The following is a 41,684-nucleotide window of genomic DNA, read 5'->3' on the forward strand; positions in this document are numbered from 1 at the left end:
GACCAGTATCCCGATCCCGGCTGGCCGTCCTGGCCGCCACATGAGGCATGTTCCGCGTCCTTGCAATACTGTGTTTACATACAGTCTATCGCTTAGCGGAAAGTTCTTTTACCCTCAGCCGAAATGCCTGCCGTTGCTAGACATTGCCAGCCAGTGCCCGTCACTCCCTGTCGTCTGGGCGTTCCTCTGGGCTAAACATCGACATGATCCGGCGCTTAATATCGCCGTCCTTGTTGACCAGCGTCTTGGTCACGAAGGCCGCGTATTCTTTGGCGTTGTCGTACCCTTTCCAGACCTCGTGGGGGTCAAGAGCGTAGGCGCAAACCCGCCCAGCGACTGGGATTCTGACCAAGGCGCGTTCTGTCTCAAGGTGGGGTTCTAGGGATTTTCCCCTCTAAAAAGACATAATCCTCTGTAGACCACACCAATAAATGGCTGCGGAGGTGGTTTACTTTCAGCTTGGAGCCTAATCATCCACTATCGGCCTTGTTATTTCGCCAATATTGGGCAATTTCCCAGTATTAGTGAAGTTATACGTTCCGCTTAAGTTGATATTTTGCCACGCAACGGGCGAAACAGCACGAGTGATACCCGCTTTCTCTTCATCTCCTCTCGCTTCAAAGTGTCCCAGAAGATGACTCAGTATCGCGGAGTTGAAGTAGATGATCGCGTTGGCAAGCAATCTTGCGCATTCATTCCAGATAGCGATTTCAGACTCGTTTTTGCCACGGAACTGATCACCATTCACCGACGCAATGGCTCGTCTAAGGAAGTGCCATGCTTCTCCCCGGTTCAGGGCACGTTGCACGTACTGCCGCAAACTGGCATCGTCGATGTAGTCAAGTAAATATTGCGCTTTAACCAGTCGATTATACTCCGTCAGAGCCTGTAATATGGCACTGTTGCAAAGTTAGCGATGAGGCAGCCTTTTGTCTTATTCAAAGGCCTTACATTTCAAAAACTCTGCTTACCAGGCGCATTTCGCCCAGGGGATCACCATAATAAAATGCTGAGGCCTGGCCTTTGCGTAGTGCACGCATCACCTCAATACCTTTGATGGTGGCGTAAGCCGTCTTCATGGATTTAAATCCCAGCGTGGCGCCGATTATCCGTTTCAGTTTGCCATGATCGCATTCAATCACGTTGTTCCGGTACTTAATCTGTCGGTGTTCAACGTCAGACGGGCACCGGCCTTCGCGTTTGAGCAGAGCAAGCGCGCGACCATAGGCGGGCGCTTTATCCGTGTTGATGAATCGCGGGATCTGCCACTTCTTCACGTTGTTGAGGATTTTACCCAGAAACCGGTATGCAGCTTTGCTGTTACGACGGGAGGAGAGATAAAAATCGACAGTGCGGCCCCGGCTGTCGACGGCCCGGTACAGATACGCCCAGCGGCCATTGACCTTCACGTAGGTTTCATCCATGTGCCACGGGCAAAGATCGGAAGGGTTACGCCAGTACCAGCGCAGCCGTTTTTCCATTTCAGGCGCATAACGCTGAACCCAGCGGTAAATCGTGGAGTGATCGACATTCACTCCGCGTTCAGCCAGCATCTCCTGCAGCTCACGGTAACTGATGCCGTATTTGCAGTACCAGCGTACGGCCCACAGAATGATGTCACGCTGAAAATGCCGGCCTTTGAATGGGTTCATGTGCAGCTCCATCAGCAAAAGGGGATGATAAGTTTATCACCACCGACTATTTGCAACAGTGCCCCCGAATCTGATATCATTATTCTGTACCAAGCGGCTTACGGAGGACGGGATGCTGCCCATTGAGACAACCAGACTGCCTTCTGATTATTAATATTTTTCGCTATTAATCAGAAGGAATAAACATGAATTTTACCAGAATTGATCTGAACACCTGGAACCGCAGAGAACATTTTGCTCTTTATCGTCAGCAGATAAAATGCGGATTCAGCCTGACCACAAAACTCGATATTACAGCTTTGCGTACCGCACTGGCGGAAACGGATTATAAATTTTATCCGGTGATGATTTATCTGATCTCCCGGGTTGTTAATCAGTTTCCGGAGTTCCGGATGGCAATGAAAGATAATGCACTGATTTACTGGGATCAGACCGATCCTGTATTTACTGTTTTTCATAAAGAGACTGAAACATTTTCTGCGCTCTTCTGCCGTTATTGTCCGGATATCAGTGAATTTATGGCGGGCTATAATGCGGTGATGGCAGAATATCAGCATAATACTGCATTGTTCCCGCAGGGAGCGTTACCAGAGAACCACCTGAATATATCATCATTACCCTGGGTGAGTTTTGACGGATTTAACCTGAATATCACCGGTAATGATGATTATTTTGCTCCGGTGTTTACTATGGCGAAGTTTCAGCAGGAAGATAACCGCGTATTATTACCTGTTTCTGTACAGGTACATCATGCCGTTTGTGATGGCTTTCATGCAGCCAGGTTTATTAATACACTTCAGATGATGTGTGATAACATACTGAAATAAGTTAATTAATACTTTATTTAAGCCACTGTATCCGGAAGGAATGGTGGCTTTTTTTTATCTTTTCGTCGTGATGTGTAATCTCGTTTCAGAATGGTTCAGGATCACTGTACGATAATGCTCCCGTAGTTTGGTAATATCCTTAATAAGAAAAAACAAGCAAAGACGAACAGCAATAGTAATAAAGAAAGCAGTAACAATAACAGTAATAAGTTAGTAACAACACCAGATGCAGTTATAACAATAATAGTATTTATAGTAATAGCACTTACAATAATAGTATTTACAACACCAGAAAGACTGCTGCGACAGTCGTTTTAAACAATACCAGAATGCTGTAAAAGCACCTGTAGTATTAACATTAGTATTAATACCAGTAGTAACACCAGTGAAAACATCATGATGGTATAGAAATATGCCTGAATATGTTTAATTAAACAATAAATAAACCGCCATGTATAACAGAAGATAATATTCTGGTTGGCATTCTTTCTGTTCAGTATAAACATATCGTCCGGCTTCATCAGGAAGGTATATAATAAGTTAAGCTGAACAGGTATATATTTTAGTTTTATTTTTTGATGTTATAAATAAAGTAAGACGATCTGCTAAGGAAGGTGCGATTTAATCGTCATATGTGAGAACATAAAGCTTTCTTTATCATGAGCTGTTTACAATGCCTGCCATTTCCAGCTATTCCTCCCGTAAATCCCGTTTTCTTGACCGTATGAATGTTCTGGTGCCGTGGCAGGATATTGCTGATAAGCTGCTTCACGTCTATCCGTCATCCCGTCGCGGCCGACGGCCTTTCCCCCTGGTGCTTATGCTCCGTATCCACTGCCTGCAACTCTGGTTTGACCTCAGTGACGGAGCGGCTGAAGACGCCCTGCATGATGTCCTGCCGTTCCGTCAATTTGCGGGGATCTGTGACACGGTGCCAGATCGCACAACCATCATGAATTTCCGCCATTTTCTGGAGAAACATCATGCAGGAGAACAGATACTGGCACTGATTAACCAGAAACTGAAGCAGGCCGGACTGATGTTACGTCAGGGCATCATTATCGATGCGACCATTATTTCCGCTCCCTGTTCCGTAAAAAATAAAGCCGGTCAACGGGATCCTGAAATGCATCAGACCCGCAAGGGAAATCAGTGGTACTTTGGTATGAAAGCTCATATTGCTGTTGATGCGGCCACAGGCTTGACGGAAAAAGTAGTGACCACGGCGGCAAATGTGCATGACCTGAATGCGGCGGATAGCCTGATTACGGAGCCGGTAGCAATTGTCTTCGCCGATGCCGGATATCGCGGGGCAGAAAAACGGGACTCTCTGACACATCGGGTTAAAGAGTGGTTTATTGCCAAAGGTCCTCATGCCGTAAAAAAGCTCAGACAGCATCCCCGGCTGAATAAGCAGGCGCTGCATGATGAATATGTGAAAGCAGGTATTAGGGCAAAGGTTGAGCATCCTTTCCGGATACTGAAGTGCCAGTTTGGTTTCAGCAAAACACGATTACGGGGACTGATGAAGAACCACAACCGGCTTTCAATGCTGTTTGCAATGTGCAATTTGGTGCGGGCGGGACAACTGGCGGGGATGTCGTGAAAATCATTGTAATATCAGTGGAGCAGTGACATTTTGCTTACCCTGAGTTGATGGGGGAGATTAAATATTGTCCAAACTGGGGTGCTTACTTTGCCGCGTAAGGAGGATATCCAGGCTCTGGATCGTCATGACTGATTAAATCGCACCTTCCCTAAGATCTGAAATCCTGATTTGCATTAGCCTGGCCGTATCTTCCAAACCCAATAATTGCTCCCAATAATCGCCAGATGCCCTAGAACGCCTTCCAATCTCTGACAATGCCTTTCCATCAATGGAACCCATTAAGCAACCTCCCTGGTAATTAAAGAGTGTTTACCATGTCAGCCGGTGACAATAGGCCGAGCAGCAGATCATAAGCCCAAGCCAACAAAGCGGCGGTGACTCCCATCATCACGAACCCCGGCAGCATTGAATAATCGGCACTGTTGCAAAGTTAGCGATGAGGCAGCCTTTTGTCTTATTCAAAGGCCTTACATTTCAAAAACTCTGCTTACCAGGCGCATTTCGCCCAGGGGATCACCATAATAAAATGCTGAGGCCTGGCCTTTGCGTAGTGCACGCATCACCTCAATACCTTTGATGGTGGCGTAAGCCGTCTTCATGGATTTAAATCCCAGCGTGGCGCCGATTATCCGTTTCAGTTTGCCATGATCGCATTCAATCACGTTGTTCCGGTACTTAATCTGTCGGTGTTCAACGTCAGACGGGCACCGGCCTTCGCGTTTGAGCAGAGCAAGCGCGCGACCATAGGCGGGCGCTTTATCCGTGTTGATGAATCGCGGGATCTGCCACTTCTTCACGTTGTTGAGGATTTTACCCAGAAACCGGTATGCAGCTTTGCTGTTACGACGGGAGGAGAGATAAAAATCGACAGTGCGGCCCCGGCTGTCGACGGCCCGGTACAGATACGCCCAGCGGCCATTGACCTTCACGTAGGTTTCATCCATGTGCCACGGGCAAAGATCGGAAGGGTTACGCCAGTACCAGCGCAGCCGTTTTTCCATTTCAGGCGCATAACGCTGAACCCAGCGGTAAATCGTGGAGTGATCGACATTCACTCCGCGTTCAGCCAGCATCTCCTGCAGCTCACGGTAACTGATGCCGTATTTGCAGTACCAGCGTACGGCCCACAGAATGATGTCACGCTGAAAATGCCGGCCTTTGAATGGGTTCATGTGCAGCTCCATCAGCAAAAGGGGATGATAAGTTTATCACCACCGACTATTTGCAACAGTGCCCAAAAAACACCTTTTTCATTTTCGCGTATCGAGGGGCGAATGTGTAACCAAAGAAATCTAATATAGCGAAGTTAACATTATTGGTACCATGCGTATCGGTCGATAAGGTATTAGGCTGTATATCTGAAGAGTTGTTATAGAGTAAGTCAAAAGCAAAGTGACCTTCATATTCGTTAGCGCCAATGACTTGCGTACTCACCGGAACATGACGTGGTCAACCAAAATTGACCAACCCAGTTAAGCTACTTTTTTCAATTTCTTCATGTCCGCCTCATATTGATTTGAAATTTCCATACTTTATCTAATTCATGTTTTTCTAAATTAGCTAAAATGCAACTCAGAAATGTCCAGAAGTGAGTTGTGTGGTGTCGAGTGGAGATTGTACGATTAAGCCCCTAAGTAATTAGTCCGTCAGTCTCCCTCGGTAATCAAATTAGTACATCTTAGCGATCAAATTGGTAAAAAATTAGACATGTAGATGAATGCCCACCTTAAAAAATAGACAGCGGGTTGGGCTGGGTGATTTTTCTGGTGTTAGACGCCAGCAACCCATGCGGCAGAATGGTTGCTCACTTACTCGTCTATTTTTAGCGGGAATTCTTAGCCAACTGTATGAGCTGTATGCGGATTTAAGCAGTCGAGTGATGCGCACTTTGGAGGAGATGGCACCACGAGTAGAGGTTTACTCCATTGACGAAGCGTTTTTGGACTTAACCGGTATTGAGTCTGCCATATCTCTTGTCGAGTTCGGACAACAAGTGCGAGAGCGCATAGGCCACTGGATTGGGATCACCGTCTGTGTAGGCATTGCACCGACTAAAACACTCGCCAAACTGGCAAACCATGCCGCTAAAAAGTATCCAGCCACTCAGGGCGTTGTAGACCTGACCAATCCAGAACGGCAACGTCGATTGCTCGCATTAGTTCCGGTTGATGATGTTTGGGGCGTTGGTAGACGGCTTTCTAAGCGTTTAAATGCGTTGGGTATCACCACAGCCTTAGATCTCGCCAATGCCTCTCCTAGAGCCATCAGAGACCAGTTTTCGGTGGTTTTAGAAAGAACCGTCAGAGAGCTCAATGGTGAGTCGTGCATTGAACTTGAAGAGATCCCGCCAACTAAGAAGCAAATCGTCTGTAGCCGTTCATTTGGCGCAAAAGTAACGCAATTTGAATTGTTACGTGAGGCCGTATGCGAATACGCAACCCGCGCCACTGAGAAGCTACGCAAAGAACAGCAGCAAGCCAAAGTGATGACCGTGTTTATACGAACCAGCCCCTTTAAGGACAACGAGCCGCAGTACAGCAATTCCGCATCCGGTGAGTTACTGATCCCCAGTTGCGATACGCGGGATTTTATCGAGCTGGCCAATCACTTACTCAAGCGAATTTGGAAGGATGGTTTTCGTTATGCCAAAGCGGGCGTCATGCTGTCTGACTTTTACGATCCTGGCATGTTTCAACCAGGACTATTCGATGACGTATCGACCCGCGCTAATAGCCAACAGTTAATGTCTGTATTGGACACCATTAACCAAAGTGGTGCCGGAAAGGTTTTCTTTGCTGGACAAGGTACGAAGAAAGATTGGTCGATGAAGCGAGAGCATTTGTCTCCCGCTTATACAACACGCTGGGACCAGTTACCACGAGTGAAGTAGCGCAGTTGACTCAATATGCATTCACTCTGCGACGCAGCATGTTGAGCTTATCAACCTGGCGTCGAATATCACTGAAGAATTCTTCTTTCTCCATGGCCAGCGCTAACTCCCATTCTTTGGCTAGACCTTGGCAGTCCAAAAATGCGTATCTCAGCTTCGTCTTTGATATACGCAGCCCCTTGCTAAAGACTACGCGCTTGCCTCGTTGACCGTGAAAACTGTTGATGTACCACTCTATGCCAAAGCCATACTTAAAGTCTCTGATACGGACACCAAGCAGACCCCAGTCTTTAAAGGGCTCATTCTCTCGAACCTTGTAATGGGTAACCCAAAAGTCATCAACTTCAGCTCGTGCCAGCGCTTTTAGCCTGTCTGTTTCTTGCTGAAGTAAATCTGATACCTCTGCTTTCCATTGTTCATTGACGATTTCTACCAAACCAATTTCCCCATCCAATTAACCCCAAAAGCCAAAACCACTATCCGTTTGGCTTTTGGATCGAAACGCCAAACGTAAAACTGCCGTAACAATCACTGTTTGGCGTCTCGATATAAATCAACTCGCGCAATCCCATACCTGACAAGGGATACAGCCCGATTTCACTTAAAAACGCCTAAAACGACGTATCGTCATGAAGATACAAACCGTTTGGCGAGTTCAGGCCAGAATGCAAACGACGTTTGGCGTCTCGATTTTTTTGACTAGGTCATCCGCCGCCAAACAGAGCCTATTCTCATACTTTTGCGAAAATGCAACAGGCAGATAGATGAAAGGATTTGTCACCTTTCTGCCCACCGCCAGTGCACCGAATCCTGATAATGACATTTGAGTGAACCGCCAGAGCACTTGGAAATGCCCAAGCGTGGCCAGTGCGGTTGATTGAAAACCGTTAGAGCACTTTGAGTGCACAGGAGATAAGTATGTTTGTACTAGGCGTAGATATCGGTTACTCAAACCTGAAGCTGGCAATTGGCCAATCAGGCAGTGAACCGAAAACCATTATTCTGCCTGCGGGTGCCGGTCCTGCGGATCGTATGCCAGAGCGTATCGGTGGAGGCGATGATGAAACTTGTTTGTATGTGTCAGTCGATAATGAGCGCTGGGCCGCTGGTGTTCCTGCTGGACGCCTTCAAGGCTGGGAACGAGAGCTTCACCCGGAATATCCCACCACAAAAACCTATAAGGCACTTTTTCATGCCGCCTTGTTAATGGCTGAAACAGAATCCATCGATTTGGTTGTCACTGGATTACCGGTTTCCCAGTTTCATGAACCACAACGTAAATCTGACCTTGTGAAGCGCCTAAAAGGTGTCCATCAAGTGACGCCTAAACGCAGCATCACCGTTCATGACGTCAAAGTGCTGCCGCAGCCTGCCGGTGCCTATATGGATCTAGTTCAAACAGGTGGTGATTTGGGCTTGATTGAAGAAGGTCGCGTCGTCGTCATAGATCCAGGCTTTTTTTCTGTTGACTGGGTTGCCCTTGAGGCCGGAGAAATTCGCTACAGCTCATCAGGAACCAGTCTTCAGGCAATGTCCGTGCTACTGGAAACCATCGATAAGCTGATTTCAGAAGATCACGGTGCCAAAGTCGGAATGGATCGACTTGAAAAAGCCATGAGAACTGGCGACTTACAGGTCCTGCTATTTGGAGAAAAAGTCGATATTTCACCTTATCTGAATGCTGCCATGAAAAAGGTAGCGCCTGTTGCTCTTACAGCCATGCGCCAATCCATGCGTGACGAAAGCATCAATGCGGACTTGGTATTGATCGCCGGAGGTGGAGCCATGGCTTATAAGGAAGCGGCCAAGGAGATTTTTTCACGAAGCAAGATAATCGTGCCGGAACAGTCTGTTTTGGCGAACGTCCGAGGCTTCTGGTTTTATGGGGCCTGATTATGAGAGTTGTCGTCAACATTCCCCCAGGGAGCCACCCTGAACTACTCAAAGAATTGGAAAAGACGCCGCCACGGGAACGCGCTGAGCGTCTGCGGATGCTGGCCACCTTTGGGTTAATTCAAATGAGCCAACCCAATCTATCCACGACATCTGCACCGGTGGATGGCCATGCACCAGATGGTGAAGTGACTTCTATGAGTACAGCGCCAGAACCCAAAGCAGAATCACGTAAACAATCATTAAAATCAAAACTAGGGCTGGGCTTATAACATGGCGTTATCAGTTAGCTGGCTCGATGCCAGGTTAAATAAAGAAGCAAAAGAAACCGTAGTAAAAGCCGACCGAGATGGGCTAAGTGCTCGGGTATCACCCAAGGGCAAAATTGTTTTTCAGTTTCGTTATCGTTTCGATGGCAAGCAACAACGGGTAGACATAGGTACTTACCCACTTATGAAGCTTGCTGAAGCCAGGAATGAGCTAGATAGGTTAAGGGCAGTACTTGATCAAGGCCGAAACCCCAAGCTCTACCTACAGCAAGAACGGGCCAAGTATTCTGCCAATCAAAGCTTCGAATCGATTTTTCGAGACTGGATAGACTCTGCCGGTAAGCAAGGGCTAAAGGAGAAAACGTGGCACTACCAAAAACGCAGCAGTGAAATATATTTGCTGCCCCGACTTGGTAAGTACCCATTAACTGACATCAATGAATTGTCCTTAAGAAACTGTCTTCGTGAGGTTTCGGAAGCGTCTCCGTCAAACACAGAACGTCTAGTGTCTGTGCTGCATAAGTTTTATGACTGGCTGATAGATGAACAGATTTTGGAAATTAACGCTGCCGCTGGGATCACTGCAAAGAAGGTCGGCGGTAAGAAAGGCAAACGAACTCGGGTGCTAAATGACAACGAGATCAGGATACTTTGGCGCTATTTGCATGAGTCAAAAATCACTGAGAAGAATCGCATCTACATAAAACTGCTTCTCTTATTGGGAGGGCGCAAGGGCGAACTCATTCAAGCTGAAAAGCATCACTTTGACTTGCAATCTGCAATGTGGACAGTGCCCATAGAGATCCGCAAACAAGGTGAGAAAATTGGAGCGCCGATCATGCGGCCATTGATTAAGCCAGCTATTGAGCTGATTGAACTAGCGATGCAGATGAGCAAATCAACTTACTTGTTTCCCGCGAACGGACAAGAAGAGCTTGCCACAAATGGCTTTGATACCACTATTCCTAACAATGTGAAAATCTGGGCTCGCAGATCGCTTAGTGTTGAGATGGAACATTGGTCTATGCATGATCTTCGCAGAACGATGCGAACGCGAATGTCAGCCATCACCACGCAAGAAGTTGCCGAGTTGATGATTGGCCACAGCAAAAAAGGGTTGGATGCTATCTACAACCAATATCAGTACCTGGATGAAATGCGTCATGCTTACGACGTTTGGTATCAACAGCTAGAGACCATCATCGAGCCGACAGGCTTTTCATTCAACTGGCGTTTCGGACAATAAAATAAAAGAAAGAGGCTCAGTCCTCTTTCTTCTCATACTCCTCCAAGTCTTCAATGTGCCACAGCTTGTTTCGTGTATTTCGGTTGATGCGAGGTTGCGGCAAGCTGCCATCTTTTATTCTTCGCCAGAGCGTCGTATAGCTAATGTGGTAACGAGCCATCACTTCGTAAGATGTTAGAAAAGGGGTTGCCTGGTGCGCTACTGCTGTCATCTGCATTCTCCTGAAAATCAATGTAAAGCTATCATCGCCTGATTCATCACTAGTTGATGGTCAGAAAGATGCATGATTTGTTCAGAAGATCAGCCTTATCGAAACACAAATGTTGCTATTAGGTACTTTTCAGCTCAAACCTATGAATAACAAGGGCTACAAGGCGGTTTGTGTCATGAATAGCAATCAACATGCCTAACGAGAAAAATTTGTACACACTGTTTGTACACTCGCAACGATGACACATCAAAAACCACAATGACGAACCCTTTAAATTCATAAGCTTACAAACATAAAACTAGAGATGATCGCATTTATTCCGCTTTTGTAATGTCGAAACCAAAGTACCAAAAGCAGAAGGCACTTTCTTCATCAAACCCAGTAACCACAAGGCCTACAGCCAGATTTGTGTCATGGAATTTTCGCCAAAGGCCTCTAAAACGGAATTTGTACTCAAGTTTGTACACACTTTCCGAGGTTACGCTTGAACATCATTGAAAAGCAAAGAAACGAGAAAAAGACAAAAAGCCTTTAAATTCAGTACGTAGAGATGTGATTGTGGTGTGCAATGAAAGGTGGTTTTAAGCGTTGAAAGGCTGGGCGGCATCAGGGTGAGAAATAATAGCGAACGTTCTGCGCTTAGACACTTCGCCTAAAAAAAGGGGATTTGACATTAGTTAATCTTCTAAATTACTTTCATGCTCACAAAATAGGCAAGCATATCTACTATTCGATATTGTGCGGTATTCTCGCTTATTATCGCTGTGCTAGCAAACTGGAAAGACATGAACTGAATTTACTCGGCTCACCAGCCTTTACCTGCAACTAACAAGGGAAAGCCAGATCCACACAAAGAGATGTAAAAATTCAAAAAATTATTATTACATATTCAAAAGCCTCGAATCCGGATACGCATTTAAAGCATAAGTGTTGATGAGGTAATTAGTAACGGCCTAAAACTAACTCAAAAATAAGTAACTCATGATAATGGCGTCTTCCTTACCATTTCCCGATTTAGCTGGGTAATAGTTGTAACGACGGTCCACTTCATTAAAACCTGCTTGCTCATAAATATGGATAGCTGGGTGATTACTTTCACGCACTTCTAACCAAGCACTCTCTGCTTTGGCTTGTTCACAGTATTCAATAAACGCGTCCAGCAATTTTTGCCCTAGCCCTCTGCCCTGTTGAGAAGGCGCTACTGCAATATTTAATAGTGTCACTTCTCCAACAATATTCTGTCCATAGAAGTAACCAACCACTTGAGAGCCTTCCAGCATCACGTGATGGCAAGCACCGCGACTGGATAAGTCACGAACCAAAGATTCGGCCCAAGGGTGAGAATGTGCTTGCTGCTCGATTTGCCAAACTTGGTCGAGGTGCTCTGCACGCATCGGCGTAATTTCAATTGTCACGCATTAGCTCCGTTAAGAAGAGTACGAACAGATTTGTTGCCACAATGCGCGGCGCTGTTCGTTATTACCATCAATATCTTGTAATAGTGGCGAGGTCAGGTGCTTTGCCTTGATGCTTTGATCAGCCTCACAGCCTGCAAACCACACCCACTCTAGCTGATGTTCACCCAGCATGGATAAGCGCTCAGGCTCTAGGTGTAGCGCATCATCAAGCGTGAGCTTAATGCTTTTTAATACGCGCTCAAACATCAATGCCGTCTCGTTTTCTGGACATATTGGCGATACCAATAGGAGTTTACATGAACTTTGCAAATCCAATAATGGCGATTGATAGCCTTCCAGTCTTTCAGGGTGTACCAGCTCCCATGTGCTGATCCCCATTTCACGTAAATACTGTTTCTCGTTAATTGACATTTTCCGTCACCTATTTGAACGAGGGCAATCCTATCAAATTATCGCGATTATACCTAAAGGACTTCAAGGAACACCTGAACACAATGAGATGATTTGGATATTCCTGAACATAGCGTTTTGCCAACGGCCACACATTGGGTATGACATATGAGGTACATTATGAAATTCTTAAATACGCTACTACTTTGCACACTGGTAGCCGCCACCAGCGTGAGTGTTTTTGCTAATAACAGCGATGAGTGGGAGCTGATTGCAACGAAAACCGTTAACTTTCATACAGAAACAGATACCGTGACACCAAATAGCCTATTCCGAAACCGAAGCTTCAGTAAAATAAAACTAAAATGTGTGCAAGGAACGGTAGACATGAATGGTTTAAAAGTCGTCATGACAGATGGTAGTGAGAAAAAGCTTTCCTCTATGGGCGTACTAACAAGCGGATTGTCGACTCGTGCCTGGAGCCTTCCAGGTACAAAAGAAGCCAAGCTAAAACGGATTGAAATGACTTACAGTAGCTGGGGAAGCACAAAACTTAGCCTGCTAGGGGTAAGTAAAAAAGCGAAAATAGAGGTCTGGGGCAAAAAGAAAAGTAACCAGTCATCCTAACCTCCCTATCTCAGTTTTCAGTGAATAAGAAAGAAGCCCACTTAGTCGTGGGCTTCTTTCATTTACAGTTCAGAGAACTCTGGCGCATAGTCTATGCGTCCGGAGCGTCCAGCACATTGACCTTCGACCAACTCTGCGACTCGAAATGCACCTTTAGGGACATCCCAAGCACATTCAAAGCCCACCTCGTCGCATGATTGAAAACCCTGGCGCGCGTAATAATCAGGATCGCCCAACACCACACACACTGGATAGCCAAAATCACGCAGTGAATCAAAACCTTCTTTGATCAACTCTGCAGCGATGCCTTGGCGACGGTAATCTTCATGAACAGTTAATGGCGCTAGCCCTTGCCATGACAAATCTTCACCATTTAAGGTCACAGGGCTAAATAAAGCATGGCCTATCACCTCTCCCTCATCTGTACACGCGACTAAGGAAAGCGTGAATTTGCTGTTTTCGCGCAAACGCATCACAAGCTCAGCTTCAGCTTCCGTCGGGAAGGCGTGTTTCAATAAGCGGTCAATGGTAAGAATGTCCGCTGGGGCTTCAGTTCGAATAAGCATTCGCTACTCCGGTTGGTTGTGCAGGCGCTTGAACTCCTTTCTGAACAAAATCAGCCAATTGATTCAAAGCGACTTGCATTGCTTTCGGTAACTGCTCTAAGTCGACACTGTCCATTAAGTTTTTCACTTCTAAGCCAAGCTCAGTATCACCTTCAATTGAAAGGCGACGTTGGAAGAACAGTGTGTCAGGGTCTTCTTTACGACCAGCAATCAGTACTAGGTCGTTTAGATTACCACTAAAACTCACATCTTCCTGAACTGGTTTTTCAGCTACCACCAATTTTTCGTCTTGATAGCTGATGTACCATGCTAAGTTCAAGTCTTTAATCGCAACTTTTAACCACTTATCTTCAAGGAACTCAAAGTCACCATCTTCCAAGGCTTCTTTAAACACCATTTTTAGCCCTTCCAGCAACGCTTTTTGCTGAATTGGCTGTGGTAATAACTGGACTGGAGAACGCAAAATATTAGCTGCGTTCTTTACTAGTTGACTGCGAATCTTGTTTAACACGTTCATTATCCGTTACTTTGTCATTAGGTTGCTTATATTAAGCAATCGTGGCGATGAGATTACTGTTATGTATCAATAAAGTGCTTATTTTAGATTGGTGGTTTATTGCTCACTAACGCTTCTTTTTTTGAACTTACGTGTATTATTGATGCGAACAGGTGGATAAACACTTTTACAACCGTATTTTCAAAGTTATAGTTATCTGAGCGTATCCATGTGATTGTCGACTGCACAGCTAAAACCGCGAGCCCTTTAATGGCAAGTAACACTTTGGCTTGGTGGTAGATCGCCGCAGGCTTATCAGGGTGTCGCTTTTTATACACGGACGAATAATCTGGCTCATTGGAGATCGGTAATACCCTAATGCCTTCCCAGCAATTAAAACATTGGTTTGCCACGCTAACCTCAAATAGCCCTTTCTTCTTTGCCATTCTTGATAAAAAACACAATTATCGAATGGTAAGTGACCGTTACTGCGATATCGCAGGTTTAAGTCATGAGGAAATCGTCGGCTTAAACGATTGCCAAGTGCTGGGTGAACAGTTTTATAAGAAGCTTGCACCATACTATCAGCGCGCGTTCAAAGGGGCACATGTCGAAGCCGAAATCACGCTCGATGAAACCGACCTTGAAACCAGTCTTCACTTTAGTCTTTCGCCAGTTTTTGAAGGTAACGACATTCGCTTTGTTGTTTTTCACGCTGTCGATACTTCAGAAAAGCAGATACTCGTTCGCTCCTTAGAAGAGTCCGAAAGTAAGTTTGCGAAGTTAACACAACTGCTACCAGACGGCTTACTGCTTATCGAAGATGATATTGTCATCTCTGCGAACCCCGCATCAGCGCGCCTTCTCGGACTTAACTCTCCTCATGAATTGTTGGGCGAAGAGCTAAGTCGTTTATTCATCGATGAAAACAGTAAAAAGGTATTTAGTCATCGATTGAGTACATTAATTTCTGACAAACCTTTTGTCTGCTTAACCAGCGCAAGATGCGGCTTTGAACGGAAAGTTCAGCTACACGCGGATTCCACGGCGATATTAGGTAGCGAATCTCAAATTATCCTAATCCAAGATGCTGATGATGCGCCCAAAAACCTGTCTTCTGCATCGAATGAAGACATACACATTGACTCGCTCACCAAACTCTACAACCGCTTTGGCTTCACCAAACGTTTGGAACAGCTGATCAAAAAGCAAACACCGCTTCTGGTGTTCTATTTGGATATCGATAACTTCAAAAACATTAATGACTCACTTGGTCACCATATTGGCGATAAAGTGATTCAAGAGGTATCGGCCCGTCTTAAACGGTTACTGCCAAACCAAGCGATTATTGGTCATTTGGGTGGCGATGAGTTTGGTGTCATTCTGCCGGAGCCAGAAAATACCCGCATGGCTGAAATTTTGTCCGATCGCATTATCTCGTTGATCAACCAGCCTTTCGATTTACACCACTTCAGCAAACGCCTTGCCTGTTCAATTGGTAGCGTTCGATACCCTGAAGACGGACAAGATGCGCGAATCCTACTCCAAAATGCCGATACTGCGATGTATGAAGCCAAAGATCGTGGTAGAAATCGTCTGATCAAATTTAACGATCAAATGAACAAAGAAGCGCGTATGCGTTTGTGGCTTGAAATCGAACTGCAAAAAGCATTGCAGCAGAACGGTTTGGAAGTGTGGTATCAACCTAAGGTTAACGCGCGAGACTTCAGTATCAACGGCGCAGAAGCGCTCGTTCGTTGGAAGCATCCAGTCGAAGGGTACATTAGTCCTGGCTCATTCATTCCTGTCGCCGAGCGCGCTGGGTTAATCGAACACCTTGGACGTGTCGTGATGCGTGATGTTTTCAATACGGTAAAACGTTGGAAGCAACAAAGCATACTGCCAGGCCGTGTCGCCATCAACCTCTCTCCCGAGCAATTTGGCAACCCACAGCTGATCGACTTTATGGAAAAGCTGCTTCGCACTACCGAGCTTGATCCAAGCTGCATTACCTTCGAGCTAACCGAAAGTGCCGTGATGAGTGATAGCGAACATACACTGCAAATGTTGAATGCGATTAAAAAGCTTGGCTTCGCTCTCTCTATCGATGACTTTGGTACCGGCTACTCTTCTCTTTCCTACTTAGCGCGTTTCCCTATTGACGAGCTAAAAATCGACCGCGCTTTTATTAATGATATCGACACACTACCGAAACAAGTCACTGTGATTGAAAACATCATTAACCTAGGTAAGTCGCTCGACTTAACTGTCGTTGCCGAGGGGGTGGAAACCCACCAGCAAGCGACCCTGCTCTCTAACCTTCAATGTAATGCGATTCAAGGATTCCATTTTTATCGCCCGCAGCCAAAACATGAAATTGAAGAGCTGTTTGTACAGAATCGTCGTCACAAGAACTAACCCCGACCCGATACCCTTACTCGCAAGGGGTAAATATCGACTTTATTGAGCTAAACCTAACTTAGGTCAATTTCGCTATTCATAATTCTTCATAAAATGCGGACACCTTTTTATTCTCAATGATTGTGAGCATATGGAACTCTTGTGTCCCGCGGGTAACCTGCCTGCGTTAAAAACTGCGATTGATTGCGGTGCCGATGCCGTCTACATTGGTTTCAAAGATGATACCAACGCCCGTCACTTTGCTGGCCTCAACTTTAACGGCAAGAAATTAGAAAAAGCGGTGCAATACGTTCATGACCGCAATAAAAAAATTCATGTCGCGTTGAATACCTTCGCTCATCCCAATGGCTTCGAGCGCTGGACGAACGCAGTAGACAATGCAGCGGCACTGGGTGTAGACGCGCTGATTGTTGCAGACATTGCAGTGCTGGAGTACGCGGCTCGCAAATATCCCCATCTGGAACTACACCTTTCAGTGCAAGCATCAGCGACCAACGTCGCAGCCATTGATTTTTACAAACAAAACTTCAACGTAAAACGGGTAGTGCTACCCCGCGTTTTATCGATTCATCAGGTCAAACAGCTCTCACGCAACATCACTAGCGATGTCGAGTTAGAAGTCTTTGCTTTTGGTAGCCTTTGTATCATGTCTGAAGGTCGCTGCTACCTATCGTCATACATGACAGGTGAGTCTCCAAACACTGTGGGAGCATGCTCTCCAGCTAAGTACGTTCGCTGGCAAGAAACAGAAAATGGTCTGGAATCCCGCCTTAACAACATTTTGATCGATCGCTACAGCGCCGGTGAAAATGCGGGCTACCCTACCTTGTGTAAAGGTCGTTTCGAAGCAGAAATCGAAGGCGAGAAAAAACGCTACCACGCACTGGAAGAACCAACCAGTTTGAACACCCTCTCTATGCTGCCAGAACTATTTGCTGCAAATGTGGCTTCCGTAAAAATTGAGGGTCGCCAACGTAGCCCTGCTTACGTAGAACAAGTCACTCGAACATGGCGAGCCGCGATTGACCGTTACCAAGCAAACCCAGAAGCTTACCAAGTCGAAGCGGCTTGGGATGCCGCATTGGCAAACGTGTCTGAAGGTACGCAGACCACACTTGGTGCTTATCACCGCAAATGGCAGTAGAGGTTAAGATGGATAATTCAATGAAATACGCGCTTGGCCCGCTGTTGTACTTCTGGCCAAAACAAGACATCGAAGCGTTTTATGAACAAGCGAAATCAAGCTCCGCGGACATCATCTATCTTGGGGAAACCGTATGTTCAAAACGTCGAGAAATGAAGCCTTCGCATTGGCTTGAAATCGCAAAAGAGCTGTCTGCATCTGGCAAGCAAGTGGTGCTATCAACGATGGCACTACTAGAAGCTCCGAGTGAAGTAAACATAATGAAGAAGTACATCGACAACGGTGACTTCGCGATTGAGGCAAATGACGTATCTGCTGTTCAATTGGCATCAGAGCATAAAGTGCCTTTCGTCGTTGGTCCTGCAATCAATACTTATAACGCACACACGCTCAACTTATTTTTGAAGCAAGGTATGATGCGTTGGTGCATGCCTGTCGAGCTCTCTCGCGAATGGTTAAACGATACTTTAGTTCAGTGTGACGAGCTTGGTATTCGTAACAAGTTTGAAGTTGAGGTATTTAGCCACGGTTATTTGCCTTTAGCGTATTCCGCTCGCTGTTTCACAGCCCGAGCTGAAAACCGAGCGAAAGACGATTGCGAAACCTGCTGTATCAAATACCCTACGGGAATCCAGGTCAGTAGCCAAGAAGGGCAAGAAGTCTTTAACCTTAACGGCATTCAAACACAATCAGGGTATTGTTATAACCTGATCAATGACTTACCAAGTATGCAAGGCCTGGTTGATGTGGTCCGATTAAGCCCTCTCGGTGTGAGTACACTTTCTGAGTTAGAGCATTTTCGCTCAAACGAGCACGGCGACAACCCTGAAAAACTTGAAAGCCGCCAATGCAATGGCTATTGGCATCAGCTAGCTGGCTTAGAAGTAAAAAACATTTAGCTCCCCAAAAAAGAAAAGCGAGGCCCAACCTCGCTTTTCTCTATCAGCCATTGTTAACAGGCTTGCACTGTTGGCTCAGCCGAAGTTTCATTAAGCAGCTTTTTCACATCTCGCCACAACATACTGATCACGACCAAACTCAATGCAATGTTAGACAATGGGAAAGCTAACCAAATGCCTGTCACGCCGAAAAGTTTCGGCATAATGAATAAGAATGGCAACTGGACCAGCATGTTGCCTAGTGTGACAAACATGGCTTTGCTGCCTTTGCTTACTGATTGATAGTACGCGGCCGCCACAACTAAAAAACCATCTAAGAACAACGCAAACATGTGTAAACGAATCCCGATCACCGTGCTATCAATCAACTGTTGGTCTGCATTATTAAACACCGCAACCAGTTCGTACGGAAAAAGGTTCATCAAAACAACGAACGCCACCCCACCAAGCACAGATGTCCCCATCGCGACCTTTAATAACTTTCTGATGTTCTCCTGATTACGTGCACCGTGGTTGAAGCTCACTAAAGGCTGCATACCATTCGCAATTCCTTCGGCTATCAGATAGTAAACCGTCACGATGTACCCCAAAATGGCGTACGCTCCGATCAACATTGCACTTCCGTATTGAGCAAATAACGCGTTGTGCAGTGCCACCATCACAGAGCCGTAGGCGTACATAAAGAAACTTGATGTACCTATCATGATAATCTTTGGTGCAGCATCAACCTGAACTTTGAAGTCGCTGATACGAAGGCGTAATGTTGCTTTTGAAGTAAAGAAGTAACCAATACCTAGCACAGTGACCACTAATTGTGCAAGTGCAGTGGCAATAGCGGCTCCGGTTAACTCCCACTCCAACCAAGCAATAAATACGTAGTCTAATACAATGTTAATAACGGCACCGATGACCATCAAAATCGTTGCTAAGTTCGGGCTGTCGTCATTGCGCAACAGAAACGGAACCGCGATAGAACCCAACGTGAATACGCACGCGACAATCAGAACATGCAAATATTGCAGCGCAAGTTCAAACACTCGCCCTTCCGCTCCTTGCCAGCGAATAAATTCATCCGAAAACAAAAACAATATTGTAGCAACGATCGGCATCAATGCCGCTAACAACGTCAATCCGGTCGTTAGGATTCGCTTAGCACCTTCATGATCGTTCTCTCCTTGCTTGATCGAAGTCAGCGCACCAGTCCCCACCCCAATCATCATTCCTATACCGAGGATCGAACCGATAATAGGCCACGCAACATTGATCCCAGCTAATCCGTCAGCGCCAACATAACGGCCAATAAAAATGCCATCAACTATTTGATACAAACCGTTCACGAGCATTGCTGCGACGGTTGGAATCGTATATTTCCAAAACTGTCTATAAATTGAGTTTTGCATGACTGTCACCAGTAGTTAGCAAAGCTAACCATTTAATTAGCAAGGCTAACTAAATGGTTAAATTAAATAAAAGAAAGATGAAACAACAAAAACTAAACCATACAGCTGAGGCCTTTGCTTTAGTTTAAAATGACTTATTACTCAACGCTTTATTCAATAAAGCTTGTAACTGCTCAGCTTCTTGCTGATTTAATTGTTGCATCATTTGGTCAGAGATATCTTTGTACACTACCTGCTCCAAAGACATTTTTTCTGCGACTTCTTCCGTAAGCAACACACGCTTAGCACGAGCATCCTCATTACATGCGATGCGTTTCACCAAACCCTTTTTTTCCAAACGCACAACCATTGTCGATGCGGAAGGCTTAGTCACTTGCAGCTCTTCTGCAAGATCGGTTATTCGCACACCCTCAGGGTAAACCTGAATCACACGTAAATAATCGAACTCATTAAAGCTTAGATGTGATAATGGATCTTCTTTGGCATAGACACGCCAAGCTTTGGCGCAAAAACGCTCTAAATCAATCAAGCTTTCTTCTAATGCCATAAAAGCCACCACCACTTAGTTAGCAAGACTAACTATTTTAAATGAGTCACTCATCAAGTTCAATCATAAAAAAAGCCGCTCTCATCGAGCGGCTCTAAATCATTCAATTTCCAGCTTCTTGGCGGCCTTTAACTTGGCCAATCTATCTTGCTGTAATTGATCGTAAATTTGCGCCAACTCCAAGAAAGAATAGCGATGCTCAACATAATCGTAAACGTTGAACGAAATCGCGAGCTTATAAAGTGAGATGGCACTTGCGATATCACCTTCAAGCTGATTACGCTTTCCAAGGTAGAAATACGTTTCCGTCAATCGTTCAGCTAGGCGATAGTTCTCTCTCGTTCCATCCATAATTGCTTTAAGCGCGTCTTCGTCCGAGACGTCTCGTAGCATGATGGCAACAAGAACCCATCCCCACTCTTCACTACGATCTCGTAAATAACGCTGTTGAAGATTGGCTTTTGCTTGCTCTGGATTTTGCTCAGCTTCGATGATGTACAGCCATAATGAACGAAAAGGATCCGTTGGCATTTCTTGATAATGCTTGGTCATATCTTCTAAAGCGAGATCGATTCGGCCACCATAATACAGTGCAATCGCACGGTTGCGCTCAGCATAGGTATTATCAGGAGCCAACTCTATGGTCGAGTCAAACGCTTCATATGCCGCATCAAACTCTCCTACTTGGGTAAAGTATACTCCCAAAAGATTGAAGATGTCCGGCTGAGCAGGATTCAACTGCAAAGACTGGTTAAAGTCCAAACGGGCAAGATCACGCAAACCAACGCTGTCGTAGTAGCTACCGCGCTCATAATGCATTTTAGCGCGCACTTCATCACTAAGGTCGGGACGTTGTAGCAACTGCGAGAGACGCGCGATTTGTACTTCTTGTTGAACACTAGGCTGAAGTGGCACCGCCATCGGTGGATATAACCACTTTTGTGCTGATTGTTGAGAAGTATTTGCACAACCGGTCAGCGCGATAGCAACACATAAAATTGCGGTTTGAAACCATTTCACTAATTGATACTCCTGTTTGGACCGCTCAAGATTTGTTTCTCTTAATGCAATATAGGCGATAACCTCGTTTGAGGTTAATACATCGAAACAAACCAAAAAAGGGGAGCGAAAATGCTCCCCTTTTATAACATGCTTTCAGGCCCTTAATCTAATAAAAGGCTGAAAGTCTCATTTTGTCTTACTCGTCTTTAGCAGCCGGTGCTTCAGCAGCAGCTTCTTCAGCTGGCTTTTCTACCGCTTCTTTCATGCTTAGACGTACACGGCCTTGGCGGTCGATTTCAAGAACTTTAACTTGAACTTCTTGACCTTCAGCTAGGTAGTCAGACACTTTCTCTACGCGTTTTTCTGCGATTTGAGAAATGTGTACAAGACCATCTTTGCCTGGAAGAACCGTTACGAATGCACCGAAGTCAGCTAGACGTGCAACTTTACCTGTGTAGATACGGCCCACTTCCACTTCAGCAGTGATCTCTTCGATACGGCGGATAGCTTCTTTCGCAGCAGTGCCTTCAGTTGCCGCAATCTTGATAGTACCGTCGTCTTCGATTTCGATAGTTGTACCAGTCTCTTCAGTTAGAGCACGGATAACTGCACCACCTTTACCGATAACGTCTTTGATCTTCTCAGCGCTGATCTTCATCGTGTGAATACGCGGAGCAAATTCAGAGATGTCTTCACGAGCACCAGAGATTGCTTCATCCATTACAGATAGGATGTGCTTACGTGCGCCTTGAGCTTGGTTAAGCGCAATTTGCATGATTTCTTTAGTGATGCCTTCGATCTTGATGTCCATTTGAAGTGCAGTGATACCAGTGTTAGTACCTGCTACTTTAAAGTCCATGTCACCTAGGTGGTCTTCATCGCCAAGGATGTCAGAAAGTACAACGAAATCGTCACCTTCTTTAACAAGACCCATTGCGATACCAGCAACAGATGCTTTGATTGGCACACCCGCGTCCATAAGTGCAAGAGAAGTACCACATACTGAAGCCATTGAAGATGAACCGTTAGATTCAGTGATTTCCGATACAACACGTACTGTGTATGGGAACTCATCAACAGAAGGCATTACTGCAGCAATACCACGCTTCGCCAGTTTACCGTGGCCGATTTCACGACGCTTAGGAGAACCTACAAAACCAGTTTCACCTACACAGTATGGAGGGAAGTTGTAGTGCAGTAGGAAGTGATCTTTACGCTCACCAGTTAGCTCATCGATGATTTGAGCATCACGCTGAGTACCTAGCGTTGCCGTAACGATCGCCTGAGTTTCACCACGAGTGAATAGCGCGCTACCGTGAGTACGAGGAAGAACACCAGTACGTACATCTAGTGCACGAACCATGTCTTTTTCACGGCCATCGATACGAGGGTTACCTGCAATAATACGGCTACGTACTACTGTCTTCTCTAGATCATGGAAGATAGTGTGGATTTCTTTTGTGTCTGCTTCAGGATCTTCAGCAAGAAGAACTTCATTTACTTCCGCAGCGATCTCATGGATGCGGTCGTAACGAGCCATTTTCTCAGTAATTTGGTAAGCTTCAACAAGTTTAGCTTCTGCTAGATCAGCAATCTTATTTTTAAGCGCTGTGTTCTCTTCAGGAGCAACCCAATCCCAAGCAGGAGTTGCAACTTCTGCTTTGAATTCGTTGATAGCTTGAATAGCAACTTGTTGTTGGTCATGACCATAAACAACCGCCGCTAGCATTTCTTCTTCAGTTAGGTTGTCCGCTTCTGACTCAACCATCAGTACTGCTGACTCTGTACCTGCAACAACAAGGTCAAGCTTAGAAGTTTCTAGTTCAGTTTGGCTAGGGTTAAGTACAAGCTGACCATCGATATGACCAACACGCGCCGCACCGATAGGGCCGTTGAATGGAATGCCAGAGATAGCAAGAGCAGCAGAAGTACCGATCATTGTAACGATATCTGGCTGAACATCTGGGTTTACAGACATTACTGTCGCGATAACCTGAACTTCGTTTTTAAACGCGTCTGGGAATAGCGGACGGATTGGACGGTCGATTAGACGAGCTGTTAGCGTTTCGCCTTCAGAAGGACGACCTTCACGTTTGAAGAAGCCGCCTGGAATTTTACCCGCAGCGTAAGTACGCTCTTGGTAGTTAACCGTTAGTGGGAAGAAGTCTTGACCTGCAACGGCTTCTTTTTTACCTACAACAGATACGAATACAGACGTATCATCCATTGTGACCATAACTGCTGCTGTAGCTTGACGTGCAATAACGCCAGTTTCTAAAGTAACTGTGTGGTTACCGTACTGGAACGTTTTAACAACTGGTTTTTCGAACATTGTTATTCCTTGTTTCTAATCTTCCTTTAGTGCTTAAAGAAATCTTAGATGTGTTAATTGACACTCAAGGCATTACGAATCGCGACTAGTAAAAAGAAACTCGGAAATTCCTTTTGAATAGTCGCGACCTTTTGGTCGACGTGGTTGACTGTAATGCTATGAGCTTTTGAGAAAACCTCTTACAAGGTTTAGCCGCCAGTATTATAACGGCATAAGTCTAATTTGGCTAAATTTAGGCAACAAAAAAGGGGCATAAAGCCCCTTTTTAGACAAACTGCTATGCAGTCGCTGATTAGCGACGTAGGCCTAGACGTTTGATTAGGTCTTGGTAGCGAGCTAGGTTTTTACCTTTTAGGTAATCTAGAAGCTTACGACGACGAGAAACCATGCGTAGAAGACCACGACGGCTGTGGTGATCGCCTTTGTGCGCTTTGAAGTGACCTTGTAGGTGGTTGATAGAAGCTGTAAGTAGAGCTACTTGAACTTCTGGTGAACCAGTGTCGCCTTCGCCTTGTGCGTATTCTGCAACGATTGCTGCTTTAGTTTCTGCATTCAGAGACATAATTCTCTCCTAATAAGAGTAGGTTTAAAGTTGTAGCAGCCAATCTCTGATTCAGCCGCTACGCGAAGCGCGGATTATAGGGAAATTTCCTATCTCGTGCAATATAAAAATACCGACACTCAGGTCGGTATTTTCAATCATTTACTTGGATGCAACGTCATCTCGGAACACGACCAATCGCTTAGGAGCGATTTTGCCATCTTCGTTCATTTCGCCAACGCCAATAAACAAGCGTTCTTCACCCATAGTAAGGCGAAGTGAGCCCTCAGTCGGAGCACCAAATACTTGAACGGGCTGCCCATGTTGGACCATATTCGCCAGTTCAGGCACCAAGTTGACTTCTGGTAAGTCTTCTACCGCTGTATCCATTGGCAAAAGCAGTGGGTCCAGTAGCTCTCGAGGCGCTCGTTCCTCGCGGTGAGCTTGCTCTAGCAACTCATTTAGTTGCTCAAGTGTTACCATATTCTCGTAAGGGTATTTAGCAACACCAGTACGACGAAGCATAGTTACGTGCGCACCACAACCTAACATTTCGCCCAGATCATCAACGATAGTACGAATATAGGTACCTTTAGAGCAGTGCACTTCCATCTCTACTTCATCGCCTTCAAAACGGTGAAGAACAATCTCATATACCGTGATCTTACGAGATTCACGCGGAACTTCGATGCCTTTACGAGCGTATTCATACAAGGGTTTACCTTGATACTTCAACGCAGAGAACATGGAAGGCACTTGATCAGATTCACCACGGAACTGATCGATGCACGCTTCTAGCTTGTCTAACGTAACATCGACTGGACGCGTCTCTACAACTTCACCATCCGAGTCAGATGTATTGGTACGTTCACCCAGCTTTGCGATCACGCGGTAGCGTTTATCAGAATCAAGAAGAAACTGAGAAAATTTTGTCGCTTCACCCAAGCAAATTGGCAGCATGCCTGTCGCTAATGGGTCCAAGGCTCCAGTGTGGCCTGCTTTCTCGGCAAAGTAGATTCGCTTTACTTTTTGCAGTGCATCATTGGAAGAGATACCTGTTGGTTTGTCCAACAGTATAACACCATTAATTGGACGACCTTTACGACGACGAGCCATTATTCTTCGTCCTCACGACCAGAATCTTTTTGCTTTTGTTTGTCTGAACTAACGACTTCAGACACAAGGTTAGACATACGCATACCTTCAACCAGCGTATTGTCATAGTGGAAGCGGATTTCTGGCGTTAAACGTAGACGAATACGCTTACCTAACATCATGCGAATGTGCACTTCGTGCTCACGTAGCGCTGCTAGACATGATTCTGGTGTTTGCTCACCCACACACAGGAAGGTCACAAATACTTTTGCGTAAGCTAGGTCACGAGAGACTTCTACGTCTGAGATCGTCACCATGCCAAGGCGAGAGTCACGAACTTCACGTTGAAGGATCATCGCTAGTTCTTTTTGCAGCTGCTGTGCAACGCGCTGCGTGCGGCTAAATTCTTTTGACATATCTTTACTCTTATATAGAAAGAATGGGGGGTTGGTCAAAGCCAGCCCCCCATGGTGTATTCAACAACCAATTACTACTTATCTTTCAAAGACAATATTAGTAATTTTAGTCAATTAGTCTAGAGTACGTTTAATTTCAACGATTTCGAAGACTTCGATTTGGTCACCAACGCGAACATCATTGTAGTTCTTAACGCCGATACCACATTCGTAGCCATTCTTAACTTCTTGAACGTCATCTTTGAAACGACGTAGTGACTCTAGTTCACCTTCGTAAATAACAACGTTATCACGTAGTACACGGATTGGGTTGTTACGCTTGATCACACCTTCTGTAACCATACAACCAGCGATAGCGCCCAGTTTCGGTGACTTAAACACGTCACGAACTTCAGCAAGACCAATGATCTCTTGCTTGAATTCTGGAGCAAGCATACCGCCCATTGCTTGTTTCACTTCATCAATCAATTGGTAAATGATTGAGTAGTAACGTAAGTCAACAGCTGCGGCTTCAACAGCACGGCGAGCAGAAGCATCTGCACGAACGTTAAAGCCAAGGATGATTGCGTTTGAAGCTTCCGCTAGTACTACGTCAGTTTCCGTAATACCACCTACACCAGAACCAACGATGTTCACTTTAACTTCGTCAGTAGATAGCTTAACTAGTGAGTCAGCGATTGCTTCTACAGAACCTTGAACGTCTGCTTTAAGTACAACGTTAAGTTCAGCAACTTCACCAGCAGTCATGTTAGAGAACATGTTCTCTAGTTTAGATTTCTGCTGACGAGCAAGTTTCACTTCACGGAACTTACCAGCACGGTAGTTAGCTACTTCACGCGCTTTACGCTCGTCACGAACTACTGTTGCTTCATCACCTGAAGATGGTACACCTGAAAGACCTAGGATCTCTACAGGGATAGATGGGCCAGCCGAAGTAATTTCTTTACCTAGCTCATCACGCATTGCACGAACACGGCCGTATTCTTGACCACAAAGAACGATGTCGCCTTTGTTTAGTGTACCTGATTGAACAAGTACTGTTGCAACTGGACCACGACCTTTATCTAGGCGAGATTCAACAACAACACCAGATGCCATGCCCTCAGCTACAGCTGTAAGTTCAAGAACTTCAGACTGAAGAAGGATTGCTTCTAGAAGACCATCGATGTTTGTACCCTGTTTAGCAGAGATGTGAACGAACATGTTCTCACCGCCCCACTCTTCAGGAATAACGTCGTATTGAGCAAGCTCGTTCTTAACGTTATCTGGGTTCGCGTCTTCTTTATCGATCTTGTTCACAGCAACAATTAGAGGAACGCCTGCCGCTTTCGCGTGCTGAATCGCTTCTACTGTTTGTGGCATTACGCCATCGTCTGCTGCAACTACAAGAACAACGATATCTGTTGCTTGAGCACCACGAGCACGCATTGCAGTAAACGCTGCGTGTCCAGGAGTATCAAGGAACGTGATCATGCCGTTGTCTGTTTCAACGTGGTACGCACCAATGTGCTGAGTAATACCACCCGCTTCGCCAGAAGCAACGTGTGTGCGACGGATGTAGTCAAGTGTTGACGTTTTACCGTGGTCAACGTGACCCATGATAGTAACAACTGGAGCACGTGGAACTGCTTCCGCGTTAGTGTCACGGTCAGATAGTACCGCTTCTTCCAGTTCGTTCTCTTTACGAAGAACTACTTTATGGCCCATTTCTTCAGCAACAAGTTGTGCTGTTTCTTGGTCGATCACTTGGTTGATAGTCGCCATAGCGCCCATCTTCATCATTACTTTGATAACTTCTGTCGCTTTAACCGACATCTTGTTAGCAAGTTCTGATAGAACGATCGTTTCGCCAATTACAACGTCTTGCTTAGCAACCGTTGCTGACTTATCAAACCCGTGCTGCATTGAAGTCGGCTTAGCAAGTTTGCCCTTACGACCTCTACCGCCACGTTGGTTGTTACGGCCACCGCGAGCTTGGTCGTCTTTACCCGAAGCTGCTTTTTTCTTCTTACGACGACCGCCTTCTACTTTGCGATCTGCTTCATCTTCGGCTTCACGTGCGTATTGTGAAGTCGTTACATGGTAATCTGTATCTTCCATATCACCCTTTTTCTCTTCTGCAGCAGACCAACGCTCTTTATTCTTTTCAGCCAATTCGCGAGCTTCTTCAAGCTTGCGCTGACTTTCCTCTTCAGCCTTACGCTTAGCTTCTTCTTCCTGACGACGTTTAAGCTCGTCGGCCTCTTTTCGCGCTGCTTCTTGCTTAATTTTCTCTTCAGCATCACGCTTTGCTTTTTCTTCAGCATTACGTTGTGCATTCGTATCTACGTCTCGCTTCGCTTTTTCTTCAGCTTCACGTTTCGCTTTTTCTTCCGCTTCACGTTTTGCAGCTTCTTCAGCTTCACGTTTTGCAGCTTCTTCAGCTTCACGTTTTGCAGCTTCTTCTGCTGCACGTTTTGCTGCTTCTTCTGCTTCACGTTGTGCTGCTTCTTCAGCTTCACGTTTCGCTTCATCTTCAATTGTGCTGCGCTTCACGTATGTACGTTTTTTGCGCACCTCAACCTGAACATTCTTACTCTTACCACCACCCGCGTTCACACTAAGTGTACTACGAGTTTTACGCTGAAGCGTAAGGCGAGTCGGCTCTGAATCACCTGATTTATCACCGTGTTCTTTCTTTAAATGAGAGAGAAGCTTCTGCTTCTCTTCATCAGTAACATTGTCAGAGCTCGCCTTTTTAATGCCAGCGTCAGCAAGTTGTTCAATCAAGCGGTCGACTGGCGTACCAATCTCATCACTCAGTGCTTTAACTGTTAATTGTGTCATGCCGCTTCCTCCTTGCCGAAAATTATGCTTCTTCGCCGAACCAACAGATGTTACGTGCGGCCATAATTAGCTCACCTGCACGTTCTTCAGTCAGGCCTTCGATACCTTCTAAATCGTCAATACCTTGGTCAGCAAGATCTTCCAGTGTCGCTACACCTTTCGCTGCCAATTTAAATGCCATCTCACGCTCAAGACCTTCAAGTGCAAGTAGGTCCTCAGCTGGTTCTAGACCTTCAAAAGACTCTTCTTGTGCTAGTGCGATCGTCGTTAGTGCATTTTTTGCACGTCCACGAAGCTCTTCGATTAGTTCTTCATTCAAACCATCGATTTCTAGTAGCTCGTTAACTGGCACGTATGCGATTTCTTCTAGCGTTGAGAAACCTTCTTCAACAAGAAGTTGAGCGAAGTCTTCTTCAATATCTAGGTACTTCATGAAGTTTTCAATAGATGCTTGTGATTCTTCAGCGTGTTTCTTCTGAAGATCAGCAACTGTCATAACATTCAGTTCCCAACCTGTTAGTTGAGATGCTAGACGCACGTTTTGACCGTTACGACCAATAGCTTGCGCTAGGTTGTCAGCTTCAACTGCGATGTCCATTGAGTGTGCATCCTCATCAACGATGATAGAAGCAACATCAGCTGGCGCCATTGCGTTGATAACGAATTGAGCTGGGTTATCATCCCAAAGAACGATATCGATACGCTCACCACCAAGTTCGCCAGAAACAGCTTGTACACGTGCACCACGCATACCAACACACGCACCTACAGGGTCGATACGTTTGTCATTTGTTTTGACAGCGATCTTAGCGCGAGAACCAGGATCACGTGCTGCGCCTTTCAACTCGATAATATCTTCTGCGATTTCAGGCACTTCAACACGGAACAGTTCTGCCAACATTTCTGGCTTAGAACGAGTGATGAACAATTGGAAACCACGTGCTTCAGGCGCGACTTTGTAAAGAAGGCCACGTACGCGGTCGCCTGGACGGAAGTTTTCACGAGGAAGTTGGTCATCACGCAGGATTACCGCTTCAGCGTTATTACCAAGATCAAGCACGATTGTGTCACGGTTTACTTTTTTCACGACACCAGTGATTAGATCACCTTCATTGTCGATGAACTGTTCAACGATTTGTGCGCGCTCAGCTTCACGAACTTTTTGTACGATAACTTGCTTAGCAGTTTGAGTCGTAATACGGTCAAACGTTACTGATTCGATTTCGTCTTCTACGTAGTCGCCAAGCTCGATTGAATCATCTTCGTATTGCGCTGCTTCTAGTGAGATCTCTTTTGTAGGGTTCTCAACGTCATCAACAACTAACCAACGGCGGTAAGTGACAAACTCACCGGTTTTACGGTCAATGGCAACACGTACGTCGATTTCGATTTCGTATTTTTTCTTTGTAGAAGTTGCTAGAGCAATCTCAAGAGCCTCAAAGATACGCTCACGAGGTACCGCTTTTTCGTTCGATACCGCTTCTGCTACCGCTAAAATTTCTTTACTCATTGTATTTAGCCTCTAAGCTTAAACTTTTTTAGGGAACTAAAATTTAGGGATCAGGTTAGCTTTGGAAATGTTACTTAGAGCAAACTCTTCTTGCTGACCGTCTACAGTAATTGTCACTGTTTCGCCATCAACACCGTGGATAATACCTTTCCACTTACGACGGTTTGCTACAGCCATTTTCAATACGATGCTGACCTCGTGACCAATAAATTGCTCGTAATGTGCTGCTTTAAAAAGTGGTCTTTCTAAACCTGGAGAAGACACTTCTAGGCTGTAAGCAACAGAAATTGGATCTTCAACGTCTAAAACTGCACTAACTTGGTGGCTAACTTCTGCACAGTCGTCTACGTTAATACCATTTTCATGGTCAATGTAGATACGTAACGTTGAGTGCGCGCCTGCACGAATGAATTCTAATCCAACTAACTCATAACCTGATGCCGCTACTGGCGCGTCAAGCATTTCAGTAAGTTGTCTTTCTAAACCAGTCATTTAACCACTCCAGAAACAAAAAAAGGGCTCAGAGCCCAATCAAAAAACCAAGCAGTATCTGAGCTATTTCAAAAAGCTCAGATAACAAAAAACCCCGATAGTCGGGGTTTTATGCTGCTGGACCCTGATACGTTAAGAATAGCCAACAATTGCTTTTCTTAACTCGTAGTGTGGTTAGCACTACGCAAACTTGCCAATCTACGATTTCCTTTTAAAGAAAGAGATTGGTTGCGGGGGCCGGATTTGAACCGACGACCTTCGGGTTATGAGCCCGACGAGCTACCAAGCTGCTCCACCCCGCGTCCGACTTGCTGAGCATTATACTCGCAAACAAGTGATTTACAAGTTTGTAAATACATGGTGCCGAGAGAGGGACTCGAACCCTCACACCTAAGGCACTAGCACCTCATGCTAGCGTGTCTACCAATTTCACCATCTCGGCATCAAAACCTTACAGCTTATTGAGGAATTTCATCACCCGCAGGGGCAGGAACTTCACTCGCTGCGTCCTTAACTTGTTCAACAACTGGTTGACCTAACGTTGGGTCTACCCATTGTGATTCAGTCTGGTGCGTAGACATACGACCAAGTAACAAGCTAACGATAAAGAATACGGTTGCTAAAATAGCAGTTGTTCGGGTTAAGAAATTACCTGAGCCGCCAGCACCAAACACTGTGTTTGAAGCACCAGCACCGAACGAGGCTCCCATATCTGCGCCTTTACCTTGTTGAATCAACACAAGGCCAATCACACCAAGCGCTGCCAACAGGTAAATCACAAGTAGAACTGAAAACATTTTTTCCACCTATGTTCCAAATTGTTGAGCCAGCGCCGTTCAAAAGAACAAATCATAATGAACAAGGCTAGCGACCTCCTAACGGGAGGCGGAGCAATACTAGCGAAAGCCAGTAACGCTGACAAGGGAAAATTAGTAAAAAATCAATGCCAATGCGTTAAGCGCTCAAAAAAAGGGCAAAAGATGCCCTTTTCATTCAAGACATGCTTTAACGCAATGATTAACAACTTGCTTTAACAGCCTCAGCGATTTTCAATGCTGAGTGTTGAACTAGTTCACCATCTTCGCCTTCCACCATAACGCGGATCAAAGGCTCAGTGCCAGACTTACGCAGCAGTACACGCCCTTTATCACCAAGTGTCGCCTCTACTTCAGCGACAGCGTTTAATACAGCTGTAGCTTCAAGAGGGTTACTTTCTCCTGAGAAACGGACATTTTCTAAAACCTGAGGATATAATGTCATTCCTTGCGATAGTTCATATAAAGACATATCGCTGCCAATTACAGAAGCAAGTACTTGAAGTGCAGCAACAATCGCATCGCCGGTTGTGACTTTATCTAATAAGATCACATGGCCTGAGTTTTCAGCACCAATTTTCCAACCTTTTTCTAGCAGTTGCTCCATGACATAACGGTCACCAACAGCAGCACGTACAAACGGAATGCCTAGCTGCTTTAAACCATTTTCCATACCCAAGTTAGTCATTAGTGTACCAACAACACCACCCTTTAGCTCACCACGACGAAGTGCATCACGAGCGATGATATAAGCAATTTGGTCACCATCAACTTTGTTACCTAGGTGGTCGACCATAATGATGCGGTCACCATCACCATCAAATGCGAGACCAAGATGCGCTTGCTCTTCAACAACACGCTGTTGAAGAGCTCGTACGTCTGTTGCGCCCACTTTTTCATTAATGTTGATGCCGTTAGGCTCTACGCCCATAGCGATAACTTCTGCCCCAAGTTCTTTGAAAACATTTGGAGCGATGTGGTACGTTGCACCGTGCGCACAGTCTACTACGATCTTAAAGTTCGCAAGGCTCAGCTCAGATGGGAAAGTACTCTTACAGAATTCGATGTAACGACCAGCTGCATCATTTAGGCGGGTTGCTTTACCAAGCTCAGCAGACTCCACACATTCAATTTCTTTATCTAACTCAGCTTCGATCGCCAATTCGATATCGTCAGGTAGCTTAGTACCCTCAGAAGAAAAGAATTTAATGCCGTTGTCGTAATATGGGTTATGTGATGCAGAAATCACAATACCAGCCTCGGCACGGAAAGTCTGAGTTAAATATGCCACAGCTGGAGTTGGCATGGGACCAGTAAATGTTGCTTTAAGTCCCGCAGCTGCAAGGCCAGCCTCTAGTGCAGATTCAAGCATATAACCTGAAATACGTGTATCTTTACCTATGATAACTTTCTTTGTGCCTTGTTTCGCTAGTACACGACCAGCAGCCCAGCCAAGCTTAAGTACGAAGTCTGGAGTGATTGGGTATTGTCCTACTTTACCGCGCACACCGTCAGTACCAAAGTAACGTCTTTCATTCGACATAAACTTTCCTTTATTATTTTTAAATATTGTTTTTCGTCATCTCAACAACTTTCATCGCTTCGATTGTCTCTTCAAAGTCATGCACGCGAATGATCTGCGCGCCTTTCATCGCGGCAATCGTAGCACAAACGACACTTGCGTTCGTACACTCTGCCGCTGGCTTGTCTAACAGTTTGAAGATCATGGATTTACGAGACATGCCAGCCAAAATAGGCAGGCCGAATTCATGAAACTTTTCAAAATGAGCAAGCATATGATAATTGTGTTCGATTGTTTTGCCAAAGCCAAACCCAGGATCGAGAATCAGTTGAGATTTATCAATCCCTGCTGCTTCACACGCCGCGATACGCTCTTCTAGAAAAGCCGACACGTCCCCCATTAAATCATCATAATGAGGGTCAACTTGCATGGTCCTAGGCTGACCTTTCATATGCATCAGACAAATTGGAAGGTTTGCTTCTGCTGCGACTTCCAGAGCACCTGGCTCTTGCAGCGAGCGGATGTCATTGATCAAATCAGCCCCAGCATCAATTGCTTGACGCATCACTTCTGCTTTACTGGTGTCAACGGAAATCCACACATCATACTTTTCACGAATGGCTTTGATTACTGGGACAACACGCCTAAGCTCTTCTTCCAAAGACACATCCGGTGCACCAGGTCTTGTCGATTCACCACCAACATCAACAATACTTACACCAGCCTTTATCATTTTATCAACTTGAGCAAGAGCAAGTTCAATTGAGTTGTATTTACCGCCATCCGAAAAGGAATCCGGTGTCACATTTAGAATGGCCATGACATGTGGACGCGAAAGGTCCAAAGATTTGTTATTTGCTGTAATCATCATCATAAACACAAAAACCCCGAGATAACTCGGGGTTTAATATTATCGATACTCTTTATTCAGAGTCTTTCTTTTCAGGCGCTTCGTTAGAAGTTGTTTCAGAAGAGCTAGGCTGTTCTGCATCTTTCGCAGTCTCCGTTGCTTCTTCTTTAACTTCTTGCTTTGCTTGAGGCTTGTCGCTGTCTTCTGGTTTGCTTGCTGAGTTATCACTCCAGCCCGCAGGCTCACGAATTTCAGCTTTGCGCTCCATTAAGTCATCAATCTGGCGAGCATCAATGGTTTCATACTTCATCAGCGCATCTTTCATCGCATGCATGATATCCATGTTCTCTTGAAGAATCTTCTTCGCACGATCGTAGTTGCGGTCAATGATCTGACGAACTTCGTCATCAATCAACTTCGCTGTATCGTCAGACACATGTTTAGTCTGAGTTACACTACGTCCTAAGAACACTTCGCCTTCATCTTCTGCATACAGCAGAGGGCCAAGCTTTTCAGAGAAACCCCATTGAGTAACCATCTTACGAGCAATATCTGTTGCGCGCTCGATATCATTAGAAGCACCGGTTGATACTTTGTCAGCACCGTAGATAAGTTCTTCTGCTAAACGACCACCGTACAAGCTAGAAATCATTGATTCTAGGTGTTGGCGAGACATACTCACGCGGTCCTGCTCAGGAAGGTACATTGTTACACCCAACGCACGACCACGTGGAATGATAGACACTTTGTACACTGGATCGTGTTCAGGAACCAAGCGACCAACAATCGCGTGACCCGCTTCGTGGTATGCGGTTGACTCTTTAACTTCCTCAGACATCACCATTGAACGGCGCTCAGCACCCATCATGATTTTGTCTTTCGCCAGTTCAAACTCAACCATAGAAACGTTGCGCTTGTTACCGCGCGCAGCAAACAGGGCTGCTTCGTTAACTAAGTTTGCTAGGTCAGCACCAGAGAAGCCTGGAGTACCACGCGCGATGAGAGAAGGCTCTACATCACCCGCTAGAGGGACCTTACGCATGTGAACTTTTAGGATCTGTTCACGGCCACGTACATCTGGAAGACCAACTACCACTTGGCGGTCAAAACGACCAGGACGCAGTAACGCAGGGTCCAACACATCAGGACGGTTAGTCGCAGCGATAACGATAATACCTTCGTTACCTTCGAAACCATCCATCTCAACGAGCATTTGGTTTAGTGTTTGTTCACGTTCATCATGACCACCACCAACACCTGCGCCACGTTGACGACCTACCGCATCGATCTCATCGATAAAGATGATACAAGGTGCAGCTTTCTTTGCTTGTTCAAACATGTCACGCACACGAGATGCACCAACACCAACGAACATTTCTACGAAATCAGAACCAGAGATAGTAAAGAATGGTACTTTCGCCTCACCGGCAATGGCTTTCGCTAGAAGCGTTTTACCCGTACCAGGAGGACCAACCATTAGAACACCCGTTGGAATCTTACCGCCCAGCTTTTGGAAGCGGCTTGGATCGCGTAGGTAGTCCACCAGCTCTTTCACGTCTTCTTTTGCTTCGTCACAACCTGCAACGTCAGCAAAAGTTGTCTTGATTTGTTCTTCGCTCATCATTCGAGCTTTGCTCTTACCAAAAGACATGGCGCCTTTACCACCGCCGCCTTGCATTTGACGCATGAAGAAAATCCATACACCAATTAGTAAGATCATTGGGAACCAAGAGATGAAGATAGTACCCAGCAAGCTTTGCTCTTCTGGAGGCGTGCCTTGTACTTTCACGTTTTGGTTAATTAGGTCATCTAGAAGCTTTTGGTCATACACTGGCATGTAAGTGACCATTTTGGCACCGCCGCCACGACGAACAAAGCTAATTTCACCGTCTTTAAAAGTTGCTTCTTGAATCTGGCCTTGGCCAACTTCCTGTACAAACGTGGTGTAATCCACGGTTCTGCCATTGCTTTCTCCAGGGCCAAAGCTCTGGAATACCGACATCAATACGACGGCGATAACAAGCCACAGAATTAAATTTTTTGCCATGTCACTCAAGGTGTAAGCCTCTCGATAACTAATTGTAATTAAAGGTAGGGTACTACAGTTCATTAACTGTAGCTATAGTGTTAACACGCTCTCAAGAGAGCAAAATGGTTAACCTTTGTAACCAGTGGCTACGACGAAGACCTCTCGAGAGCGAGCTCGCGATGAGTCTGGTTTTCTAATTTTTACGGCTTTAAACATGTCTCGGACTTCTTTCACATACTGATCGAAGCCTTCCCCTTGGAAAACCTTTACGACAAAGCTACCATTAGGCGCTAGAACTTGTCGACACATATCTAAAGCTAATTCAACTAAATACATAGCGCGAGGTTGATCAACAGAATTGTTTCCCGCGATGTTAGGCGCCATATCAGACATTACTACGTCTACCATGGAAGGTTGGATCCTTTCTAGCAAAGCTTCCAATACCGCATCATCACGAAAGTCGCCTTGTAAAAAGCTAACGCCAGCAATCGGGTCCATAGGAAGCAAGTCACACGCGATGATCTGACCACTGTCCCCTACTATCTTAGCAGCATATTGAGACCATCCGCCCGGCGCAGCCCCCAAGTCGACGACTGTCATTCCAGGCTTTAACAATTTATCTTTCGTTTGAATCTCATCGATCTTGAAATAAGCACGTGAGCGGTAGCCTTTTTTTCGGGCTTCATTCGCGTATTTATCATCAAAGTGTTCTTTCAACCAACGACCAGAACTAGCCGAATGTTTTTGTTTACTCATTTTAATCCCAACAAGGCACAAATTGGAGCTATTGTTTTAATAGGCGCTACCTATTACTCAATAAATTATAGTCTTCAGCAATAGATGGCGTTAAAATAGCTTTTTTCAACCCTTATTTTAAAGAAAATTGGCCGCGTAATGAACCTAAGCACCAAACAAAAGCAGCACCTTAAAGGCCTAGCTCACAGTTTAAAACCTGTTGTGCTAATGGGCGCAAATGGACTTACAGAAGCCGTGCTAGCAGAAATTGAAATCGCTCTTAACCATCACGAACTTATCAAAGTAAAAGTTGCTTCGGAAGATCGTGAAACAAAACAGCTAATCATCGACGCTATCGTACGTGAGACGGGCGCTGAAAAAGTTCAGACTATTGGTAAAGTGCTTGTGCTATATCGCCAGTCTGAAGAGCGTAAAATCGAAATCCCTCGTAAGTAACTCTACTTACGTTGCTGAAGAAAAAAGGTCGCCTGAGGCGACCTTTTTGCGTTTTATCAGAGTAGTAATGCTACTCCAAACGACTTAGATATATTCTACTCGGTCAATTTCGAAGTCTTTCGCGCCACCTGGAGTTTGAATAGCAACTTCATCGCCTTCCATCTTACCAATCAGGCCACGAGCAATAGGTGAGCTCACTGAAATGCGACCTGCTTTGATATCGGCTTCGTCATCACCAACGATTTGGTACGTTTTTTCTTCTTCGGTGTCGATATCAATCAAGGTTACGGTTGAACCAAAAATAACTTTACCCGTGTTCTCCATCTTCGTTACATCAATAACTTGAGCAACTGACAGTTTGTATTCAATGTCACGGATTTGTGCTTCACAAATGCCCTGCTCTTCACGAGCGGCGTGATATTCAGCATTCTCTTTTAAATCACCTAGCTCACGAGCTTCAGCAATTGCCTCTGAGATCTGAGGACGTAGTTTAAGTAGACGATCGAGTTCTGCACGTAGCTTTTGCTCGCCACGTAGTGTCATTGGAACTTTTTCCATTTTATAACCTCAAGCCCAAATGGGTCTTTGGACAAAAAAAGCCCACCCTGTCATAGGACTGGGTAGTGCGCTTAAAGATGTATTTCGTTTAGTGTAAACAAACTCCCGGACGAAATCATCTTAATTCGAAAGACAGCAAGACTATGCCTTTTCGGCATAATGATATAACTCACTTTTAGAGCGGTTCTAGGGCGAATCACCTTCTCAATTTATTGAAAAACAACACTGTTCATTACACCAAAAACCTCAAAAAAGATAAAAACTAATCAATGTCAGGCCAATGTCATTGCCAATAATTTCAATCAAAAACAGTAATTTAAATAAAAACAACGCACAATTGAACAGTGTTCATCAGTGGGATTTATATCATTTTACTAACTCATACGGAAACTTTAGCAGTAAAACATGTCCAGCGAGTTGTTAGATCAATGGCTTACAAGTGCGAACTATATCGCTCAATTAGTCAATTTTGGACCAACAACTTGTGAGAGATCACCTCTCCCCCATACAACAATGATTATGGACAGCTAACTAGGACAAATAAGATGAAAAAGACTCTAATTGCTCTTTCTGTATCTGCAGCAGCTATGGCAACTGGCGTAAACGCAGCTGAACTTTACAACCAAGACGGTACTTCTCTAGAAATGGGCGGCCGTGCTGAAGCACGTCTATCTATGAAAGATGGCGACGCTCAAGACAAATCTCGCATCCGTCTAAACTTCCTTGGTAAACAAGAAATCAATGACAACCTATACGGTGTTGGTTTCTGGGAAGGTGAATTTGAGACTGCTCAAAACGGTACTGTAGACGGCGACGACAAGAGCGATCTAGAAACTCGTCTTGCTTACGCTGGTCTTGGCGGTGCTTACGGTGAGTTCGCATACGGTAAAACTGAAGGTGCACTAGGCGTTATCACTGACTTCACAGATATCATGGCTTACCACGGTAACTCTGCAGCAGACAAACTAGCTGTATCAGACCGTACAGACAACATGATGGCTTACAAAGGCCAGTTTGAAAACCTAAGCGTAAAAGCAAGCTACCGCTTCGCTGATCGTATGGAAAACAAAAACACTGGTGAGTACTACGACAACAAACAAGACGGTTACTCTCTATCTGCAATCTACGCTCTAGCTGACACTGGTCTTGAGCTAGGTGCTGGTTACGCAGATCAAGACAAAGCTAACGAGTACATGCTAGCTGCATCTTACACAATGTCTGATCTTTACTTCGCTGGTGTATTCACTGACGGCGAGAAAATGGAAGATTCAAACAACAGTAACACAGTTGATTACACTGGTTACGAGCTAGCGGGTGCTTACACTCTAGGCCAAACAGTATTTACAACATCATACAACAATGCAGAAACTAACAACGAAACTTCTGCAAACAACTTCGCTGTTGATGCTTCTTACTACTTCAAGCCTAACTTCCGTGGTTACATTTCTTACAACTTCAACCTGATTGATGCAGGTGACAAGTTTGGTTCAACTGACACTAGCAAAACAGTTGCAACTAAGATCGATGCTGAAGACGAGCTAGCTCTAGGTCTACGTTACGACTTCTAATTCCGGTCTTTGACTAGAATATCGAATGCCCGCTTTAAGCGGGCATTTTTTATACTTCATTTTAAGCAGCGCGCCTTTCTCTCGTGTCTCATTCATGAAGACATTTGAAGCATTTCTTTAGTTACCTAGCATATTGAAAGGACTTGCGTATACTCAATCACATAACTCACCTTAGAAAGTATCATTATGCGTTTACGTTGGCCCTTGCTCATATTCTCTTCATTACTTTCTGCTTTTTCACAAGCGTACCCTCATCAAGAGGTGTTGCCTGAAGGCGCCCGCATCAGTTTAGTTGCGGAAAAACTCAGTGAAAATGCTGAGCTTGACGGTGTTCATCCTACCGAACAACTGTTCCCACCAGCGAGTACATTAAAAATCGTCACCGCATTAGCCGCAAAGCTAGAACTGGGGGATAATTTCCGGTTTCGAACCAAGCTGGAAACGTCGAACTCAGATGCAGTGATTTACTTTGTCGGCGACCCAACACTCCAAACCAACGACTTAAAATCACTTCTCACTCTAGCTAAGAAAAATGGCTTAAAACGGATTAACGGTGACCTATGGCTCGATAACAGCGCATTCACTGGTTATAACCGTGCGGTGGGCTGGCCGTGGGATATCTTGGGAGTTTGCTACAGCGCTCCGGCATCGACCATCACACTCAATAACAACTGTGTACAAGCCTCTATCTATACACAAAAAGATGGTGGAACGCGGGTCTACGTACCAGAGCATCAACCTATTCGTGTCACAAGTACCGTAGAAACTGTTTCTAAAACCATTAAGAAAAGTCGTCATTGTGACTTAGGTTTAGTTGCAAATCCCGATAACAACTACAAGCTAACAGGGTGCTTGGTTGAAAGAGACAAACCATTGCCACTGAAATTTGCGGTTCAAGACCCTGAGCGTTACACCAGTCAAAGGTTGGCGACTTTGCTCAAGGAGCTCAACATTGGGGTATCAGGAAAGATTAGGGTCGGTACGGCGCCAGAAAAGCAGCGAAAGCTCATCGCAATGCATCAATCAAAGGCCTTACCAGACATTCTTGAAGATATGCTCAAAAACTCTGACAACTTGATTGCCGACACATTAACCAAAACACTTGGTGCTAAATTTTTCGTTCAGCCAGGTAGTTTTACTAACGGTACAGAAGCGATCAAGCAGATCATTTTCGCCAACACTGGTATTGATATTCGTAATGCGCGCCTAGAAGACGGCTCAGGACTTTCGCGAAATAACCGGATCTCCGCGACCAAGATGGCTGAAATGCTGCGCTATATTTGGAAGCATGAAAACGAACTCAAATTGATTGCCATCATGCCGAAATCAGGTGAATCCGGCACATTAAAGTACCGACAAAGTATGCGAAAACTTCCAATTAAAGGACAGCTGATCGCGAAAAGTGGCTCTATCTACGGGACTTACAATATGGCTGGATATGGCTTGGATAAAAATGGTCAACCTAACACCATTTTTGTTCAGTTTGTTTCAGACTACTTCCCAGAAAAACGGGACGACAACACACCTGTCATCGCCCCGATTACACATTTTGAGCAGCTTTTTTACAATGACATTGTGAACTTTAGTCAGGCAATACCTAAGAAATAGTTCACCACGTTAAAGTAAATCCACATTCCTGAAATATCGACGATAGACGCAAGAACTGGACTCACCAATACGGCTGGGTCCAACTTGCAAGCTCGTGCAATAATTGGCAACAGCCCGCCCAATGTTGTAGAAATGGTGACTTGAATGAACAGCGCAACTGCTATTGCCAGTGCGATATCGGTCAGTTCAAAGCCTCCTGTTGATTGTCCTGCACTAAATAACATAATGCGTCCAATCATCACGATAGCGATCGCTAGCGCAATAAATAGAGCGACTCGGCTCTCTTTCCACAAAACTTCTAACCATTGGCGTTTTTTTAACTCTCCAGTAGCAAGAGCACGAATCACTAAAGTTGCTGCTTGTGTTCCTGTGTTACCACCAGCAGCTGCAATCACTGGCATGTACACTGCAAGTAAAACAAGCTGACTAAGGGTGTCCTCATACTGAGCAATGATCAAGCCTGACACTATCCCTAAAAGAGCCAGTGCAATGATCCACCCAATACGCTGCTTCACGTGCCCCAAAACACTAGTCGATAAATAACCATCAGGTGTATCAACTTCAGACATATGCAGACCTAATTGGTGAGCATAATGACGTGCGCGTTTGTCATGGCCTGCTTGCTCAAGTTGAGCAATAAGACTATTCACATAGCCGACAGAGCAATGCTGTAAAATACCTACAGCCTCATCAATCGGCATAACCGTAAGCAAATGGACTTGTTGCTCTTGCTCGTACTGCAAGAATGCATTGCGAGCTGCACCAATTTCTACTTCAGAAAAGTTTGGTGTTGTTTCAATAAAAGTGTTGTTCATTACCGTCAT

At 45.2% G+C, this 41,684-nt stretch carries 38 protein-coding genes, 2 tRNA genes and 3 pseudogenes; 13 read left to right on the forward strand and 30 right to left on the reverse strand.

What is annotated here, in order from left to right; translation table 11 throughout:
• Window positions 1-466: 466 nt before the first annotated feature.
• Window positions 467-892, reverse strand: a pseudogene (locus R8N28_RS20875) (Tn3 family transposase); the annotation flags it as partial.
• A 55-nt stretch (window positions 893-947) separates the two neighbouring features.
• On the reverse strand, window positions 948-1,652 hold the full coding sequence (locus tag R8N28_RS20880; RefSeq protein ID WP_001067855.1) for an IS6-like element IS26 family transposase: 705 nt from the start codon (window positions 1,650-1,652) through the stop codon (window positions 948-950).
• 185 nt (window positions 1,653-1,837) lie between these two features.
• On the opposite strand from R8N28_RS20880, the gene R8N28_RS20885 reads away from it, so the two are divergent.
• Both R8N28_RS20885 and R8N28_RS20890 read left to right on the forward strand, forming a co-directional pair.
• Window positions 1,838-2,479, forward strand: a complete 642-nt coding sequence (locus R8N28_RS20885) for a type A-2 chloramphenicol O-acetyltransferase CatII (protein WP_011751353.1) — start codon at window positions 1,838-1,840, stop codon at window positions 2,477-2,479.
• A gap of 673 nt (window positions 2,480-3,152) precedes the next feature.
• Window positions 3,153-4,085: an IS5-like element ISKpn13 family transposase gene (locus R8N28_RS20890; RefSeq protein WP_004235553.1), complete on the forward strand. Its 933-nt coding sequence runs from the start codon at window positions 3,153-3,155 to the stop codon at window positions 4,083-4,085.
• A gap of 470 nt (window positions 4,086-4,555) precedes the next feature.
• On the opposite strand, the gene R8N28_RS20895 is transcribed toward R8N28_RS20890, so the two are convergent.
• Together R8N28_RS20895 and R8N28_RS20900 are read right to left on the reverse strand one after the other, a co-directional pair.
• Entirely contained in the window at window positions 4,556-5,260 is a 705-nt protein-coding gene (locus R8N28_RS20895) for an IS6-like element IS26 family transposase (protein WP_001067855.1), read from the reverse strand.
• Window positions 5,261-5,330: 70 nt separating this feature from the next.
• A pseudogene (locus R8N28_RS20900) lies at window positions 5,331-5,531 on the reverse strand (Tn3 family transposase); the annotation flags it as partial.
• A 274-nt stretch (window positions 5,532-5,805) separates the two neighbouring features.
• Here R8N28_RS20900 and umuC point away from each other — a divergent pair.
• On the forward strand, window positions 5,806-6,978 hold the full coding sequence (umuC, locus tag R8N28_RS20905) for a translesion error-prone DNA polymerase V subunit UmuC (protein WP_001142611.1): 1,173 nt from the start codon (window positions 5,806-5,808) through the stop codon (window positions 6,976-6,978).
• Window positions 6,979-6,988: 10 nt separating this feature from the next.
• On the opposite strand, the gene mobI is transcribed toward umuC, so the two are convergent.
• Window positions 6,989-7,432 carry a conjugative transfer protein MobI(A/C) gene (gene mobI, locus R8N28_RS20910; protein ID WP_000348526.1) on the reverse strand — a complete coding sequence of 148 codons (444 nt, stop codon included), beginning with the start codon at window positions 7,430-7,432 and terminating at the stop codon, window positions 6,989-6,991.
• A gap of 464 nt (window positions 7,433-7,896) precedes the next feature.
• On the opposite strand from mobI, the gene R8N28_RS20915 reads away from it, so the two are divergent.
• Genes R8N28_RS20915 through R8N28_RS20925 form a run of 3 tightly spaced genes read left to right on the forward strand, consistent with a single transcriptional unit; the run spans window position 7,897 to window position 10,386 of the window.
• On the forward strand, window positions 7,897-8,871 hold the full coding sequence (locus R8N28_RS20915) for a ParM/StbA family protein (protein ID WP_000497805.1): 975 nt from the start codon (window positions 7,897-7,899) through the stop codon (window positions 8,869-8,871).
• A 2-nt stretch (window positions 8,872-8,873) separates the two neighbouring features.
• Entirely contained in the window at window positions 8,874-9,143 is a 270-nt protein-coding gene (locus tag R8N28_RS20920) for a hypothetical protein (RefSeq protein WP_049874722.1), read from the forward strand.
• A 1-nt stretch (window position 9,144) separates the two neighbouring features.
• On the forward strand, window positions 9,145-10,386 hold the full coding sequence (locus tag R8N28_RS20925) for a tyrosine-type recombinase/integrase (RefSeq protein WP_008845652.1): 1,242 nt from the start codon (window positions 9,145-9,147) through the stop codon (window positions 10,384-10,386).
• A gap of 16 nt (window positions 10,387-10,402) precedes the next feature.
• On the opposite strand, the gene R8N28_RS20930 is transcribed toward R8N28_RS20925, so the two are convergent.
• From R8N28_RS20930 to R8N28_RS20940, 4 genes and pseudogenes are all read right to left on the reverse strand, one after another.
• Window positions 10,403-10,597: a helix-turn-helix transcriptional regulator gene (locus R8N28_RS20930; protein WP_040523226.1), complete on the reverse strand. Its 195-nt coding sequence runs from the start codon at window positions 10,595-10,597 to the stop codon at window positions 10,403-10,405.
• Between the two features lie 596 nt (window positions 10,598-11,193).
• Window positions 11,194-11,271 (reverse strand): annotated as a pseudogene (locus tag R8N28_RS27480) (peptide chain release factor 3); the annotation flags it as partial.
• A gap of 285 nt (window positions 11,272-11,556) precedes the next feature.
• Window positions 11,557-12,012 carry a ribosomal protein S18-alanine N-acetyltransferase gene (gene rimI, locus R8N28_RS20935; RefSeq protein WP_005380122.1) on the reverse strand — a complete coding sequence of 152 codons (456 nt, stop codon included), beginning with the start codon at window positions 12,010-12,012 and terminating at the stop codon, window positions 11,557-11,559.
• Window positions 12,013-12,024: 12 nt separating this feature from the next.
• Window positions 12,025-12,426: a DNA polymerase III subunit psi gene (locus tag R8N28_RS20940; RefSeq protein ID WP_005380121.1), complete on the reverse strand. Its 402-nt coding sequence runs from the start codon at window positions 12,424-12,426 to the stop codon at window positions 12,025-12,027.
• 159 nt (window positions 12,427-12,585) lie between these two features.
• Here R8N28_RS20940 and R8N28_RS20945 point away from each other — a divergent pair, with 159 nt between their 5' ends.
• The gene (locus tag R8N28_RS20945) at window positions 12,586-13,032 is read left to right on the forward strand and encodes a hypothetical protein (RefSeq protein WP_005380120.1); all 447 of its coding nucleotides are present in this window, start codon (window positions 12,586-12,588) and stop codon (window positions 13,030-13,032) included.
• A gap of 62 nt (window positions 13,033-13,094) precedes the next feature.
• On the opposite strand, the gene R8N28_RS20950 is transcribed toward R8N28_RS20945, so the two are convergent.
• A complete protein-coding gene (locus R8N28_RS20950) occupies window positions 13,095-13,598 on the reverse strand; it encodes a GNAT family N-acetyltransferase (RefSeq protein ID WP_065274793.1) in 504 nt (167 codons plus the stop codon).
• The gene (gene ubiT / locus R8N28_RS20955; protein ID WP_005394645.1) at window positions 13,582-14,109 is read right to left on the reverse strand and encodes a ubiquinone anaerobic biosynthesis accessory factor UbiT; all 528 of its coding nucleotides are present in this window, start codon (window positions 14,107-14,109) and stop codon (window positions 13,582-13,584) included. The genes R8N28_RS20950 and ubiT overlap by 17 nt, the downstream gene beginning before the upstream one ends.
• Window positions 14,110-14,472: 363 nt before the next feature.
• Between ubiT and R8N28_RS20960 the strand changes: the two genes are divergently transcribed.
• The 3 genes from R8N28_RS20960 (at window position 14,473) to R8N28_RS20970 (ending at window position 18,558) form a co-directional block, all read left to right on the forward strand.
• Window positions 14,473-16,512: a bifunctional diguanylate cyclase/phosphodiesterase gene (locus tag R8N28_RS20960; protein ID WP_065274794.1), complete on the forward strand. Its 2,040-nt coding sequence runs from the start codon at window positions 14,473-14,475 to the stop codon at window positions 16,510-16,512.
• Window positions 16,513-16,645: 133 nt separating this feature from the next.
• A complete protein-coding gene (ubiU, locus tag R8N28_RS20965; protein WP_065274795.1) occupies window positions 16,646-17,659 on the forward strand; it encodes a ubiquinone anaerobic biosynthesis protein UbiU in 1,014 nt (337 codons plus the stop codon).
• A 20-nt stretch (window positions 17,660-17,679) separates the two neighbouring features.
• Window positions 17,680-18,558 (forward strand): U32 family peptidase, encoded by an 879-nt coding sequence (locus R8N28_RS20970; protein WP_065275085.1) that lies wholly within the window; start codon window positions 17,680-17,682, stop codon window positions 18,556-18,558.
• A gap of 53 nt (window positions 18,559-18,611) precedes the next feature.
• Here the strand turns inward: R8N28_RS20970 and R8N28_RS20975 are convergent, their stop codons facing one another.
• From R8N28_RS20975 to rlmE, 17 genes are all read right to left on the reverse strand, one after another.
• The gene (locus R8N28_RS20975) at window positions 18,612-19,958 is read right to left on the reverse strand and encodes an MATE family efflux transporter (protein WP_318183406.1); all 1,347 of its coding nucleotides are present in this window, start codon (window positions 19,956-19,958) and stop codon (window positions 18,612-18,614) included.
• Between the two features lie 124 nt (window positions 19,959-20,082).
• Window positions 20,083-20,505, reverse strand: coding sequence for a MarR family winged helix-turn-helix transcriptional regulator (locus R8N28_RS20980; RefSeq protein ID WP_005380103.1), 423 nt, complete (start codon window positions 20,503-20,505; stop codon window positions 20,083-20,085).
• A gap of 99 nt (window positions 20,506-20,604) precedes the next feature.
• Window positions 20,605-21,525, reverse strand: coding sequence for a lipoprotein NlpI (gene nlpI / locus R8N28_RS20985; RefSeq protein WP_005380101.1), 921 nt, complete (start codon window positions 21,523-21,525; stop codon window positions 20,605-20,607).
• Between the two features lie 178 nt (window positions 21,526-21,703).
• Window positions 21,704-23,839, reverse strand: a complete 2,136-nt coding sequence (gene pnp, locus R8N28_RS20990; protein WP_005380098.1) for a polyribonucleotide nucleotidyltransferase — start codon at window positions 23,837-23,839, stop codon at window positions 21,704-21,706.
• Between the two features lie 292 nt (window positions 23,840-24,131).
• A complete protein-coding gene (rpsO, locus tag R8N28_RS20995) occupies window positions 24,132-24,401 on the reverse strand; it encodes a 30S ribosomal protein S15 (RefSeq protein ID WP_005380094.1) in 270 nt (89 codons plus the stop codon).
• 141 nt (window positions 24,402-24,542) lie between these two features.
• Entirely contained in the window at window positions 24,543-25,496 is a 954-nt protein-coding gene (gene truB / locus R8N28_RS21000) for a tRNA pseudouridine(55) synthase TruB (protein WP_005380088.1), read from the reverse strand.
• Window positions 25,496-25,891: a 30S ribosome-binding factor RbfA gene (rbfA, locus tag R8N28_RS21005; RefSeq protein WP_005380087.1), complete on the reverse strand. Its 396-nt coding sequence runs from the start codon at window positions 25,889-25,891 to the stop codon at window positions 25,496-25,498. Before rbfA ends, truB begins: the two co-directional genes overlap by 1 nt.
• Window positions 25,892-26,005: 114 nt before the next feature.
• Window positions 26,006-28,717 (reverse strand): translation initiation factor IF-2, encoded by a 2,712-nt coding sequence (gene infB, locus R8N28_RS21010; protein WP_005380086.1) that lies wholly within the window; start codon window positions 28,715-28,717, stop codon window positions 26,006-26,008.
• 22 nt (window positions 28,718-28,739) lie between these two features.
• Entirely contained in the window at window positions 28,740-30,227 is a 1,488-nt protein-coding gene (gene nusA / locus R8N28_RS21015; RefSeq protein WP_054579095.1) for a transcription termination factor NusA, read from the reverse strand.
• A gap of 36 nt (window positions 30,228-30,263) precedes the next feature.
• Window positions 30,264-30,719, reverse strand: coding sequence for a ribosome maturation factor RimP (gene rimP, locus R8N28_RS21020; RefSeq protein ID WP_005386424.1), 456 nt, complete (start codon window positions 30,717-30,719; stop codon window positions 30,264-30,266).
• Window positions 30,720-30,944: 225 nt separating this feature from the next.
• Window positions 30,945-31,021, reverse strand: a tRNA-Met gene (locus R8N28_RS21025).
• Window positions 31,022-31,077: 56 nt separating this feature from the next.
• Window positions 31,078-31,161: transfer RNA gene (locus tag R8N28_RS21030), tRNA-Leu, on the reverse strand.
• A gap of 16 nt (window positions 31,162-31,177) precedes the next feature.
• The gene (gene secG / locus R8N28_RS21035; protein ID WP_005380080.1) at window positions 31,178-31,516 is read right to left on the reverse strand and encodes a preprotein translocase subunit SecG; all 339 of its coding nucleotides are present in this window, start codon (window positions 31,514-31,516) and stop codon (window positions 31,178-31,180) included.
• A gap of 220 nt (window positions 31,517-31,736) precedes the next feature.
• Window positions 31,737-33,077, reverse strand: a complete 1,341-nt coding sequence (gene glmM / locus R8N28_RS21040; protein ID WP_005388992.1) for a phosphoglucosamine mutase — start codon at window positions 33,075-33,077, stop codon at window positions 31,737-31,739.
• Window positions 33,078-33,096: 19 nt separating this feature from the next.
• Complete coding sequence (folP, locus tag R8N28_RS21045) at window positions 33,097-33,927, reverse strand: dihydropteroate synthase (RefSeq protein WP_065274822.1); 831 nt, start codon at window positions 33,925-33,927, stop codon at window positions 33,097-33,099.
• 52 nt (window positions 33,928-33,979) lie between these two features.
• Window positions 33,980-35,953 carry an ATP-dependent zinc metalloprotease FtsH gene (gene ftsH / locus R8N28_RS21050; protein WP_017635895.1) on the reverse strand — a complete coding sequence of 658 codons (1,974 nt, stop codon included), beginning with the start codon at window positions 35,951-35,953 and terminating at the stop codon, window positions 33,980-33,982.
• Between the two features lie 108 nt (window positions 35,954-36,061).
• On the reverse strand, window positions 36,062-36,691 hold the full coding sequence (gene rlmE / locus R8N28_RS21055; RefSeq protein WP_005388985.1) for a 23S rRNA (uridine(2552)-2'-O)-methyltransferase RlmE: 630 nt from the start codon (window positions 36,689-36,691) through the stop codon (window positions 36,062-36,064).
• 138 nt (window positions 36,692-36,829) lie between these two features.
• Here rlmE and yhbY point away from each other — a divergent pair, with 138 nt between their 5' ends.
• Entirely contained in the window at window positions 36,830-37,126 is a 297-nt protein-coding gene (yhbY, locus tag R8N28_RS21060) for a ribosome assembly RNA-binding protein YhbY (protein WP_005380066.1), read from the forward strand.
• Window positions 37,127-37,210: 84 nt separating this feature from the next.
• Here the strand turns inward: yhbY and greA are convergent, their stop codons facing one another.
• A complete protein-coding gene (gene greA, locus R8N28_RS21065) occupies window positions 37,211-37,684 on the reverse strand; it encodes a transcription elongation factor GreA (protein ID WP_005380065.1) in 474 nt (157 codons plus the stop codon).
• A 545-nt stretch (window positions 37,685-38,229) separates the two neighbouring features.
• On the opposite strand from greA, the gene R8N28_RS21070 reads away from it, so the two are divergent.
• Both R8N28_RS21070 and dacB read left to right on the forward strand, forming a co-directional pair.
• A complete protein-coding gene (locus R8N28_RS21070; RefSeq protein ID WP_005380064.1) occupies window positions 38,230-39,252 on the forward strand; it encodes a porin in 1,023 nt (340 codons plus the stop codon).
• Window positions 39,253-39,438: 186 nt separating this feature from the next.
• Window positions 39,439-40,860, forward strand: a complete 1,422-nt coding sequence (gene dacB / locus R8N28_RS21075; protein ID WP_017820417.1) for a serine-type D-Ala-D-Ala carboxypeptidase — start codon at window positions 39,439-39,441, stop codon at window positions 40,858-40,860.
• Here the strand turns inward: dacB and R8N28_RS21080 are convergent.
• Window positions 40,839-41,684 (reverse strand): magnesium transporter (locus R8N28_RS21080; protein ID WP_005380062.1); only part of this gene is annotated, 846 nt, incomplete at its 5' end. The two genes, dacB and R8N28_RS21080, sit on opposite strands and share 22 nt — an antisense overlap.

The organism is Vibrio sp. Vb1554 (genome assembly GCF_033344235.1).

Coding starts and splice junctions, on each gene's coding strand:
- R8N28_RS20880 (WP_001067855.1), bottom strand. CDS start 1,652: ATGAACCCATTCAAAGGCCGGCATTTTCAGCGTGACATCATTCTGTGG.
- R8N28_RS20885 (WP_011751353.1), top strand. CDS start 1,838: ATGAATTTTACCAGAATTGATCTGAACACCTGGAACCGCAGAGAACAT.
- R8N28_RS20890 (WP_004235553.1), top strand. CDS start 3,153: ATGCCTGCCATTTCCAGCTATTCCTCCCGTAAATCCCGTTTTCTTGAC.
- R8N28_RS20895 (WP_001067855.1), bottom strand. CDS start 5,260: ATGAACCCATTCAAAGGCCGGCATTTTCAGCGTGACATCATTCTGTGG.
- umuC (WP_001142611.1), top strand. CDS start 5,806: ATGCCCACCTTAAAAAATAGACAGCGGGTTGGGCTGGGTGATTTTTCT.
- R8N28_RS20915 (WP_000497805.1), top strand. CDS start 7,897: ATGTTTGTACTAGGCGTAGATATCGGTTACTCAAACCTGAAGCTGGCA.
- R8N28_RS20920 (WP_049874722.1), top strand. CDS start 8,874: ATGAGAGTTGTCGTCAACATTCCCCCAGGGAGCCACCCTGAACTACTC.
- R8N28_RS20925 (WP_008845652.1), top strand. CDS start 9,145: ATGGCGTTATCAGTTAGCTGGCTCGATGCCAGGTTAAATAAAGAAGCA.
- R8N28_RS20930 (WP_040523226.1), bottom strand. CDS start 10,597: ATGACAGCAGTAGCGCACCAGGCAACCCCTTTTCTAACATCTTACGAA.
- R8N28_RS20940 (WP_005380121.1), bottom strand. CDS start 12,426: ATGTCAATTAACGAGAAACAGTATTTACGTGAAATGGGGATCAGCACA.
- R8N28_RS20945 (WP_005380120.1), top strand. CDS start 12,586: ATGAAATTCTTAAATACGCTACTACTTTGCACACTGGTAGCCGCCACC.
- R8N28_RS20950 (WP_065274793.1), bottom strand. CDS start 13,598: ATGCTTATTCGAACTGAAGCCCCAGCGGACATTCTTACCATTGACCGC.
- R8N28_RS20960 (WP_065274794.1), top strand. CDS start 14,473: ATGCCTTCCCAGCAATTAAAACATTGGTTTGCCACGCTAACCTCAAAT.
- ubiU (WP_065274795.1), top strand. CDS start 16,646: ATGGAACTCTTGTGTCCCGCGGGTAACCTGCCTGCGTTAAAAACTGCG.
- R8N28_RS20970 (WP_065275085.1), top strand. CDS start 17,680: ATGAAATACGCGCTTGGCCCGCTGTTGTACTTCTGGCCAAAACAAGAC.
- R8N28_RS20975 (WP_318183406.1), bottom strand. CDS start 19,958: ATGCAAAACTCAATTTATAGACAGTTTTGGAAATATACGATTCCAACC.
- R8N28_RS20980 (WP_005380103.1), bottom strand. CDS start 20,505: ATGGCATTAGAAGAAAGCTTGATTGATTTAGAGCGTTTTTGCGCCAAA.
- pnp (WP_005380098.1), bottom strand. CDS start 23,839: ATGTTCGAAAAACCAGTTGTTAAAACGTTCCAGTACGGTAACCACACA.
- rpsO (WP_005380094.1), bottom strand. CDS start 24,401: ATGTCTCTGAATGCAGAAACTAAAGCAGCAATCGTTGCAGAATACGCA.
- truB (WP_005380088.1), bottom strand. CDS start 25,496: ATGGCTCGTCGTCGTAAAGGTCGTCCAATTAATGGTGTTATACTGTTG.
- rbfA (WP_005380087.1), bottom strand. CDS start 25,891: ATGTCAAAAGAATTTAGCCGCACGCAGCGCGTTGCACAGCAGCTGCAA.
- infB (WP_005380086.1), bottom strand. CDS start 28,717: ATGACACAATTAACAGTTAAAGCACTGAGTGATGAGATTGGTACGCCA.
- nusA (WP_054579095.1), bottom strand. CDS start 30,227: ATGAGTAAAGAAATTTTAGCGGTAGCAGAAGCGGTATCGAACGAAAAA.
- rimP (WP_005386424.1), bottom strand. CDS start 30,719: ATGACTGGTTTAGAAAGACAACTTACTGAAATGCTTGACGCGCCAGTA.
- secG (WP_005380080.1), bottom strand. CDS start 31,516: ATGTTTTCAGTTCTACTTGTGATTTACCTGTTGGCAGCGCTTGGTGTG.
- glmM (WP_005388992.1), bottom strand. CDS start 33,077: ATGTCGAATGAAAGACGTTACTTTGGTACTGACGGTGTGCGCGGTAAA.
- folP (WP_065274822.1), bottom strand. CDS start 33,927: ATGATGATTACAGCAAATAACAAATCTTTGGACCTTTCGCGTCCACAT.
- ftsH (WP_017635895.1), bottom strand. CDS start 35,953: ATGGCAAAAAATTTAATTCTGTGGCTTGTTATCGCCGTCGTATTGATG.
- rlmE (WP_005388985.1), bottom strand. CDS start 36,691: ATGAGTAAACAAAAACATTCGGCTAGTTCTGGTCGTTGGTTGAAAGAA.
- yhbY (WP_005380066.1), top strand. CDS start 36,830: ATGAACCTAAGCACCAAACAAAAGCAGCACCTTAAAGGCCTAGCTCAC.
- greA (WP_005380065.1), bottom strand. CDS start 37,684: ATGGAAAAAGTTCCAATGACACTACGTGGCGAGCAAAAGCTACGTGCA.
- R8N28_RS21070 (WP_005380064.1), top strand. CDS start 38,230: ATGAAAAAGACTCTAATTGCTCTTTCTGTATCTGCAGCAGCTATGGCA.
- dacB (WP_017820417.1), top strand. CDS start 39,439: ATGCGTTTACGTTGGCCCTTGCTCATATTCTCTTCATTACTTTCTGCT.